Here is a 57,671-nt window from a genome sequence, read left to right as displayed (position 1 = left end):
AGTGGATGTAAGGTCGTGGAGAAAACAGCGTTCCGCTTATCGGTGGATGCTTGCCGCGGGCACGGCCTCAGCTAACTTGGTCAAGGAAACCACTTGACCAAGTGGATCTTCGGCTCGTGCTGTTCCCGCAGGCGTCACCACCGAACGCTCCTCGCCGCCGGCATGGTCCGGTTCGGAATTATAAGCAGAAAACGATCTTAACAGTTATTAAAATGGTCCAAAAACCGTTCATGCACAGGTAATGGAGACCCTGCCAGGATACGAAAACTTTTATGGTTGCTTAAGTGAAGGTTCGTATTTTCGATTATGAAAGAACATTCCTCCGGAAAAACGGACGTCCATGAACCCGCATGGAGTTTTTTCTTGGGAGACTTGGACGTTCCTCCGGGAAACGGAATGGTCAGAATTTCTGAAGACAAGAGGATGCACTGGGATTCTATACAAAACAAGGAGAAGCCGGTACCGGCTTCTCCTTTTTATTATGCTTCTGCAAGCTTCTTATTTAATACTTTTAATTCTTCTTCCATCCGTGCGAGCTGCTGTTCAGCATTTTGGATGTTTCCACCGGCGGCTTCCAGTTTATCCAGATCGCCTTGGATTCGGACATAGTCTGATTTTAAGAAGGCGATTTGGTCACGAATTTCCTGTTCAGTCACAGGATCACTCCTTTTCATCTTGTTCTCCATTTATTGACAACGTATAATGGAAAAACAATCTTATATTCAGAATTTTAACAAAAAATAGTTTAGAGTTAAAGGGGAAGGGGAAAGAATTGATGATCATTCATAATGACGAAAGTCCTAAAGAGTTCTTGTCCAAGGTGGAACCACTCCTCTTGCAAAGAGAAGCTGAAAATAATCTGCCTTTAGGTGTACTGGAGCGTTTCGTGCTTGGCAGGGAAGAGGGCCCCTGTTACACCCTCCGCATCACGAAGGGGGAAAAGACGGAATACATGGCTTTACGCACACCCCCTCATCTGTGGATTCTGCCGAGCGTACGAGGAGATGCCACTCCTTACATTAAAGCAGCAGCCCGTCATCTATATAACCAGGAATGCGAAGTGCCGGGTGTCATCGGAGATGAAAAATCCACCGCCGCATTTGTAGAAGAATGGACGCAGCTGACTTCTGTCATCCCCCGGGTCCATGTGCAGCAGGGCGTCCATCGCCTCGATGAATTGAATGACATTCCTCAGAGCAGCGGTAAGCTCCAGGGCGCAGACATGTCCCACCACTCCATGGTGGTGGAATGGATGATCCAGTACGGAAAAGAAACAGATGAACCCCTTGTTGTTGAAAGGGCCGCGGAGCTTACAGAGAGTCTCATCCGGGATCAGCGCTTATTTCTATGGCTGGTGGATGGAATCCCGGTTTCGATGGCAGGTCGGGCCAGGACAACAAAAAACGGGGCAACCATCAACGCGGTTTTCACACCGGACTCCTTTAAAAAAAGGGGTTATGCCACCCAGGCGGTCTGGCACTTAACGAAGAATCTTCTTCAACAGGGATACACCTTCTGCTCGTTATACACAGATCTCGCCAATCCCACCTCAAACTCCATTTATAAAAAAATCGGTTATAAGAAAATCAGTGACTCCATCGTTTATCATTTTCATAAAAATTAAAAAATAAATCTGTTATATTTTGTAAATGTAAGCGGTAAACTGAAGGATTCTTTATCTAGAACGAGCTATCGGCACCATAATGGACTCTCACCCATCCATTTCCATCTGGCGGCTCCATTTGGTTAATTAGTACAAAATATTCTGTTCATACTGATTTGAGTGAATTTCGTGGTTCCGGTATGATGTTTAGTAATTGGCCTGAAAACTACTACATTCGATCTATTTAGGAGGATTACATACTTGAAGGTTTTTAAGGCAGTAGACAAAATCATATTAAAAATTGAAGAGTTTATATTAAGCTACGCGGTTATTATTATTGCTTTAATGGTCGTTGGAAAGGCGCTGAGCCGGGCGCTTTTCAGCTATTCGCCTCCATTTGCTGATGAAGTCAGCCAGATTGCCATTGTCGTAGCAACCTTTATGGGGATCAGCTATGCCGCACGTAAAGGAAGACATATCAGCATGTCCGCCTTTTATGATCTGGCTCCCTTTAAGGTGAGGAAATTCCTTTCTATTCTCATTCCCTTTGGCACAGCAGCCGTGCTGTTTGTCCTGGCCTATTATTCGAGTCTTTATGTACAGGACGTGTATGAGTCAGGAAGAGTGACTTCAGCACTGGAAATGCCGGCCTATTACCTCTACATCTTCATTCCAATCGGTTTTTTGCTGGGAGGCATCCAGTTCCTTAGAAACATGTGGATCAACATTACGAACCGGGATGAAGTGTACTTGGGAACCGATGTCAAGGACTACAACGACGAAGATACAAATGATCTGGAAGGAACGCATTTATAAAAATCGGATACAAGAAAGGATAACGATATGATCGCGACTATGCTCATTATCATGGTGGTGCTTTTATTCTTAAACTTTCCCATGATGATTCCACTGATGGCAGCTCCATTAGTCATCATGTTTATCTATTTCCCAACATTGGACCCCATGATCCTCATGCAGCAATTCTCTACAGGAATCGAACCTTACGTATTACTAGCTGTACCTTTATTCATTTTCGCTGCCGATATTATGACTACAGGGAAGACATCAAACCGCCTGTTGGACTTCATCGGATCGTTCATCGGTCATATCCGGGGAGGCTACGCTGTAACAACAGCCGCTGCCTGTACGCTTTTTGGCGCGATATCAGGTTCAACCCAGGCTACAGTAGTCGCCATCGGTAAGCCGATGAGAGAGCGTCTTCTGAAAATCGGTTATAAAGATCCATCAGCCATCGCTTTAATTATCAATTCCAGTGACGTCGCACTCCTTGTGCCGCCAAGTATTGGAATGATCATATACGGCCTCGTTTCCGGCACCTCTGTCGGTGACTTGTTCATTGCTGGTATCATTCCCGGGATCATCGTATTCATCAGCTTTGCGGTCTACAGCATCATCTACGCTAAAATGGCCGATATTCCGCTGGCAGGAAAAGCGAGCTGGAGCGAACGGTGGACGATGACAAGAAAAGCGATTCTGCCACTCGGATTTCCAATTGTCGTTATCGGGGGTATTTATACAGGACTCTTCAGTCCTACGGAAGCAGCGGGGGTTTCAGTGCTCTATGCCTTTATTCTTGAGGTGTTCATCTATCGCTCCGTACATATTAAAGAGCTCCCGAAAATCGCCAGGTCTACAGGGCTTGTTACATCAGCCGTTTTTGTCCTTGTCGCCGGCGGGCAGGCTTTTACATGGGTCATTTCCTTTGCACGGATTCCTCAGATGATTACGGAAACTGTCCTTGGAACCGATCCTAGTGCCATTTACGTACTCTTGATGGTCACCATCTTCTTCTTTATCGGTTGTATGTTTGTAGACCCGATCGTCGTCATTCTTATCCTGACGCCGATTTTCTACCCGGCTGCGATGAGTGCTGGTATAGATCCGGTCCACCTCGGAGTCGTCATCACATTCCAGGCGGCTCTGGGATCAGCTACGCCGCCGTTTGGAGTAGATATCTTTACAGCCAGTGCGGTCTTCAATAAACCGTACCTGGAGGTTATCAAGGGCACACCGCCGTATATTCTCATTTTGTTTGCCATCTCAGGCTTACTCATATTTTTTGACGAACTGTCACTTTTCCTTCTTTAGGAAAAGGAGAGTTTAAATACAAAGGGAGGTCATTCTCATTCGAAAAAAGAATGGATTAGCAGTTCTTATTCTAGGGTTGATCAGTTTGGTGCTGGCTGCCTGTGGAGGCAGTGACGACAGCAGTGGTGACAGCGGGGGAGACGGACAGACGTATAATTGGAAGTTCGTAACAGAGGAAGTGGAAGGACAGGTCCAGTATGAATACGCCCAGGAGTTTGCCAAGCGTATGAATGAAAAATCCGACGGTGCTGTTAATATCGACGTGTATGAATTCGGAGGGCTCGGTAGTGAAACAAACCAGGTCGAGCAGCTGCAGAGCGGTACCGTGGAAATGGCTGTCATGTCTCCAGGGTTCACAGGGAATATGGTGAAAGAAGGACAAATCTTTGCGCTCCAATTCCTTTTTCCTGAAAGTGTAGAAAAGACACAGAATATCCTGAACGACAGCGAAGCTTTGAATACAGACCTTCGTAAGCTTTACGAGGAACACAGCATTTCGCCGCTTTCTTTCTGGTCTGAAGGCGCGATGCAGTGGACATCCAGTAAGGAGATTTCCGAACCTGCGGATTTCGAAAACTTCAAGATGCGTACACAGACGTCTCCGTTGATCCTGAAGTCCTATGAAGCATATGGAGCTGATCCGACACCAATGAGCTGGTCTGAGCTTTACACAGCCCTGGACCGTGGCACAGTGGAAGGACAGGAGAACCCGATCTTCTTCATCGGAGATGCTTCTTTCAACGAAGTACAGGACTACATGACAATGTCGAATCATAACAATTACGTGGCAATGACTACTGTGAACACTGACTGGTATGATGGCCTTGACGAAGAAATGAAAACGATGGTGGATGAAACCGTAACGGAGATGCAGGACTGGGTATTTGAAGAACAGAAGAAGCAGAACGAAGAATATTTAGAAACGATTAAGAACGATACGGAAAACCCGACAGAGATTGTAGAGCTGTCTGACGAACAGCGTGAAGCTTTTAAAGAAAAGGCTGAACCTGTCCGCGACTTCTACCGCAACGAAGTATCCACGGTAGATGGTGAAGTTCTTGATAAGCTGATTGAAGAAATCAATGCAGCCGAATAACGAAAAAGCCCCGCAGAGATGCGGGGCTTTTATTATTGAGGCGACTGCCACGGTTCGGTCTGCCTTTTTAAGTCCATGATCGTCAGCACCATGACGACTAAAAAGAGAAAACTGGATAGTTTAAACAGGGCAGCTGTGTTCACAAATTGATAGATAAACCCAAGGATGAGGGCACTCGCACCGATGCCAAGGTCAATAGAGGAGTAGTACATCCCGTTGGCAATCCCGCTTCGCTCGATGGAGGTCTTGGAGATGACCCAGGCCTGGAGTGCCGGCATCATGGATCCATAGCCGGCTCCGAATAAAGCTCCTGCGATAATAAGGTCCAGATTCGAATCCGCTGTTGCCAGCACCCACATGGCAATGAAAGATATGACGGAACAGACGATTATTAAGTTCCATGGTCCCCGCTTATCAAAGTACCGTCCTGTTATGGGACGTGACACAGTAGCAAGGACGGCATTAAAGAAATAAAAAAGAAACGTTCCGTCCAGTCCTTGTTCATTACCGAAGATGACAATGTAGGTAACAACCGCTCCGTAACCAAACGTGTTGAGAATCGTGACGAGAGCCGGGTACCAGCTTCTCTTTTCGATTAATGCATCCTTGAAGGAGAAGCGAGGCGGATTTTTCTGGTTTTCATACACCTGCTCAGGCGTGGTGAAGCGGGTGACAGAAAATAAAAGAAGCGCAATGATTCCGAGTGCTGCGGAAATCCATATGAGTAGAGAGAATGAATAGTTCTGATACAAGTAGATACCGAGACTTGGAGCCATAATCATTCCGACGGTAACGGATAAACCGAAATAGCCCATCCCCTCCCCTACACGGCGTCTTGGGACGATGTCAACAGCGGCGGTTCCGTTGACCGTCGTCGACCATCCCCACGCAAGGCCGTGGATGAAGCGGATGACCAGCAGGAAGAAGACCACCTGTGTCACAGGATACATCATCGTCAGGAGGAGCAGGGCCCCGGCACCGATGAGGATGAGCAGTTTCCGTGCCCGGGTCATCAGGAGGTGACCAATAAACGGACGAATCACGATCGCTGCAAAAGCGAAGGTGGTGGTAATCAATCCGACTTCAAGGGTGCTGCCGCCAATCGACTCGATATACGGAGGCAGGTTGGGAAGCAGCATCTGGAAGCTCATAAACGTAAATAAGTTGGCAAGAATGAGAAAGATAAAAGGCCGGGTCCATAATCTTGGTTTATGCATAAAAAATCCCTCGCTTCGGTGATATGGAATGAAAAAAGGAGACCCCCTATTGTAAACAATAGCGGGTCAGAGCGTTTGTATAATCAGCTGTGATCAGCTGTTCTCCGTTCAAGCCACTCCTGATAGAAGTGACGGACAATTGTCTTGATAACCGCATAGGTGGGAATAGCAAACAATAATCCGAGGAAGCCGGCAAGGCTTCCAGCTGCGAGAATCAAGGTAATGATGGTAAGCGGATGGATGCTCAATGCTTTACCCATGACGTTTGGCGAAACAAAATTCCCTTCCAGCTGCTGAGCGATAATGGTAATGACGGCCACCCACACAGCCAGGATGGGGTCTTCGAATAATCCGACAAGGATGGCTGGTACCACGGCCAGGAAGGGGCCGACGAATGGGATAACATTCATCACCATGGCAAATAAAGACAAGGTCAGAGCGTATGGAAGATCGATGATTAAATATCCGACAAGCAGCAGCAGACCGACAACGATACTGACCGTCAGCTGACCGAGAATGAAGGAATGAAGCGTATGATCGATATCGTGAGCCAGTTTAGCAAAGCTTTTTCCCGCTCTTTTTCCTAAGAACTGCCTGATGAACGGGATCAGTTTGTCACCATCCTTCAGCATGAAGAAAAGGAAAAACGGGATCAGGACAAGAGCGAACACAAAACTGATCAACTGGCTGACGACGTTGATGACCACCGTGGAGGCATCCTGAAGATATGTTTCCAGATTGTTGGCCACATTATCGATGGTCGCATTGAACTGACTTGGTATAATGTCCTGATTCTGCTGCCAGTATGTTACGCCTTCGCCAATCATTTCAGCCATATCCGGAATGTTATCTACGAGCCGGGTGAACTGCTCCTGGGCGATTGGAGCAATGAACTGGGTGATGATGTAACCGAGAACAATGAACAATAGGAAGATGATGACAATTCCGAGAATTCTCGGCACTTTGTAGTGTTCCAGAAGTTTTAGTAAGGGACGGGATAAATAAAACAGAATCCCACCACCGATTAAAGGAAAGGCGATGGCTCCGACGTAGGTCATGATCGGATCGAAGAAAAACTGAATTTGATGCAGCAGTAAAATCAACAGAGCAAGCAGGATGGCAGTAACGATGGCTTGAAACCATTTTTTTTGGACCACAGATAAGACACACCTTTTTATGTAGAATGAAGAAAAGCTGGATGCTCCAGCTTTCAGACGTTCGTGCATATTCGTTATAATAAGGATACCAAATTTCGGGGGGGAAGCAATAGATTTACTTTTCCTGTATGAAAGTTTACCCGAAAGAGACATGGGAGGAGCATCAATGATGAAAAAAGAATTGTTGGAACGTTTAGTTTCCTATGCAAAAATGAATACTCAATCCGATGAAACTACCGGCCGTACCCCTTCAACGGAAGGGCAGTGGGAGCTTGCTCATAAGCTTGTCGAAGAACTTGAAGCTATCGGGATGAGTGAAGTCAGTGTGGATGACCATGCTTATGTGATGGCATCCCTTCCTGCAAATACGGAAAAAGAGGTGCCGGTAATCGGCTTTCTCGCTCATCTGGATACAGCCACCGATTTTACCGGCGAACATGTAAACCCTCAAATTGTTGAAAACTATGACGGAGGGGTGCTGCCTTTGAATGAAGAGGTGGAGCTTCGCCCGGAAGATTTCCCTGAACTTACCGCCTATAAAGGGCAGACGTTGATCACAACGGATGGAACGACCCTGCTCGGGGCCGATAATAAAGCAGGTATTGCTGAAATTATGACGGCTCTGAATCATCTTATTCAACATCCCGAAATCAAGCACGGAAAAATCCGTGTGGCGTTTACACCGGATGAAGAAATCGGCAGAGGCCCCCACAAATTTGACGTCGACCGTTTTGGTGCTTCCTACGCCTACACCGTTGATGGAGGTCCGCTCGGTGAACTTCAGTATGAAAGTTTTAATGCAGCAGGCGCCAAGCTCATCTTTAACGGAAACAGTGTGCATCCGGGGACGGCAAAAAATAAACTTGTCAACGCGGTAAAGCTTGCTCTGGAATTCCAAAATCAGCTTCCAGCCGAAGAAGCGCCTGAACATACAGAAGGGTATGAAGGTTTTTACCATCTCCTTGGCCTGCAAGGGAATGTGGATCGGGCTGAGCTTTCCTATATTGTGAGGGATCACGATAAAGAAAAATTTGAGGAGAAAAAGCAGCGGTTACATGGTCTGGCTGCTGACATGAATGAACGCCTTGGAGAAAAGCGGGTGGCTGTAGAAATGGAGGATCAGTACTACAACATGGGGGACAAAATCAAACCGGTCCGTCATATTGTTGATATCGTTGAAGAAGCGATGCAGAACAAAGGTGTGAAGCCCATCATTCAACCGATCCGCGGAGGAACGGATGGGTCACAGCTTTCCTACATGGGACTTCCTACGCCGAATATTTTCACCGGGGGAGAAAACTTCCACGGAAAGTATGAGTACATATCTCTGGAGAGTATGGAAAAAGCGGCTGAGGTCATCGTCGAAACCACCCGTTTATTTGAAGAGAAAGCCTGATGGACGCGTGTTATCCCGAATGGATCAAACGATTGATGAACCACGTATAAGGATTCCGTCCCGTCCCCATACTAAAGTGATTCCATAATGTGGGCGGGAATGATTGACAAAAAAAGGCTTCATGCTATGATTAAGAAAGATATAGCATTCCTAAAGGGGAGTAGCTGGTACAATAAAGTCGTCATTTCGGGAGTCATCCCCGGCTTTATTGGCAACGTACGTTGTTAGCGAGACCTTTACCCACAGTGGTAAAGGTCTATGTAATGGCCCGGACCACTTTGGTCGGGGCCATTTTTTAATGGCAGCTTGTATAAATGAGGAGAGTGAAACTGTGGATGTTCAATTGTTGATTGAGTATGGCTGGGTTTTGATTGTACTTGTCGGTCTGGAAGGTATTCTAGCCGCAGACAACGCTCTTGTTCTGGCCATTATGGTAAAGCACCTGCCGGAAGAAAAGCGTAAGAAAGCCCTGTTTTATGGACTGCTTGGTGCGTTCATTTTACGATTTGGTTCTTTATTCATTATATCTTTCCTTGTCGATGTCTGGCAGGTGCAGGCCCTTGGTGCCGCCTACCTCTTATTCATCTCGATCAAGCACCTCATTGATAAATGGAGGTCCGGCGGAGAGGAAGAGGAGGAAGAGGAAGATACCGGCTCCGAGCGGGGGAAAGGCTTCTGGATGACTGTGTTGAAAGTCGAACTTGCCGACCTCGCCTTTGCTGTCGACTCCATCTTAGCTGCTGTAGCTCTTGCTGTTGCTCTTCCAGAAACGGATCTTCCCAACGTCGGAAGTCTGGATGGAGGACAGTTCGGTGTCATCCTGGCAGGGGGGATGATCGGAATTATCATCATGCGTTTTGCGGCCAATGTGTTCGTCAATCTGCTTCAATCCCGTCCGGGTCTTGAAATCGCCGCCTTTGTCATTGTGGGATGGGTCGGTATCAAGCTTGTCGTATCCACGCTAGCCCACCCGAATATTCAAATTCTTGATGAACACTTTGCTCATTCGACAGTGTGGAAAATTATATTCTATTCTGTCCTTGTTTTAATTGCAGTGCTGGGCTGGTTCCTTTCCGGTAAAAAGGAAGAAAAGCAAGCCTGATTTTAAAGGGCAGAGCCCGGCATTGAGGAGAAAACCCGTACTATGATCGCACGTAGTACGGGTTTTCTTGTATCACTCAGCTGAAGCACGGCACATTCCGCACCCGTTCATGGCGCGTGAAAGTGCCGTTTGGTTTATTGAAAATAAAAGAAACGATACAATAGAGAAAAGGGGGAATGTACGGTGGGAAAAGCTGTAGAGAATACGTCCGATCAATTCCGTTATGTGAAAAACCGGATTGATATGCTGCATCAGGTTGTTGAGAGCATGGATCCAGAAGAACTCGATCGGGAAGATTTTCAGCGTGTCCATCAAATGGTGGAGCAGCTGCATATAAAAATGGACCGCTTCAAGAAAGACTGGGATGCGCGGGAGTCATAATGTCCATCACTTTTTCCCGGATGACCCAGCAGGAAGCCGAGGAAATGGCGGCGTGGCATTATCCTCCGCCGTATGATTTTTACGATATGACCGCCGATGAAGAAGATTATCGTGAGTTTATCGATCCTCATCGGAGAAGTCCGCATACGTACAGCGCCTATAGGGAAGGCGCGCTGATCGGTTTCTTCACCTTTCATCCGACTGTTGAAGAAACGGTGGATGTAGGTCTTGGACTCCGCCCGGATCTAACGGGAAAGGGGAAGGGAGATTCCTTTATGGAAGCTGGTTTGAGTTTTGCAGAGCGCCACTATGGGGCCCGTTTTTTTACATTGAGTGTTGCTGAGTTCAATCAGCGGGCGGTCGAAGTATACCGAAGAGCTGGATTTAAAGAAACCCACCGGTTTATGCAGAAGACCAATGGAGGTACGTATCCATTCATTGCTATGAAAAAATAAAAAGGAGGTTGTTCTGCTTTGGCATTACATCATTTTCATTTAAAGGCAGACTGGCCGGGCGGCCGCAACGAAGTCGGCCGGATCGAATCAGATAAATTGAAAACAGAAATCTCCATCCCTAAAGAAATGGATGGACCGGATGTAGGAACAAACCCGGATGAAATGCTTCTGGGGGCGGCGGCGACCTGTTACATCATTACGCTGGCCGCTATGATCGAAAGAGCGGATCTGCCGCTTCAGGAAATGGATATGACCTCGGAAGGTCAGGTCGATGTGACCGACGGAGTCTTCACCTATAAGAAAATCATTCACCGTCCCCGTGTCGTGTTGAAAAGTGAGGCAGAAGAGAAGGAGTTGGAAAAACTCCAGCGTCTTGTTGAAAAGGCGGAAAAGTCCTGCATGATCTCACGAGCAATTGCAGGAAATGTAGCGTTGGAGCTGGACTCAGATGTAACTATTGCTTCCTGACAGAAAGGGAAGAAAAAAGCGGCCTGTATGGCATGGCATACAGGCCGCTTTTCGTTTTTAAAGGACTCCGCCTTGGCAGGAAGAGAGAACCACTATAAACCAACCATGGTTTTACAAGCTTTCTTCGTTTACGTCTCCATAAGGTAAACGCGCGCTTCATAAGGCTTCAACGAGAAGCTGGATACGTTCTTATGATGGTTTACAATCGAATTGGACAACATCAGCTGACTGGAGCTGAGTGGCTCCTCCGACTGAAAGTCAGCTGCTTGATCGGTCAGATTGACGATGACGATGGCTTTTTTACTGTCCAGCGTCCTCGTATAAGCATAAATCTGCTCATCTTCCGGAAGAAGAAGATTATAGATGCCATACGTAAACACATCCTGCTCCTTTTTCATGGCAATCATTTCTTTGTAGTAGTTCAAGATGGAATGGGGGTCCTGTTCTTGATCAGCCACATTGATGGACGTATAGTTCGGGTTGATTTTCATCCACGGGTTTCCGGTTGTAAAACCAGCTTGTGCTTCACGGCTCCACTGCATCGGCGTACGGCTGTTGTCCCTGGATGTGTTCCAGAGAATGTTCATAATGTCCTTATGAGCCATGCCTTTTGCTTTTTTGTTCTGATATAAATTTTTCGCAGCCACATCATCATAATCTTCAATGGAAGGGAAGGCCATATTCGTCATGCCGATTTCCTGACCTTGATAAATGTAAGGCGTCCCCTGCATAAAGAAATACATCGTTGCAATCGCCGTCGCACTTTCGCGCCAGTAGACTTGATCATCCCCCCACGTCGAAACGACACGGGCCTTGTCATGGTTTTCTACAAACAAAGCGTTCCATCCATCCCCTTCAAGAGCTTTCTGCCATCGGGTCAGTACTTTTTTCAAACCCTTAATGTCAAGCTGCTGTTCAGCATCCTGATCCCAAAGGTCCAGGTGCTCGAATTGGAAGATCATATCCATTTTTCCGTTGTCGCCGACCCATTGATCCGCTTCATCGGCACTTACCCCGTTCGCTTCTCCGACCGTCATCACGTCATAATTATCGTATGTGCGGTCTTTGAATTCCTGAAGGTGGGTGTGGATCCCTTTTTGGTTCATATGCATATCAAAAGAGGACACATACGTTTCTTTTTCAGGGTTCGGCATATCTGGAAAGCCCGGCCGCTTTTTGATATGGCTGATGGCATCTATGCGGAAACCGTCGATTCCTTTATCCAGCCACCAGTTGACCATGCTGTATAGAGCTTCGCGGACGTCTTCGTTCTCCCAGTTCAAGTCCGGCTGCTTTCTGGAGAACACATGAAGGTAATACTGCCTTGTTTCCTCGTCATATTCCCATGCCGATCCTTCAAAGATACTCTCCCAGTTGTTCGGTTCGCGGCCGCCTCTGCCATCGCGCCAGATATACCAGTCCCTCTTGGGATTGTCCTTGGATTTCCGGGATTCCAAAAACCATGGATGTTCATCACTTGTATGGTTGAGGACGAGGTCGATGATCAACTTCATGTCACGTTTATGCACTTCCTTAAGCAGCTCGTCGAAATCCTCCATCGTTCCGAATTCATCCAGGATGTCCTGATAATCGGAAATGTCATAACCGTTATCATCCTTCGGGGATTTGTACATTGGGCAGATCCAAATGAAATCAATGCCCATATCCTTCAAATAGTCCAGACGGCTGATCATTCCCTGCAGATCGCCGATCCCATCTCCATTTGAATCCTGAAAACTTCTAGGGTAAACTTGATATCCTACCGCTTCTTTCCACCATACCCGTTCCATATACAGCCCCTCTTTCCTAATAAAATCATTCGTGATATGCAAACGTTTTCTCAGTGAGAATGATTGAATAAACAGCTTGTTTATTCAATAACCATAACCATGAAAATCTAAAAATATATCTTATTATGCAAACGTTTTCCTGATAAATCTATACTAGCTGATTTTCTTCTGCTTTACAATAGGAGGTTCGTGAAAAGAGCAGGCTTACACATCATTGGATTGTTAAAATCAGGTGGTGCATCTTCTGTTGAGGATGTTGAAAGGCTGTCATGAATCCTGTTGATTTCACAACAAAGCGGCGTGAATCCGGTGGACAGTTATCCGTGTGCCCATCATAAGGGCGGTCAGTTTTATGAGTACATAGCCTTAATGGGTGCTGTTTAAACCTTAAGGATTGCGGCAGATGGGGATTTCATATATATTTAAAGTAATTCAACTGAATATGGAAACCTTCGGGGTCGGGTGAAAGTCCCAGCCGGCGGTAATGAGCTTATGCTCTCAGCCCGCGACGGAGAATCAGTGTTAAGCACGGTTCTCCCTGATTTGGTGAAATTCCAAAGCCGACAGTTAAAGTCTGGATGGGAGAAGGTTGTGGAAACGTATCGGTACCGTTCATGCAACACGTGTACCCTTTGTTTGCTGTACGCAAAAAAATGACGTTTAAGACCCTGGAGAAGTATGTCTTCTTCAGGGTTATTTTTATGGAAAAAGAGCAGGTGATGAAGATGGAGCGTGATGAGCAGTACATGGCAATGGCTGTACAGATGGCCAGGGAAACGGTCGGCCAGACGAGTCCCAACCCTTCAGTAGCCGCCATTGTGGTCAAAGATAATCAAGTCGTCGGTATAGGCGTGCATGTGAAGGCTGGTGAACCTCATGCGGAAGTGCACGCACTACGGATGGCAGGAGAAAAAGCGGAAGGCGCGGACATCTATGTCACTCTTGAACCGTGCAGCCATCATGGACGGACACCTCCGTGTGCCGAAGCTGTCGTGAAGGCAGGCATCCGCCGGGCCGTTACGGCTTCATCGGATCCGAACCCTAAAGTTTCCGGCCGGGGCATTGAAATGATGAAGCGGCAGGGCGTGGAGGTCCGGACGGGTGTTTTGAAAGACGAGGCAGATGAACTGAATCGTGCCTTCTTTCATTACATTCAAACAGGTGAACCTTATGTCCGTTTAAAGACAGCGATGAGCCTTGACGGGAAGATTGCCACCGCCAGTGGAGAGAGTCAATGGATCACAGGAGAAGAGGCGCGGCAGGACGGACACCGCTATCGTCATCAATCGGACGCGATTCTAGTCGGGATCAATACGGTCATGATGGATAATCCGACATTGACGACAAGAATTCCGGGTGGCGGAAAGCATCCGATCCGTCTTGTCCTCGATACGCATCTTCGTATTCCGACTGCTTCGAATCTGATACAAAATAATGAATCTCCAACGTGGATTTTCACGTCAGCGGATATACCGGATGAAAAGCGTCTGATTCTTGAAGAGCATGCCCATGTCCACGTCATTCCGCTTGGCCGCACCATCGATCCTGGAGAAGTCCTGCGCTATTTAGGAAAGCACAAGGTCACCTCTCTCCTTGTTGAAGGAGGGGCCACCATTGCCGACGCTTTTGTCAGATCAGGAAAGGTGAATGAGACGATTACGTATATTGCTCCCAAATTGATCGGTGGAAAAGAAGCACTGACCCCGGTTGCCGGCCGCGGCATCCAACAGTTGAAACAGGTGACATCTTTTGAGTTTGTATCGACCGAACAGCTTGGAGAAGATATTAAAATTGTTTCGATAAGAAAAGGGGAATCCTAATGTTTACAGGAATTGTAGAAGAAATAGGAACACTGCAGTCCGTTAAAAGTAAAACGGAAGCTTTGGAGATAAAGATTGCTGCATCCAAAATTCTGGAAGATATCAAGCTTGGGGACAGTATTTCCATTAACGGTGTCTGTCTGACCGTGACAGATTATACGAAGGATACCGCATCCTTTGATGTGATGCCGGAAACATACCGCGCCACCAACATCCATGAATTAAAGCAGGGCAGCGATGTCAATCTTGAACGCGCGATGGCGGCAGATGGGCGGTTCGGCGGTCACCTTGTATCGGGTCATATTGACGGTACGGGCAGCATTGTATCAAAAAGGCCGGAGTCCAACGCCGTCTATTACGACATACAGCTTCCGTCCGACTTGGTTCCTTATTTTGTCTATAAAGGCTCGATAGCTGTTGATGGTACATCCCTGACTGTATTCGGAGTAGAAGAGGATCGTGTCACCATTTCTTTGATTCCGCACACGATGGAACATACCGTTCTCGGCAGGAAAGGTCCGGGAGACAAAGTTAATATCGAATGTGACATGATTGGAAAATATGTCGCTCACTTCCTGAGTGGGCAGAATCAAGAGCACCCGCAAACAGCCATCTCCAAAAAGATGCTGGCTGATAACGGGTTTGCATGAAGAGGGGGAAAGCATATGTTTGATTCGGTTGAAAAAGCGATTGATGTATTGAAGCAGGGAAAGCTTGTCATCGTTTGTGATGACGAGGACAGGGAAAATGAAGGGGACTTTATTGGAATCGCGGAGCATGCTTCCACGGAGATGATCAATTTTATGATCAAGCATGGGCGTGGGCTGGTTTGTGCCCCGATTACGAATGAAACAGCTGGAGCGCTCGAGCTGATGCCTATGGTCAATGACAATTCAGACCCTAATCAGACAGCGTTTACGGTCAGTGTGGATCATAAAGAGACAACAACTGGAATTTCAGCGGACGAACGGGCCCTGACCATCAGGGAAATGCTGAACCCGGAAAGTAAAGCTTCCGATTTCCAGCGGCCCGGTCATATTTTCCCGTTGATTGCCAAGGAAGGCGGTGTCCTGCGCAGAGCGGGTCATACGGAAGCGGCTGTCGACCTGGCACGTCTTGCGGGAGCCCGGCCGGCAGGTGTCATCTGTGAAATCATTAAAGATGATGGAACGATGGCCCGTGTGCCTGACCTGAAAGAAATGGCCGAGGCGTTTGACATTCCGATGATCACCATTGCGGATTTGATTTCATACCGCCATGAGCAGGAAAACCATGTGACCCGGGAAATCGAGGTGCAGATGCCTACAGAATACGGCGAATTCCGAGCGGTAGGCTTCAAGAATGATATCGATTTTAAAGATCACATCGCTCTTGTAAAAGGAGACATCAATCCGGAGGAGCCGACCCTTGTGCGGGTACACTCCGAATGTCTGACAGGGGATGTCTTCGGCTCCTACCGCTGTGACTGCGGTCCTCAGCTGCACAACGCTTTACGGCAGATTTCCGAAAATGGCAGCGGTGTTCTGCTGTACATGAAACAGGAAGGCCGCGGGATCGGGTTAATGAATAAATTGAAAGCCTATAAGCTTCAGGAAGAAGGCTATGACACGGTGGAAGCGAATGAGAAACTCGGCTTCGGGCCTGATTTAAGAGATTACGGTGTCGGTGCTCAAATCCTGAAGGACCTGGGCATTACAAAACTTCGTCTGCTGACGAATAACCCGAAGAAAATTTCCGGACTTGGTGGTTTTGGTCTTGAGGTTGTAGAGAGGGTGGCTATTCAGATGCCTTCCCGCAAAGAAAATGAAAGCTACTTGAAAACGAAACAGTCTAAAATGGGGCACTTATTCCACTACTAGAAAGGAAGAGACTTATGGTTAAAACATTTGAAGGTAATCTTGTAGGAACAGGACTGAAAATCGGTATTGTAACAGGAAGGTTCAACGACTTTATTACGAGTAAGCTGTATGAAGGAGCCGTAGATGCGCTGAAGCGTCACGGCGTCGATCTGAACGATGTAGAGGCTGCTTATGTGCCTGGAGCTTTTGAAATTCCACTGGCCGCTCAGAAGATGGCGGAAACCGGGAAGTACGATGCGGTTATCACCCTGGGAGCTGTCATCCGCGGCTCCACGCCGCATTTCGACTATGTTTGCGGCGAAGCAGCTAAAGGGGTTTCTCAGGCTTCCCAGAAGACTGGTATTCCAGTGATCTTTGGCGTCATTACCACAGACACCATTGAACAGGCCATCGAGCGTGCAGGTACGAAGGCCGGTAACAAAGGCTGGGAGGCAGCCACAGCAGCCATTGAAATGGCGACACTGATGAACGCGTTCAAATAAAAGAACCTATTTGGAAAAGTACGGTTTTACAGAGGTGGTATGTGCGGTCATGTTCCGCTTATCGGTGGATGCCTGCCGTGGGCCCGGTTTCAGCTGACCTGGGTTCGGTCCCGTAGGCCCCACCACCGAACACTTCTCGTAACTTCGCCAAAATAGTACAAAAAGAGGGGTTCTGCTAAGCAGAACCCCTCTTTTGGCTGTAGAAAAAGCCTGTGTTAACCAGTTAGAGTTTTCCATTTGTCGTGGGAAGGGTCACTTTCCGCTTATCGGTGGATGAATGATGCGGGCACGCCTTCAGTTGACTTGGTCAGAAAGGCCGCCTGCCCAAGTGGATCTTCGGCCCGTGCTGTTCCCGCAGGCATCAACACCGAACGCTCCTTGTGCCGACGTTAGAATATGAAGGAGAGAGATTGTGCATTACGCAGGTACGCAGATTCATAAGAAAGGCATGGGCTGCGCTATTGCCGCTTGCGTGGAAAAGAGGAAGGGAAAGAACAGGTGCTGATGACGGCTGCCTGCCGGAAGATTTTCCTCCATCCAGCAAGAGTGAGCGGGGTGAAGGAGAGTCTTTGTCGATGTTAAAGAACCCCCAAGGAGCAGTGCCCCTTCCACTCCTGCGGAAGAACGAGTGGTCCGAGACCGCCGAGCTCGGGCGCTCGTCCGCGGAAAGGGAAGGGGCTCTGGTTTTTCGTGGAGCCTGTCCCCCCGGTTGGACAGGGTTTAAGTGAAGTAGGAAAAAGGAAGGATAAAGGGAAAGGGGGAACGGTGATGACAACAAGAGCCGTCTGGTTTAGAAGAGATTTACGGTTGAATGATCATACAGCACTTGCAAAAGCTGTTGAACATACAAAAGATGAGGACAGCCTCGTTTTGTTTTTTCATATTCACCCGGATTTGAACAAGTCATTCACAATGAGGCATGATTACTATTTTCAAACCCTTCAGGACTTCGTTTCACGTGCCGGGGATATGGGTGCGCCTGTCCATGTTATTGAAGGAGAAACCGAAGAGTCCTTTCAGACATTTGTAAAGGAACTGGATGTGGACATGGTCTACTTCAACCGGGATGAAACAGGATTTGGTAAGAAGCGGGATGATCATATGGTGGAGTATCTGGACTCGATTGATGTGGAAGTCTACCATTACATGGATCACCACCTGCACGGGGCGGAGGAAATCAAAAAACAGGATGGCGGCCATTATAAAGTATTCTCCCCATACTTAAAGAAGTGGAAGCAGCAGCAGAAACCCGGTATTCAACGGGTGAACCACGATAAACTGAAAAATGCGGCCGTGGATAAACGTTCTTCCTTTAAAGAAGGAGAAAAAGCGTACCAGTCGCTGATGGAAAAAATAGAAGCTGATTTTCCCGGGACAGGGGAAGAAGCTGCCGGTGAAAGGTTCAGCCTGTTTCTTGATGGAGCCATCTATGATTATGATGAGGAGCGGGATTTCCCGGCCGTTGATGGGACAAGTCTGATGTCCAGGTATCTGCGTACTGGTGCGGTTTCCGTCCGGACGCTGTATCATAGAATTCAGGACGAAGTAAACTTCAAAAAGGATACATCCGGAGTGGAAACCTATATTTCCGAGCTTGCGTGGCGCGATTTTTACAACATGATCTATTACTATTATCCTGAATCAGACGATAAAGAGCTTGTTGAAAAATACAGAGGTATTCCGTGGAATAATGATGAGGATCTTCTGGAAAAATGGAAGCAGGGGCAGACTGGTTTTCCGTTGATTGATGCAGCGATGAGACAGCTGAATGAAACCGGCTGGATGCATAACCGGCTCCGTATGGCTGTGGCCTCTTTTTTGACGAAGGATCTGCTGATGGATTGGCGCGAAGGAGAACGGTACTTTGCTGAGAGGCTGGTGGACTATGACCCTGCCTCGAATATCGGTGGCTGGCAGTGGGCGGCTTCCACCGGTACAGATCCTGTTCCTTATTTCCGCGTATTTAATCCAGTCAGGCAGTCCGAGCGCTTCGATCCTCACGGCCGTTTCATTAAGGAATGGGTGCCGGAGCTTGAAAATGTGGAGAAGAAGTATATCCATGATCCTTCGAAGATGCCGGAGAACGAACAGGAAAAGGCTGGATGCATGATCGGTGAAGACTATCCTGAGCCTGTGGTGGACCATAAAAAGATGCGAAAGCGGGCGATTGAAGTTTTTAAAGACAAAACATAAAAAGAGGGGTAACCATGACAATAAAGCGAAATGATTTAGAGAAGTATGCAGATCTGGCTTTGAAAAACGGAGTGAACCTGCAGCACAGGCAGGGGCTGATCATCAACGCCCCCATTGAAGCTGCCGATTTCGTCCGGATCGTAACCGCAAAGGCCTACGGGATGGGGGCGAAAAACGTTCATGTCGAATGGAACGACGAAATGCTCAGTTATATGAAAATGAAGCATGCACCGATGGACGTCCTTAAGGATTTCCCTAAATGGAAAGCGGAAGGTCTTGAAGAAATGGTGGCGGACGGGTATGGGCTGTTAACCATTTACGGTCCGGACCCGGATTTAATGAAGAATGTAGATCAGGAACGGGTGGCTGCGGCCACGAAAGCGAGTGGCGAGGCTCTTTCCGGATACCGGGACTATTTAATGAATGATAAGACGACCTGGTCCATTGTTGCCTATCCGCAGAAAGCATGGGCGCAGAAAGTGTTTCCGGATGCTTCTCCGGAAGAGGCACAGGAACAGCTGTGGAAGGAGATCTTCAGAATCACACGGGTGGACAAGGACGATCCGGTTCAGGCGTGGGAGGAGCATAATGAAGCTCTTCGGCAGGCGAGGGAATATTTGAACCAAAAGCAGTATAAAAAACTCCATTATTCCGGGCCAGGGACAAAGCTGACCATTGAGCTCGTTTCGAATCACATCTGGCATGGAGGAGCGGCGGAATCAGAAAAAGGAAGCACGTTCAACCCCAACATTCCGACCGAAGAAGTCTTTACTATGCCTCATAAGTACGGTGTGAATGGGAAGGTCTCCAGCACAAAGCCGTTGAGTTACGCGGGGAACTTGATTGAGAACTTCACCTTAACATTCAAGGATGGAAAAGTGGTGGATTACGCCGCGGAATCCGGGGAGGATACACTAAAGCATCTGGTTGAATCGGATGACGGCTCAGCCAGACTTGGAGAAGTCGCCCTCGTACCGCACGCTTCCCCGGTTTCCCAATCCGGTCACATCTTTTTCAACACGTTATATGATGAAAATGCTTCCTGTCACTTAGCTTTAGGAAAAGCATATCCCACCAACATAAAAGGCGGATCCTCCTTTAATAAGGAGCAGATGGAATCACACGGCGTCAATGATAGTCTCGTCCATGAAGACTTCATGATGGGGTCGGATGAATTGAACATCGACGGAGAAACGAAGGAAGGTCTGTATGAACCTATTTTCCGTAAAGGTATGTGGGCCGTGGATTTTGAGGAAAGCGAAGAGACACCCTGATCCAGGGTGTCTTTTTGGCTTTAGAAAAAGCCTGTGTAAACCAGTTAGAGTTTACATTTGTCGTGGGAAGGGTCACTTTCCGCTTATCGGTGGATAAATGCCGCGGGCACGGCCTCCGCTGATTTGGTCAGGAAGGTCGACTGCCCAAGTGGATCTTCGGCCCGTACTGTTTCCGCAGGCATCAACACCGATAAGCTCCTTGTGCCAACGTTAGAATATAGAGGAGAGAGGTTGTGCACTAAGCAGGTTCGCATATTCAAAAGAACGGCATGGGCTGCCTGCCGGAATATGAAAAAGCCTCTCCTCCATCCAGCAGGGATGAGCTGGGTGAAGGAGAGGCTTTTTCGATGTTATAGAACTCCCAAGGAGCGGTGCCCCTTTCGCTCCTGGCGGTAAGAAAGAAAAAGAGGTTTCTCTACAAGCTGAAAGACACCTTGATCCATGGTGTCTTTGTTCGTGGAAAGATGACATTGTATCTTCTGAATTACATTATCATTACAGACGATTTAAATCTTCAAAAACCTGTCTACAATAAGGATAGATTGTGGTACATATGAAGTAGAATAGATTATCTTGAATCGAAGAAGGGTGATCCCATGAAGCGTGATGCTTTTTTTGATAATGCCAAAGTAGTCCTTATCTTTCTCGTCGTTTTCGGTCATATGATCCAGCCGTTTACCGATGGTTCCAAACCGATGTACACCCTTTATACGTGGATTTATACCTTTCACATGCCGGCGTTCATTTTCCTTGCCGGGTTCTTTGCCAAAGGATCGGGGGAGAAGGATTACTTGATCCAGCTGGCTAAAAAGTTGATTCTGCCATACTTGATTTTTCAGCTCGTCTATACCGGGTATTACTTCTTCATCGGGAAAGGTGAAGGGTTTGACGGGATTTTTTATCCGCACTGGTCGTTATGGTTCTTGTTCAGTTTGTTCTGCTGGCACATTCTGTTGTACTGGTTTAAGAAAATTCCGCCGATGCTCGGTGTCGCCATCGCTGTTCAGATCGGTGTGCTCGTCGGATATTTCACAGATATCGGCCACCATTTCAGTCTATCCCGCACATTCGTTTTCTTCCCGTTTTTCCTTGCCGGGTACTGGCTGACGAAGGAGCATGTGCATAAGTGGAGAACACGCCGTGTCCGGGAAATCAGTATGGTCATTATGGCTGCAGCCGCAGGTGTGATTGCTGTCCTCCCTGAAATCAACTCCGGCTGGCTGCTCGGTTCGAAATCCTATGAGGTTCTCGGCAGTCCGGAAATGGGAGGACTGTTCCGACTGGCGGTATACGCTCTCGCGGGGATCATGGTTGTCAGTGTCCTTTCATGGATTCCGAATACAGAATATAAAATCACGTACCTTGGCGGAAAGACCTTGTACGTTTATCTGCTGCACGGCTTTTTCATCCAGTTCTTCCGGCAGGCCGACTTGTTCAAAGTGGATAACCTGTTTGATGTCATCGGGCTTGCGATCATCTCTGCCGCTATTGTCTACTTGTTATCGAGCAGCTTGATCCGCACGCTGACACAGCCGTTCATTGAGGGGCGTATCCAGCTCATCAAACGTTGGTGGCAGCGGACCTTTGACAAAGATTCCACGCTTCAATCATAAATAAATCCGCCTTTCCTGGTGGATGGAATAGAGCCTCCTTGTGAATAATACGTAAGAGATTCGCAAGGAGGTTTTTGTATGTCTAAAAAAATCTTGATGATTGTCACGAATGCTGATCACATGGATGGACATGAAACGGGGCTCTGGCTGTCTGAGTTTGTCGAACCGTCCGTGGAGTTCGGGGAAGCCGGTTATGAGGTGACCGCCGCAAGCCCGCGGGGAGGGCGCCCGCCGATTGATGAAAACAGTTACAGCAACCAGCTTCCTGATGTATGGGACGGGGTGATGGAGCCGATCAGCCGGACGGTGGCACTCGCAGAAGTGGATCCGACGTCGTATGACGCTGTCTTTTTATGCGGCGGGCACGGAACCATGGTCGATTTTCCTGAAAATGAACAGTTGGAAGAGCTTCTCCGTCACTTTCTTACCGAAGGAAAAGTCATGGCTTCCGTCTGTCACGGCCCCGCCGGATTCATTGGTGTCACGGATCACAATAAGCAGTCTCTTGTAAGTGGGAAAAAGCTGACAGGCTTTTCGAATGAAGAGGAAACGAAGGTTGGTCTTGAGGGACGTGTCCCGTTTTCACTGGAAGATCGTTTAATCGAAGAAGGGGCGGAATTCAGCAAAGGAAAGCCGGATGAAAGTCACGTCGTCGTTGATTTTCCCTTTGTGACCGGTCAGAATCCTTCGTCCAGTCTGGAAACCGCGCAAAAAGTGCTGGAACAATTAAAAGACCGCTGAGCCAAAGGCCCGGCGGTCTTTCTTTATGCATTCAGAACAATAGATGTGCCATCAGTGTAATGACTGGAAGGGTTATGATCGTACGCTCAAGGAAGATGATGAACAGGTCCTTCAGGTTAACCGGAACCTTGGAACCGAGCAGAAGACCACCGACTTCCGACATGTAAATCAACTGGGTTACAGAAAGAGCGGCAATAATGAACCGTGTCATTTCACTCTCGATAGAAGCTCCGATGATTGCAGGCAGGAACATGTCCGCAAACCCTACAAGAATGGTTTCAGAGGCTTCCGCAGCATAGGGCACCTGCATGAGTTCAAGAAGTGGAATGAACGGCATACCGATCCACGTGAAGAAAGGGGTGAATTCCGCAATGATTAGAGCAATCGTCCCGAGGGCCATGACAATCGGAGCAACCCCCATCCACATATCAAGGATATTCTGGGCGCCCTGCTTCATAAAGGCTCCGGGACCTATCGATTTGCTGCCGCGCTCAACCGCTTGGGCATATCCGTAGGTAAACACATTGTGGCCTTCGGGAATATCTTCATTCTGTTCTCCTGCTTCATCGGTTACATAGGTATCAGGCTTTCTGGACAGCGGCGGAATCCGCGGCATGATCAATGCTGCAACAAATCCGGCGAGCGCTACAGTTAGATAAAACGGCACGAACATATGGCCGAGCCCGACTTCCTGTATGACGACAAGACTGAAGGTAATGGAGACGATGGAGAAGGTGGTTCCGATTACGGCTGCTTCTCTTTTCGTGTAGTACCCTTCTTCATACTGCTTACTCGTCAAAAGGACTCCGATCGTTCCGTCCCCGAGCCAGGAAGCAAGGGAGTCAATAGACGAGCGTCCCGGCAGTTTGAAGAGCGGACGCATAATTTTCGTAAGGATGACTCCGAACAATTCCAACAGGCCGTAGTTCAACAGCAGGGGAAGGAACAGCCCTGCAAATAAAAAGACGGCGAACAGGACATGCAGCAGGGAATCCAGCAGCAGTCCGCCTGTATTTTCGGAAATGACCGCCTCCGGTCCAATCTGGAAGTAGACCATGATGGCGAAAATCATACCGAGAACACGGGTAACGACCCATACCGCGGGTACATTAAATAATGAATGGAAAAACGGAGATTTGGAACCATCCGATCTCAGCAGTTTAGCGGCAACAGTGGCAAGCGCTGTTATCGTAATAATGATGGTCATGATGAGAGACAGGGAGCCGGCCAGTCGTTCCTCGACCTCTCCTGCCAAAACGGCGATTGGAATGGTGACGGCTCCGTCATCACCACTGATAGGGAACATAAATAAGAAAATACCGATGAGGGACGGTATGATAAAACGCAGATGCGAAGAAGGTTTAAAATCTTTCGCTTTCATCCAAAATCTCTCCTGACTAATCTGTTTTATTTATAAACATCTCAGAATAAATATACAACATTATTTATTCTATTACGATTACTGCCAAAAACCAATAGGAAATTTGTAGAGAATCACAGACCCCGGGGTTTATCACAAAAGGACAACGGGGAACCTTTTGTATACATTGGAAACTGGAAATGGGGGAAAGGGAATGCAGTCATATGCGAAGCCTAGAGTCGTCGTAAGCCGGTGCCTTGAATTTGCAGAGGTGCGGTATAACGGAGCGGTCATACCAGATAAAGCAGTCGAACGAATGAAAGCGCATGTAGAATTTATTCCTGTCTGCCCGGAAGTGGAAATCGGACTGGGTGTACCAAGAGATGTCATCCGTCTCGTGGATGATGAGGAAAAACGTCTCGTTCAACCGAAAACGGGGGAAGATCTTACTGATAAAATGACTGGTTTTTCCAATACTTTTCTTGATCATCTTGATGATGTTGATGGATTTCTTTTGAAGAACCGTTCTCCGACCTGTGGGATGCATGATGTGAAGGTGTATCAGAGTGCGGAGAATTCCCAGGTGATCGGAAAGACATCCGGGGTGTTTGCCGCAGAGGTACTCAAGCGTCACAGCGGGCTGGCTGTGGAGGAGGAAGGGCGGTTGAAAAACTTCACCCTGCGCCATCATTTTTTGACGAAACTTTTCACCCTGGCCTCCTTCCGGGAGATGAAGAAGGAAAGAAAGATGAAGGAGCTGCAGCAGTTTCATGCCCGGCATAAATATCTGTTTATGGCCTACCACCCGGGCCTGTTGAAGAAAATGGGGCAGACGACAGCCAACCATGACCATCGTGGAATCGGTGAGGTGCTTGAAACGTACGAAAATCTGCTTCATGAGCTGATGCGGGAGCCTGCGAAAACAAGCGCCCACGTCAACGTCTGTCAGCACATTGCCGGGTATTTTAAGAAGCAGCTGACGAGCGGAGAAAAACAAAGTTTTGCTGATCTTCTTCATCAATATAAAGAAGAAAAAATCCCCTTAAGTGCTGTTCTCAGTGTATTGAGTTCCTGGACCGCCCGTTTTCAAAGCGGGTATTTGAAGCAGCAGAGTTATTTCCAGCCCTACCCGGTCGATCTGGTGGAAATATCCGACTCAGGGAAGGGCCGGGCCTATTCCTGATGATCATTCTGCATAATGCTTAAGAATGCGGTCCACAGCCGGACCATAGCTTTCCCCGAACATGTTGAGATGGGCAAGCAGGTAAAAGAGCTGATACAGAGGTTTGATTTCCTCGTAATGTTCAGGCAGAGGGAGGACCTCTTGATAATGATTGTAAAAATCAGCTGGGAAGCCGCCGAAGACTTCTGTAAAGGCTAGTTCAAAAGCGTGATCCCCATAAAGAATGGAAGGGTCAATCAAAACCGGCTGTCCGTGCTCATCCATCATGTAATTGCCGCCCCATAGATCACCGTGGAGCAGGGAGGCTTCGGGATGAGCGGGGAGGTATTGGTCCAGTCTGTTCATCAATGCTTCCATCCGCTTTCTTCGTTTGTTCGTTATCCGTTTTTTGGAGATCCCAATATCAAGCTGTGCGCCCAGGCGGCACGTACGGTAATAGTCCACCCAGGAAGGGGCCCACGTATTTGGCTGATCGAGCTGTCCGACAAACGTCGGAGCCCCGTATCCATACGAATCCCTTGTGTGCTTGTGCATATGAGCAAGCTGACGGCCGAGGGCTGCATGATCGTTCCGGCTCCCGGGTTCAATCCATTCCATCACAAGCGCGGCAGGCTCCCTGTTTTCAGGCATGTCGTAATGATAGACGTTCGGGACACGGATGGTCTTTGTCTGTTGAATCGTCTGCAGCCCCTCGGCTTCCGCCTGGAAAAAGTGGGAGGGGACACCGGCGTTCGTCTTTATAAAGTACGCCTGTCTTTCGGTCTGTACGTAAAATGCTTGGTTGATGTCACCACCACTGACGGCGGTCTGCTTCTGTATCCGGCTTTCATCTCCAATGGTGCTCAATGTTTTTTCGATGATATCCATCAAAGGTCTCCTTTCCATTAATGAAGCGGAGCAGGTGGGGTCGGTGTGAAAATCTTCTGGTACGCATGTATTTCGTTCAGCTCCTGAAAACCGATGGCTTTGTATAACTGTTCAGCCTGAGGATTCAAGGAGCGGACAGATAGGGTGACCGCCTGCAGTTCGAGGGCGTAAAACGCATATTGCAGGGCATGTTCCATCAACTCTGTGCCGATGCCGGTGTTTTGATAGGAAGGATGAACATTCACAAAGCAGATTTCACCCTCTTCCCCTTCCGCGTTCGTTTCAAAGTAGAGGTACCCGGCGAGCTCTCCCTCCTTCTCATATCCCCATAGATCGTTCCCCTGCTGTCGTGAAAGGTAAAACATTTCTTCTGTCGTATAATAAGCCGCATCTGGATGCAGCTTGTCCAATCTTTCTTTATCCTGTTCCTGCAGCCGGAAGATTGACGGGGTCTTTGTGGACTCCGCAGCCTTGTAATGGGCTTGGAAGAGGACCAGTGTTTTTTCAACGTTATACAGTTCGAACGCATGGGTTTCAGCGAAAGCTTTCAACTCTTCGTTCGCCCCGTAGCAGGCTACTTTAACCGCATCAAAATGAAGCTGGGCAGTCAGAGAAGCTTTGTCCCATAAGCGTTCAATGACGTCGGATTCCTCTTTTACCGCAAAAGGCCCGAGGATCCGGCAGAATTTCTGCTCGAAAAAAGGGACCATGCCTAAAAATCCTACGATTTCGGAACCTTCCCAAGCGACATAAGCTAAAGGCTCTGTGAACTGGGTTAACGTCCAGATCTGCTCGAAGATTTCATTTTTCTCAGAAGCCATCCAGGCCACATAATGGCGGTCCTGGCCATTCATCTGATACAGCCACTCGGCTGCCGTATGTAATTCCCTGACTTCCAGCTCGCGAATCTGAATCATGGCACTCATCCTTTCGTTATACATGAATTTTCACACAATAGTAGAGAAAAGTGCAAGCGCTGCCTTTCTGCGGGGCGGCTGTAAGTAGCTGAAGTCTGTGCGGGATTGTCGATTGACAGGGTTGACCTGTGGATTTGCGGGGAAAAGTAAGATACAGAAGTATGGAAAGGAGGCGGGACGCATGCATCAGCGGTTGAAATACATAGCCATTTACCGGATCACAGTTATTGTCTGGATGTCTGTCCGTTTTCTGCTCCGCATTTTCTGGTTCGAAAAGAGACACCGGATCTGGGATGAGCAGACGAAAAGGAAATGGGAGATGATGCTGGCAGATATGGCGGAAGAGTATCGGAGGAAGGCGGTCGCCCTCGGCGGGCTGCTGATAAAGTTCGGACAATTTCTCAGCTCCCGTGGGGATCTTCTTCCGCCGTCCTTCATTAAAGAACTGGAGGGACTTGTCGACCGTGTGAAGCCCGTCCCGTTTTCCTATTCCAGAGCAACGATTGAAGAAGACTGGAACGCCTCACTGGATGATCACCTGAATTCCATTGATGAAAAAGCGGTGGCCTCTGCATCCATTGGAGAAGTGTACAAAGCGTACCTGAAGGATGGGACGCCGGTGGCGGTTAAAGTGCAGCGCTACAGAGTCCGTGATACATTCCGGATGGACTTCAAGGCTTTGAAAATTGTATTCTGGCTCGTCAACCGGTTCACCGTTTATGGAAAAAAAGCGGATCTCCAGGCCCTTTATACGGAAGTCGTCCGGGTCATCAGCAACGAACTTGATTTTACGATGGAGCTGGAGAACGGACGGGCGTTTCAAAAGCGGTTCCGTGATTTTCAGGATGTAAGGGTGCCGCATTATTACGAAGACCTATCGACCAGACGCGTGCTCGTCATGGAGTGGGTGGAGGGGCACAAAATTACGGATGTCTCCTTTATGGACAGGCAGGGGATCGACCGGAGCCGTATTGCCTATATTTTGTTTGAACTGTGTATCGAACAATTTTTATATGCCGGGATGTTCCACTCTGATCCACACCCGGGCAACTTGATGATTAAAGAAGACGGTACAGTGGTCATTCTCGATTTCGGAATGGTCGGGGAAATCCGGAAAGAGGATGCCGATTCCATACGTAAAATGATTCAAGGGTTCATTCTGGACGACTACGACAGAGTAATTGAAGCCTTGCAGGAAATGAATTTCCTTCTGCCGGAAGCGGATACGGAAAAAGTGAAGAAACTGTTGAAGCAGACGACAGACATGTACCTGGAAGGGAACTTTGACAAGCTGGATGCACATATGATGAATGACATGCTGGAGGATCTGCAGCAGTTTGTCAAAGAACAGCCGATTCAGCTGCCTGCTGACTATGCGTTTCTTGGACGTGCGGCATCCATTGTCGTAGGTGTCCTGAGCACAATCTATCCTCAAGTGGATCTGATTGCCTGGGGACGGCCGGTCATTAAGGAGTGGGTATCCGGGAAGGATTCCACTTCATCCCTTTACACGGACGTGTTGAAGGAGACAGCGAGGCCGCTGCTCTCCCTCCCGCGGGCTTTGGTCGAATATTTGGAGGACGGGGACAAGGAAAGAGAGTGGAAAACGACTCAGCAGAAAAATCAGTTGTTCCACCAATATTATTTATTTATGACACTGCTTTCGTTTATCATCATGCTGATCGGAACCGCTGCTTTCTTTTATACAGGCGTTATTGAAGTCCTTCCCAGCTGGTGGATCGGTGGGGTCATCTTCGGGACTGGTGCAGCCGGATTTATTTTCAGCTCCATCAATCACGTGCATATGCTGCGGAAGCTTACTCATAATAGGAGGAATCGAACATGAATGACTTATTGAAAAAAGGGTTTCATTTAGGTCTTGGAGCCGCAGTCAGTGGAAAACAAAAGTTCGAGAAGCTTGTGAATGACATGGTCAGGCGCGGAGAGATCAGTCCTTCGCAGGCGAAGAGCATGGTGAATGAGCGGATGCAGGCGTGGATGGCCAAAGGTCAAACAAAGGATCAGCAGTGGAATGAACAGGTGAAGGCGAAATTCCAGGACCAAATGAACGAACTTGGCTTCGTTTCCCGTGAGGAATACGAGAGACTGGAAGCACGGATCCAGCGTCTTGAAAAAGAACGTGGGTACTAAAATAACAGCCCTGCTTCATGAGAGTGAAGCAGGGCTGTTTTATGTATGTCCGGGCCGGCCGGATATGCTATGCTTTTACCACATCATGGTAGAAAGGAAGGGTTTCTTTGAAGAAGATCAACTGTTTTCGGTGCCGGCACTTTCGCACGACATGGAACCCCGCTTTTCCGAGAGCCTGCAGTGCCTACGATTTCAAATCGAAGGAAATGCCCTCTCAGGTGGTGCTGCATTCCTCTGGCTCATCCTGTATGAAATTTGAAGAAAAACATCAGGAAAACGCTTCTCGTGTCCAAGCGAAGCATACAAAGATCGATTTCAGGCTGTAAATTTTATGAAATTTCTGATTTTATATTATCTTTTCCCGAATCTATGATATTATGATGAATATTTATCAGAACATCATAGAAAGAGATGGAGAGGAGTTGAGGAAGAATGGTAAGAGAAAAGTGGGGGACGAAGCTTGGGTTTATGCTGGCGGCCATGGGTTCGGCCGTGGGCCTCGGGAACATTTGGAGGTTCTCCTTTGTAGCGGGAAATAATGGTGGAGGAGCCTTTCTGCTGTTGTACCTGGCCTTTGTCATTTTACTGGGGGTCCCGCTGCTGCTTGCTGAGGTGAGTATCGGTAGAAAAGCAGAGAGTGATGTTGTCGGTTCCTTTAAAAAGCTGGCACCAAATACACCATGGTATTTGACGGGATTTTTCGGCATTGCCAGTTCCTTTTTAATTTTGAGCTTTTACGCCGTCGTAGCCGGCTGGGCGATCTTTTATTTCTGGAATTATTTAAATGGATCTTATTTTACATCTCCGGAGGTCGGTTACGAAGGGGCATTCGGTCAGTTTATCAGTCATTCCTGGCATCCGATTGCCTGGACAGCCTTATTTATGATTCTTACGATTGTTATTGTTTTGAGCGGGGTGAAAAAAGGCATTGAGGCAGCCAACAAGATCTTTATGCCGCTGCTTGCCCTCATTCTCATTGGACTCGCTTTCTTCAGCTTGTCCCTGGATGGGGCGTCTGAAGGGGTGAAGTTCTTATTTCAGCCGGACTGGACCGCTCTAAGTGATCCGTCCATTTACATCGCCGCCCTCGGGCAGGCGTTCTTCTCTCTCAGTCTTGGTATGGGAGCGATGCTCACGTACGGAAGCTATTTAAGAAAAGAAAACAAACTGCCGAGTGCAGCCCTCGGCATTGGGATTATGGATACTTTCTTTGCAGTGATTTCAGGGCTCGTCATTTTCCCGGCGGTTTTTGCCTTCGGGATCGATCCAAGTTCAGGTCCGCCGCTCGTATTCATTACACTGCCGAGTATTTTTGAACAGATGCCGATGGGGGGAATCGTAGGGCTTGTCTTCTTCTTTGCCTTGATTCTTGCTTCTCTGTCTTCTTCGGTTTCTATACTGGAAGTGCCGACGGCCTATTTCATGAGAATTCTCGGATGGACACGGTTTGCTACAAGTGTTGTCATGGGAGCGGTCATGTTTGTCATGGGAATCGGGGTTTCTCTCGGTTTCGGAATCTGGTCAGGCGTCACCCCGATCGGTGACTTGAACATTCTGGATTCCATGGATTACATTGCATCCAACATTCTTCTGCCGCTGGGCGGTCTTTCCATGGCCCTTCTGATCGGATGGTATTTCTCTAAATCAGAAGCTCTGGAAGCTACAGACTTCACAGGATCCGGTATCGGGCAGATCTGGTACTACCTCGTGAAGTTCGTCGCACCGGTCATGATCCTCCTTATTTTCCTAAACAAATTAGGGGTTATTTGATCATCCTGACTAGAAACTGTTCTTACGTTGTGTTTCCGGTCACGTTCCGCTTATCGGTGGATGCTTGCCGCGGGCACGGCCTCAGCTGACTTGGGCAAGAAGATCACTTGACCAAGTGGATCTTCGGCTCGCGCTGTTCCCGCAGGCGTCACCACCGAACGCTTCTCGTGACCGAACCAAGTCATGTGCAAAAAAAGAGGACTGCCTTTTGTTTAACAAAAGGCAGTCCTCTTTTATATACCGTCATGATGTGCGGGAGACCTTTCTTCATACAGCTATTCGGGCTAGGCGCGGACACCCTTTATCCATGGCTGTTCATCAACGTCTTTTTCTTGAGAAGGACTTAGATTCACAGAAGCAGCATCCCCCTTAATCGAGTTCGGGTGGGAAAGGTTTTGAGGACGAGCGTATACATCTTTATGCATTTTAGTAAGAGAGGTTTGTATAGAAACGTTTTGGAACTTTGTTTGAACATTGGAAAGGGGATGGGACAGGAGGGGAAGAGACGTGTTAAACTACGACAGAGTCCCATTTTTATGTAAGTAAAGGAGTTTATAAAATGGCAGTAACCAACCATAGTGTTCTAAAAAGAATGGCCAATGAAATACAGGAAGCGATGCTTCAGCATGGAAATGAGCCGAAAGTAAGGGAGCATGTCCGTTCTGTGAAGCTTCTGGCGGAACTTCTGTTGGAGGAAGAGGACCGGGGAGGTCGTCCGGAACCTTCGGTGAATGAACCGACCGCAGAAGAAATAAGGAAAATGATGGGGGCGGACAAGGCACCTGTGAAACAGTCCCAGCCTGATACGGCCGTCGATCATGAAGAGGCCAACGGGCCGTCTATATTTGACTTCTAGGAAGGAAGGATCGATATGAAATTTTTACTGATCGCCGCAGTTATCAATGGTTTTTTGTCTGTAGCTCTGGGAGCATTCGGAGCTCATGGTCTGGAAGGGAAAGTATCGGAAAAAGGATTGGATCAGTGGGGCAAAGCCGTGGATTATCAAATGTTCCATACGATGGCTTTGTTTGGTACAGCATTATTGATGGGCAGAATCCAGGCTGGAATGATGACAGGCGCCGGCTGGTTCTTTTTGATCGGCATTCTCCTGTTCTCCGGCAGTCTCTATATCTATGCCGTTACAGAAATCAAGACGTTTGCCATGATTACGCCGCTCGGTGGTTTATCATTCCTGATTGGCTGGATTCTGCTTGGGTATGCCATCATTAAGCACCTGTAATCGTCAGAAATAAAGAATGGTTGCAAACACAAAAACGATAAAGGCACGCAGCAGCTGGATGATCATTTCGATCTGCAGCTGCTTTTTCATGGCTACAAGTCCTTCTAATACAAAACCGGCTGTCAGCACGTAGAATAAAAGAAGAACGAGCCACTGATGTTCCAGTTGAAACAAGGCCAGGACTGCCAGGACGACCGCAAGAAGGAGGGTTCCCAGCAAGGCCCGCTGGTAGTTCTCATAAGGAGGTCTCATCCGCTCACCTTTTCCTTTCATAGTGAAAAACCCGCTATCGAAATAGCGAGTTCAGGCTTAAGGGCGGGACTGGTAGTTGGCCATCCCCTGATTGGATCCGGAGCCGTATGGGTAGTTGTAGTTAATTTCCTCATCAAAGGTAATGTAGTCGAGGTAGACCATCAGCAGTAGATAACGTTTTCCAGTCTGTGGATCACTTAGAATGATGTGATCCCTGCCGGCGGCTTCAATGACTCCTTTGAAGATTTTTGCATTCCACTGGTCGTTGTTTTCAAAGGTCATGTACACTGTTGCCGGTTTGCCGGCATTGAGCCTGAGAATATTTTCAATATAGGATTCCTCAGAAGGAAGCATGTTCGGCGGATTCACTCCACCTTTGAACGTTCCCTGCTGCATAGGCGGAACCTGGAGACCGCCTCCTTGTTGTCCTTGAGGCATCCCCTGGTTGGAATAGGGGGCGCTGGGATACTGGTACATATAAGGGCTCTGACCATAATAAGGGGAGGACATCTGCCCGTACATCGGCTGTCCCTGGCCTCCGGATTGTGGTTTTTGTGCCAATTGAATCACTCCTTACAGGAATTTAATACACACTTGGACAGTCGGACCGGGTCGGAGAGTAGAAACAGTGCGATTTATAGCGGCCTGTATTCCACTGTCCGAACCATTGTTCAGGGCAGTCGCCGGAAGGCTTGAAAAACCAGAGGGAGTTGGAGGCAGGGTGGTAGCGCGTCCCTTTGATTGTTTTCCTGGCCAGGCGGATATCCTTTTCGCGCGCCCTCTGGTAAAAATAACCTTTCTGGGTGGCTTCAAATCCTCCTGGACTTTGATAGACCATATCGCGGATCGTGTTGATATCCGTGAAATCAATACAATCTCCGCGCACGCGGTTCACTCCTGTGTTCCCAACCATCAGCATCCCCAGCTCTCCGTCACCCTCGGCTTCCGCCCGCATCAGCCGTGCCAGTAACTTCACGTCAGCCTCAGTGGAAGGAATAACAGCCACGCTGTCACCTCGCTTTACGAAAGGCATGCTTGCATGCTCTTTATCACTATATGTACGGACCCTCCCTGGATATGAAAAAAATAAACCCTGGTGCATTCATCGAACCTTAACACATCCGAAAAATCCGCTTCATAAAAAAGAGGTACAATAAATGGGGATATCATGGGAAATAAAAAAACTGCCCGGGTTTCCCCGGACAGTTTCTTGGATCTTAGATTTTCAGGAATTGATCAACAGCTTCCGGCTTCAGAAGGTTTCCGATATAGAAAGAGCCGAAGTCGCCGTAGCGTGATGTGACTTCATCGAACCTCATCTCGTACACGAGTTTCTTGAATTGAAGGACATCGTGAGCGAACAAGGTGACGCCCCATTCCCAGTCATCAAAACCGATGGAACCGGTGATGATCTGGCGGATTTTTCCGGCATACTGCCGGCCGGTCATGCCGTGAGCATACATCAGCTTCGCACGCTCGTCTTTTTCAAGAACGTACCAGTTGTCGTTTCCTTGTCTGCGCTTATCCATTGGATAGAAGCAGATGTGGTTCCACTTCGGAAGCTTCGGACGAAGGCGGGCCTGGATTTCAGGATCCTCTTCATTGGCGCTTCCCATATAATTGGAGAGCTCGACAACAGAAACGTAGGAATAGGCCGGAGTGGTGAATTCAGCCAGTTTCGTTTTGTTGAAGGCTGTTTCAATTTCGTTTAATTCTTCCATCGTCGGGCGGAGAATCATCATCATGAAATCAGCTTTCTGACCGACGATTGTGTAGAGGGCATGGCTGCCTTCCTTGTTTTCTTCCGTGTGTTCCCATTGTCCGATCAGCTCACGGAATTCGGAGACGGCCTGTCCGCGCTCCTCCTCGGAGGCGTACTTCCAGGCTGTCCAGTCCAATGTGCGGAAATCATGAAGGCAATACCATCCATCCATCGTTACTACTGCTTCTGGCATAGGATCATTCGCTCCTTTGTATAGCAAGTCGTTAGTTAAAAAAATCACATTCCCAATATAACATATTTTGATCATTCGGCATTACGAAGGGCACCGATATCCTGTGACAATTAAATGAAGGAATGATGGATGACGTTTCCGGGTACAGATAAATGGGATAGAACCGTAGGGAAGGAGAAAATTTGAAGGGAATTCCTTTCATTTATACACAAAAGACTTTATCATATATAACAGAAATGAAAATTGGAGGGTTAAGCATGAGTAACCTATTTGATACTATGAAAGCTAAAATTGATGGAAAAGGTACGAAAATCGTACTTCCGGAAGCGATGGACGAGCGTATTCTGACAGCTGCCGGCCAATTAACTGCGGATGGTATGGTGACACCTGTACTAGTCGGAGATAAAGAAAAAGTAGAACAGAAAGCGAAAGAACTGGGTGTGGACATTTCCGGCGCTGAAGTGTTGAACCCGGCGGACTATCCTGAATATGATGACATGGTAGCAAGCTTCGTCGAACGCCGTAAAGGCAAGGCGACAGAGGAAAAAGCCCGTGAAATCCTTCAGGACGAAAACTACTTCGGTACAATGCTTGTTTATATGGGCAAAGCAGATGGTCTTGTCAGCGGTGCCGCTCATTCAACAGCGGATACGGTACGTCCAGCTCTTCAAATCATCAAAACGAAGCCGGGTATTAAGAAAACCTCCGGTGTTTTCGTCATGGTCCGTGAAGACGAGAAATATGTGTTTGCTGACTGTGCCATCAACATCAGCCCGGACAGCCAGGACCTTGCAGAAATTGCGCTGGCGAGTGCGGACACGGCTGCCTTATTCGATGTAGATCCAAAAGTAGCGATGCTCAGCTTCTCCACGAAAGGTTCTGCGAAATCCCCGGAAACGGAAAAAGTAGCTGAAGCACTGACGATTGCCAAAGAACAGAACCCTGATCTTGTCATCGACGGTGAATTCCAGTTCGACGCTGCTTTCGTTCCATCCGTAGCTGAGAAAAAAGCGCCGGATTCCCCGCTGAAAGGCGAAGCGAATACATTCGTATTCCCTAGTCTTGAAGCAGGTAACATCGGGTACAAAATTGCCCAGCGTCTTGGCGGTTTTGATGCGGTAGGTCCGGTTCTTCAAGGTCTGAACCAGCCGGTCAACGACCTTTCCCGCGGCTGCAGTGCAGATGATGTGTACAAGCTGGCCATTATTACAGCAGCTCAATCTCTATAATAGAATCGCAGAAAAGAGTGTCGGCCTGAAGGCCGGCAGTCTTTTTTTATAATGTTGGAGTAAAGCGTTTGCATTTGGAAATAGGAATAGGCTGAAAACGCTTGACTTTAGGCTGAATTCCATTAAAATAATAGCTGGAATGAAAATCATTATCATTTAAAATTTACATACAGGGGTGGACATGATGAGGAACAAATGGTTGATGTTAGGTTTAACGCTTCTTCTATCCGTATTCGTACTGGCTGCATGCGGAGGGGACGAACAGGAGGAAGGTACATCTTCTGATCAGGAAGCGGCAGACACAGAAGAAACAAGTGGAGAGAACGCTTCCGAGGAAACGGGTGGAGAAGTAAATCTTTACACCGGTCGTCATTACGATACAGATCAGGAGCTCTATGATACGTTTACAGAAGAAACGGGGATCGAGGTCAATGTCATTGAAGGGGATGATGACGAATTGATCGCCCGTCTTGATCGCGAGGGAGAGGCTTCTGAAGCCGACCTGCTGATCACCGCTGATGCCGGTCGTCTGCACCGTGCGAAATCGCAGGATCTGCTGCAGTCTTTGGAAAGTGACACGTTGAATGAAAACATCCCGGAGAAATTCCGTGATCCGGATAACAACTGGTTTGGTCTGACAAAACGTGCACGTGTCATTGCGTATCACAAAGAGCGTGTGGATGAAGAAACCCTTCAAACGTATATGGATTTAACAAACGAGGAGTTCCAGGACAAAGTCTTGATTCGTTCGTCCTCCAACATTTATAACCAGTCTCTTGTTGCTTCTATGATTGCCACAGATGGTGAAGATGCTGCCAAGGAATGGGCACAGGGAGTCGTAGATAACATGGCTCGTGATCCTCAAGGAGGAGATCGTGACCAGGCGAAAGCTGTCGCTGCCGGTGAAGGTGATGTGGCGGTTATGAACACGTACTACCTTGGAAAAATGCTGAACTCTGAAGATGAGGAAGAAGTGAAAGTGGCTGAACAGCTGGGAATCATCTTCCCGAACCAGGATTCTACAGGGACCCACGTGAACATCAGCGGTATTGGTGTGACAGCGAGCAGCCAGAACACTGAAAACGCTCAGAAATTCATTGAATTCCTGTCTGGAGAAGAAGCGCAGAAACAATTTGCTGAAGCGAATTACGAGTATCCGGTAAACCCTGATGTCGAAGCTTCTGAACTGCTTCAAAGCTGGGGTGAGTTCAAAGAGCAGGACATCTCTCTTAATGAACTTGGAGAAAACAACGATCGTGCCATTCAAATTATGAATGAAGTTGGCTGGAAATAAGCAAAAACCGCATCATGCCCGTCATGATGCGGTTTTTTTCTATACAAAACAGATGAGAACTGTTATCATTATTACGGACTCAACCTTGAATGAAGCAAGTCTTCAGGCTTTTTTCATTCAAGGCTGAGGGACTGGTAGAAAAGGACGTGTCCTCTTTGAATGTACGGCGAAGACTGCCTGCTTATAGAAATAGCTGGTCAATACTCAGTTTAATCATTGTCATCTTAATTCTCGTCCCCAACGTGACGATCTTATATAACTTCTTTACGAAAAAAGCAGAAAATTGGGAGCATATTACAGAATATATACTTCCGGATTTATTGAAAAACACATCCCTGCTTATCGTTTTCACCGGGCTGTTAACCATTATCATAGGCACAAGCCTCGCCTGGTTGATTTCTGCTTATGATTTCCCGTTGAAAAAGTTTTTTAAGTGGGCGCTTATCTTACCGCTCGCGATTCCTCCTTACATTGCCGGATACACGTACAATGGGATCTTGAATTACACAGGAGTGATCCAGACGACTTTGCGGAACACGTGGGGGATCGAAGTGGACCAGAAATACTTCGATATTCTGAATCTTCCGGGTGCTGTTTTTATTTTCACTCTTTTTCTATATCCGTACGTGTATACGATTACAAGAGCATTTCTCGCCAATCAGTCTGCATCTTTAATTGAAAATGCCCGGCTGCTTGGAGGATCGCCGCTGGAAGTGTTTTTCCGGGTGGTCCTGCCGATCTCCCGTGGAGCTGTCGTCGGGGGTGTCAGCCTTGTTCTCCTTGAGGTTCTGAATGATTACGGGGTGGTGCAGTACTTTGGTGTTCCTACATTCAGTACGGCCATCTTCCAAACATGGTTTGGTATGAATGACTTGAATTCAGCCATTAAATTATCAGCGACCCTGATGTTTATCGTCTTTTCTATTTTGATTTTGGAAAAATTGCTGCGCGGCCGGAAGAAATACGCGGCTACGACGGCAAAAGCCCGTCCGCTGCGTGCTGTTCAACTAAGCAGAGGACGTGGCTGGGCCGCCTTCAGTTATTGTCTGGCCATCTTCATGCTCGGGTTTCTTATCCCGTTGATCCAGCTTTTGGACTGGATGTTGTTAACCTTTGAAAAAGTAGCATCTCCTGAATTTTTAACGTTGATCTGGAATTCCCTGTTCGTATCCCTGGTTGGAGCGCTGTTGATTGTTCTTTTTGCTGTGATTATCGGCAACTTCGCCCGCACGCATCAGAGCCGGCTGTCGAAATCTGCAGCCAAAGTGACGATTCTCGGCTATTCCATTCCTGGAGCCGTCATTGCTGTCGGTATCAGCACGGTCTTTATTGAACTGGACAGTGGCCTCTCCCGTTTCTATGAATCCACAGGGATGGAAAGCCGGCTGTTTTTGAGCACAAGTTTAGTCATTCTGATTTCGTCCTATATCATTCGTTTTTTGGCGATTGGGTACAATTCCATCGAGTCCGGATTCGATAAAATCGGAAACAAGTATACGGAAGCCTCACGAATGCTTGGTATGAATATGACGAAGACCTTTTTCAAAGTGGATGTAAAAATGCTGCGGGCACCGCTGATCAGCGGGTTTCTACTTGCCTTTATTGAGATCATTAAAGAACTGCCGCTGACGTTGATTCTGCGTCCATTTAACTTCGGAACGCTTTCGACCAATGCTTTTAAATATGCCAGTGATGAGCAGATTCATGAAGCGGCGTTGTCTTCTCTCATCATAGTCGTCATTAGTGCAGCGGCTGTCTTTATTTTTCATCAGGTCTTAGAAAAGGAGTCGAATTGATATGTATGTTGAAATCAAAGATCTCTGTTTTGGGTATGCCAATTCCAAAGAACGAACCGTCCATGGCTTTAACCTGGATATTGAGCAGGGCGAAATCATTTCCATCCTGGGCGAGAGTGGCAGTGGGAAAAGTACCGTCCTCCGTCTCCTGTGCGGTTTGGAAATCCCTGAAAAAGGGACGATCCACATCGCAGGCCGTACGATGACAGATGATCGGACATTTGTAGCTCCTGAAAAAAGAGGCATCGGCATTGTCTTTCAGGATTATGCGCTGTTTCCGCATATGACGGTGTATGAGAATGTGAAGTTCGGGTTGAAAAAATGGAAGAGGAAGGACCGCAGCCGCAGAGTGCAGGAAGTGCTGGAGCTTGTGAACATGGGGGACTTTTCAAAACGGTACCCCCATGAACTGAGTGGAGGACAGCAGCAACGGATCGCTTTGGCCCGCTCTCTGGCACCCGCGCCGGAGCTGCTGTTGTTGGATGAACCATTCAGTAACCTTGATGCGGATCTGCAGGTAAAAATAAGAAATGAGCTCAAAGCCATCCTTAAGCAAACGGGTACGACCTGCATCTTTGTGACGCACGACCGGGAGGATTCCCGCGCCCTTGCCGATCGTATGGTTACGATGAGAGACGGGGCATCTTATGACTGGGACTCCTTATGTACGACACGTGAAGAAGAAAGTCAGAAGCCTGAGCTGGTTCGGCTGAAATAGGTAAAAAGCGCTCGACATCCTCAGCGGAGGTGGTCGAGCGCTTTTTCATTGCGTTTGACGATTTGATCGAACCGTTTCTGGAACCATTCGATTTCCGTGTCATTCAGTGGATCGGTCACAATGTGGCCGGAAAGTTCGTACAGCTTCGTCAAGATCCTGTCCCGGACATCCGCTACAGTAAGGGGGGTGTCGAGCAGTTCGTTAAGAGAAGCCATGACAGACGGATCGATATCCGGGTAGGTGAATCGTGTTTCTTCATTCTTTTTTCCGATTTCATAAAAGTTCTTCAACAGGGAGGCTCTTTCAGCTCCGCTCCCCGTGACGTCCAGATAGATCTGCACAGCGGAGCCGTTTTTTACCCGGCGTTGGGAAATGCCGGCAAATTTCTTCCCGTTGATGCTGAGGTCATAGGTGCCCGGACAGTAGGACCGCGTGATTTCATACGCTTCAATCTCATCGGTCACATCCTGGAACAGGTAGTGGATAAATGAAACCATCGCATCGTAGCCTTCATGGATGTTTACTTCCTTTGAGTCTGGGAAAATGAAGGAGAGGTTCATGACACCTTCATCCAACACGACGGCAAGGCCGCCGGAGTTACGGACGACAACCTGGTAGCCGCCGGCTTTCAAATATTCGATGGCTTCATCGATGTAGGGCAGACGGGCATCGGGAATCCCGAGGACGACGGTATGATGATGCACCCATAAGCGGGCCGTCGTCGGACTGATGCGCTCTCCGACGGAGATGGACAGAGTGTCGTCCATGGCGAACGACTGAAGAGCTGAAAACGAAGGTCCAAGACTGCTTTGATCGATGAAGCGGTAGGTATTGGTTTTTAATAAGGTATGGATTGTACTCATGCACATTCGAACTCCTTTACATACAGCACCATCTATTATAGCAAATATCGGTTGTTGCATGAATAAGTGAACCGTTGTAAAATCTCCGATGGGTTAAAAAAAGTCGTCGGTCAAAAGGGATAGGGACAGGGAAGAGACCTCACCCCTGTCATTTTTTGTCTGTCAAGACGTTTTTTTGTCGGATATAAAGGTATATAATAGTTAAAAATGTCGTCAGGAAAGGACAAGCGGATGGCTTATCGTGATGAGAAACTAAGTGAAGAAAAAGTATTTAAAGACCCGGTTCACCGTTATGTCCATGTACGGGAGCGGGTCATATGGGATTTGATCGGAACGTCTGAATTCCAGCGGCTGCGACGTGTGAAGCAGCTGGGAACTTCTTATTTGACGTTCCATGGAGCGGAGCACAGCCGCTTCAACCACTCGCTCGGTGTGTATGAAATCGTGAGACGGATCATTGAGAACTTCAAGGACCGGCCGCATTGGAATCAGGAGGAGCGGCTGCTTTGTCTTTGTGCGGCGCTTCTGCATGACCTCGGCCACGGCCCGTTTTCCCATTCCTTTGAGAAGGTGTACAAGCTGGATCATGAGGAATTCACCCAGGCCATTCTGCTTGGGGATACCGAGGTTAATCAGGTCCTCAGACGTGTGGAAAAAGGATTTCCGAAAAAGGTTGCCGATGTCATTAACAAAACGTATGAAAATAAGCTGGTCGTCAGTTTGATTTCCAGTCAGATTGACGCCGACCGGATGGATTACCTGCAGCGTGACGCTTACTTCACGGGGGTCAGCTATGGTCATTTCGATATGGAGCGGATTCTCAGAGTCATGCGTCCGATGGAAGATCAGGTCGTAGTGAAGGAAAGCGGCATGCATGCGGTGGAAGACTACATTATGAGCCGGTACCAGATGTACTGGCAGGTTTATTTCCACCCGGTCACCCGCAGTGCGGAAGTCATTTTGACAAAGATTCTGCACCGGGCAAAAGAGCTGTATGACGATGGCTATACATTCAAGCTGGAACCGGTCCATTTCCTTTCCTTTTTTGAAGGGAAACCGAGCTTGAAGGAGTATTTAGCTTTAGATGAAGCCGTTGTGCTTTACTATTTCCAGATGTGGATGGAAGAAGAGGACGATGTATTGAGTGATCTCTGCCAGCGGTTCGTGAACCGGCGGCTGTTCAAATACATCGAATTCAATCCGAATGCCCAGATGAATGAATGGATGGAGCTGTATAAGCTGTTCACCAAAGCGGGATTGAACCCGGATTATTACCTTGTCGTGGATTCCAGTTCCGACCTGCCTTATGATTTCTACCGCCCCGGCGAAGAGGGGGAGCGCCTGCCGATTCATCTGCTGCAGCCGAGCGGTGAATTGAAGGAGCTGTCCAGACTATCGGATATTGTCGAGTCGATTTCCGGGAAGAAACGGACGGATCATAAGCTGTATATTCCTCTCGACCGCCTTGAGGAAATGTCCAATCGAAGTAAAACGAAGAAGCGGATTATGGAAATATTGTTTGGATAAGGAGTGAACCTCCATGTTGGAGAATCATGCGAAGTTGATGCAGTTTTTTTCAAGCACGGAAGAAATCGTCGGAAGGAAGAAACTGCAGAAGATGATCTATATCTTGAAAAAGTGTGAAATCCCATTTGAGGAACGGTACCAATTCCATTTTTACGGCCCCTATTCAGAGGAACTGACGCTCCGGGTAGAGGAAATGTGCAACCTGGGATTTGTAACGGAAACGAGAGAAGAGAAGAAGAATTATTACCAGTACCGCTATCAGCTGACCGACAGCGGCCGCGATTTTCTCAAGCATTATGAAATGGACCTGCCGCCTCTGAATCAGCACATTGATCTGATGAATGAACGGAGCTCAAGGTTTTTAGAGCTCGTTTCAACGATGCTTTTCTTTGAGGACCTGCCGAAAGAAGAGGTCGCCGAAAAAGTGTTTACAGTCAAGAGTGCCCAGAAGTATTCAGACGAAGACATTGAAGAAGGCTGGACCTTCATCGAAACGATCCGCGGTATGCATTAGATAGGAATAAAAAGTACGTGTCCGTTGGAGTTGTCTTGTATGTCGTGTGGATGGTCACGCTCCGCATAGACGACGTGCGAAGGAAAATGGATGTATGGTTCGAGAAAAGAAAAAATAGAGCGCAGTTTCTCAGATTGGGAAGAACGATGTGGACTGCGTTACTGCCGTTAGATTGTCCTCCACCTGGCCCGAGCGTATGTGTGAAGGGCAATCTTTTTTATGCTCCTGGAGGAAAAGGCTTGCACAGAAGAACAGGAATGCCTGGGAAAGGATGAGAAAATGGCCATACCGTCGTTACATACCGAGCATTACCGTCTTCGGGGTCTGCGGGAAGAAGACGCCGTTTCTTTGTTCCCGTTCATGGGGGACGGCGGAACGATGAAGTATATCACGGCCCATCCGGTTCAGAATATCGAGGAGATGAGAAAACAAGTTGGAGCGTACTTGACGGCTTATGAGGAGAAGCGCGAAATCCCCTGGGTGATCGAAGACCCGAGTGGAGACGTTATTGGATTTTTCCGGTTTCATAAGCTTCATCACTGGCACAGGAAAGCGGAGATGGGAGTAGTCATCTCTCCCGGATATCAGCGTTCAGGCGTCATGTCTGAATTGATGGCCGCCATTCTCCGGTACGGGTTTGAGGAGCTGCAGCTGAACAGAATCGTCGGAGATATATTTGCAGAAAATCAGGGGTCGAGGAAACTTCTTGAACGATATGGATTTCAGGAGGAAGGGACACTTCGTCAGACGGATTTTGATGGGGAGAGGTTTCAGGATACGGTTGTCTTCTCTATGCTGAAGGAAGAATACCTGGCCTTGAACAAACGTTTGACCAATAAGGAAGAGTGACCGCTGCCCTTTCACTCCACCATCCCGGTGGTTCTATGTTAAAATAGGGGCAAAACGTACGGGCTTGTAAAGGAGGTTCGCTGAATCATGAAAGAATTCGATCAGTTTAAGAAAAATAGTGACAGCAGTGATAAGAAGAAAAATCAATTTACGATCATCAAAGATGATGCGACAGACGGGCACGGCGGCTACGGGGTAGGCTCCATCAGTCTTGAGAATATGACCCCGGTCATCGTCGATCCCAATGAAGAAGAAGCTTATGTGGACATGGGGGCGCTTCATGCCCGCAGTAAAGTAGAGAAGCGGATCAAATTCATCACAGATAAAGACGTGGTGGCCAATGGCCTTCATTACTGGATTGCCTGGGTGACGGTGGATTACCGTGGAGGGAATCCCTGCTACTACGGAGTGGCTGCCAGTGAAATCATCGTCGATCGTTCCATCAAGCGAGGGTATAAGCTGATGCCGGAGCACGTGAATCATATGGACAAATCGTTAAAAGGACGCTTTGTTGTCGAGCACGTGGATGAAAAGAGCAGAAAAATTCTTGGAGAATATCTTCGTGAATTCAAACCGGAGCTCTGGGAAAATACGGCTCAGGAATTGAAGGCTGCGTTAGGCGTTTCATAAGAGGGGAGCCTGCCGGGACAACCGGCGGCTTTTTTTATGCCTCGTTTTTTCAGGTATTCTGGAGAAAGGGATCTTTTTTTCACTTCTCCTGTAACTTCCAGTTTACGCTGTCCTTTTTTATGATAGAATAAGAACAAATGTTCGTGATTGAGGAGGGGCATGATGGATAATCGTAATCGGGATCGAGGAACCATTAAGTGGACGTCTTTGATGCTGCCGGAACATGTGGAGATGGTGAAAAAGCTGTGGAAAGAGGATCAGCGCGTGGAAAAAGGCATCATTGATGAACAGAAGGCGGTCGAAATCGACTTTTTGCTGCAGAGGGCGGTGAAGGATGATTTAACCGTCCGTCTGAGGGTCCATAATGGATTTGATTATGAAGAATGTCTGCTGAAGGTCCAGGAGGTAAGCCGGTGGGAAAGAGTTGTCAAAGGGATCCACTGGGAAACGAAGGAACAGGTCCGCTTTCCCTTGGAGGATATCATTGATTTAACGATCGCCTGAGCTTGATTTACCGGAATGTTCATAAAATACGGATAGATCTCTGTGATTCGTATTGACGAACCTTTGACGTGGTAATATATTAAGTAATACATGGATCGTACATGATTGACTAGGACAGAGAAAACGACCGGCTTGTGACCGGTCGTTTTCTCTGTCTTTTTTATTATCGCTCCAAATCCGACCATTCCTTTTTGCGAATGAACGTGATCATGGAGCAGACTGCATTATCTTAGAATCAAGGATCCCCTTCCGTTTCACAAAAGGTCAATCTTTTGTCCATCTCTCCATAGGGTAGGTCACGAGAAGCGTTCGGTGGTGACGCCTGCGGGAACAGCGCGAGCCGAAGATCCACTTGGGCAGGTGATTTTCCTACCCAAGTTAGCTGAGGCCGTGCCCGCGGCAAGCATCCACCGATAAGCGGAACGTGACCTCAGACACAACGTGCGTACAAGTACTGTGTGACAAGAGCTTTCTCCGTGCTTTTCTATTGCTGGTTGAAGATCGGACTTTTTTGGTTAGAAGAACCAGTCCACGACATCTTTAAACCATGGGTCGTCCTCGAATTCATCATTGATATCCTTTTCTTCACTGCCTCCGCATACTTTTTTCGGTATGTCCGCTTTTTCCATGTAGACGAGCCGCTCCTGAGGGCAGTCAGGTCCGGCAAGGTAGCCGGTATCAGGGTCAATGTAGACCCCCTTCACACCTGGTGGAGGTACGAAAGCCGCTGAAGGGAGAGCTTCGTGAATGCCCTCCATCGTATCCGCCCAGATGGACTTGGCATATCGGTGATCATTGAACGTTTCCAAAGGGCGCCCTCCTTCATCGTAACCGATCCATACACCTGTAACGTATTGCGGACTGAAACCGATCATCCAGCTGTCCGTATCTGTAGTTCCTGATTTGCCTCCATACATCCGGGTCAGTTTTCCGTTAACAGGTGTGCCTGTCACAGAAGCGTAAGAGGCATCAAGGGCCGGATCGAACATCCCTGTCATCATATGGGTGACGGTAAAGGCCGTTTCCTGATTGACAGGGTCATCTTTCAAAAGGACCGGTTCATATTCATATAACACATGTTCATGCCGGTCGGTAATTTTTTCAATCGTATGCCCTTCGAGAGAGTCAGATCCTTTGACCATCTTTCCGTACGCCGTGATCATGTCGTACAAGGATATGGATGAATAGCCTAGGGCAAGAGAGGGGTGGGGTTCAAAAGCCCCCTCTAGACCAAACGTTTTCATCGTTTCGACAAGCTTTTCCGGACCGATATCCATATGGGTGGATACGGCATAAATGTTATCGGATACAGCAAGAGCTTGAGCCATTGTTATCGGCTTATCGGCATACTGATCGTTGAAATTGGCTGGAACATACGGGTCGCTCTTTCCTTCGACGGGGAATTCCACCGGCTTGCTTTCGCGCATCGTGACCGGCGATTCTCCGGCCTCCAGTGCACTGTAATAAAGCAGCGGCTTAATGGTGGATCCGATCGGCCGTTTTGCCTGAACCGCCCTGTTGAACGGACTTTCCTCATAATTTTTGCCCCCGATCAGTGCGGTGACAGCGCCGGTGCGGCTGTCCATAACGACTGCGGCCGTTTGGACGTCATGGCCGTCTGGAAGGTGCCGGGCGGCCATTTCTTCCAGTGTGTCCTGATGTTCTTCATTAAGAGTCGTATGGATGTGGTACCCACCAGTCTGGATGCTTTCTCTGTCCACGCCCAGCAGCCGGGCTGCTTCGGAAATGACCTCATCCTGAAAATAGGGAGCGGTTTCCTGTATCTTTTCATTCTGACCATCCGCATAATTCAAGCTGGCTTCCACAGCTTTCTCTTTTTCTGTCGAAGTAATATAGCCGTGGCGCTCCATCTCCGTTAAAATTTGCCCCTGCCTGGATACGGCTTTCTCTTCATTGTTCAGAGGAGAATAGTAGCTGGGCCCTTTCGGTATGCCGGCAAGCATGGAGGCTTCTGTGAGGGAAAGTTCCCCGGCATGCTTACTGAAATAGTGGCGGCTCGCTGCTTCAATGCCATAAGCCCCGTGGCCGTAATAAATAGTGTTCAGGTACCCCTCTAAAATTTCGTCTTTGTTATAGAAGATTTCCAGTCGCAGGGCATACATCGCCTCATAGAGTTTGCGTTTCCATGTTTTATCGTGCGAAAGATATAGGTTGCGGGCATACTGCTGGGTAATCGTGCTTGCTCCCTGGGCCATGCGCATCTGCTTTAAATCGGTTAAGGCAGCAGCGGCAATCCGTTTGAAATCGAAGCCGAAATGGTTGTAAAACCGCCGGTCTTCAATGGCAAGGGTTGCGTCCTTAATCGACTGGGGCATATCCTCAATCGCGATCCAATACCTTTCCTCGGCCCCTTTGTCCTCCCCGATCACCTCTCCACTGCTGCCGTAGATGAGTGTATTCTGTTCCGTCGTCAAGGACGGGGGGCCCTGGATAATCGCTGTCATGACTACAGCAATGACAGCGATCACGCCGAGGATGGCACCGGCTCCCGTCAGTTTAAGGCTGATGATCAGCCATTTGTAAGAAGTTTTGATAAATGACCACATCTTGTTTATACTCCCAACTATAAAGAGAAAATTTTGTGTTCACCGAATCGAAAGACTGCTATTATTATGGGAGAATTCGTAGTAAAATAAACTTCTTGTTTGCTTTTTAAATACCGGTATGGAGGGGGATCCCCGTCACCGGCGGATGTATAGATGAAAAGGAGAAATGCTTCATGGGTACATGGTTTACAGAAAAACAGACCGATCATTTTGGGATTACAGCGAAAGTGAATCGATCGCTTCATAAAGAGAAAACAGATTTTCAAGAGTTGGAAATGCTGGAGACAGAAGAATGGGGAAACATGCTCGTGCTTGATGATATGGTCATGACGACGGAGAAGGATGAATTCGTATATCACGAAATGATCGCCCATGTCCCTTTATTCACCCATCCCCGTCCTGAGAATGTGCTGGTTGTCGGCGGCGGAGACGGCGGTGTGATTAGAGAAGTCCTGAAGCATGAAAGTGTGAAGAAAGCCACTCTTGTGGAAATTGACGGGAAGGTCATCGAGTATTCGAAAAAGTACCTGCCATCCATCGCAGGAACGCTTGGAGACGAACGGGTCGAGGTCAGAGTGGATGATGGATTCATGCATATTGCACAAAGCCGGGACGAATACGATGTGATCATGGTTGATTCCACAGAACCGGTCGGACCTGCTGTGAATCTTTTTTCCAAGGGCTTTTACGAGGGCATTGCCAAAGCACTGAAGGCGGATGGCATCTTTGTCGCGCAAACAGACAACCCGTGGTTCAAGGCAGATCTGATCCGTCAGGTGTACGGGGATGTGAAAGAGACATTTCCGATTACCCACGTGTATACGGCCAATATTCCAACGTATCCAAGCGGACTATGGACATTCACGATGGGAAGCAAGACGCATCATCCCCTTCAGGTTCCTGAAGACCGTTTCACGGAACTGGATACGAAATACTATACCGAAGAAATCCATCAGGCCTGCTTTGCGCTGCCGAAATTTGTGAAAGACTTGACGAAGGAGTGACATTCATGAGGTTTGATGAAGCCTACTCTGGAAAAGTATTCATTATGAGCCGAGCTTCAGAAGAAGAAGCGGACGCTGTGATTTACGGCATGCCCATGGACTGGACGGTCAGCTTCCGTCCGGGCTCCCGATTTGGTCCGAACCGGATCAGGGAAGCTTCCATCGGCCTTGAGGAATACAGTCCTTATCTGGACCGTCATTTGGAAGAAGTAAGCTATCATGATGCCGGCGATCTGCTGCTGCCATTCGGAAATGCAGCCCGAAGCCTTGCTATTATTGAGGATTATATGGATGAACTGATGGAAAAAGGCAAGTTCCCGCTCGGGATGGGCGGGGAGCACCTTGTCTCCTGGCCGGTCATTCAGTCCGTTTACAAAAAATACCCGGACCTTGCCGTCATTCATATTGATGCCCATGCGGATCTTCGGGAGGAATACGAGGGAGAGGTGCTTTCCCATTCGACGCCGATCCGGAAGACGTGTGAGCTCATCGGAGCGGAAAATGTCTACTCCTTCGGTATCCGTTCCGGTATGAGGGAAGAGTTCCAATATGCTGCTGAATCCGGTATGCATTTGTACAAGTTCGATGTGCTGGAGCCTTTGCAGAAGGTTCTTCCTGAATTGGCCGGGCGGCCGGTTTACGTCACGATTGATATAGATGTGCTTGACCCCGCCGGTGCACCAGGAACGGGGACGGCTGAAGCGGGCGGCATTTCTTCTAAGGAACTGCTTGCGGCCATTCATGCCATGGCAGGAAGTGAGATGAATATTGTAGGGGCTGACCTGGTGGAAGTAGCGCCGGCCTATGATCATTCGGAAAAAACGCAGATTGCTGCCAGCAAACTGATGCGTGAAATGCTTTTAGGGTTTGTTCAATAAATGATAGAATAGGAAAAGCCGCTGTGATGATCACGGTGGCTTTTCTATTTTCAGGCCCGGGGCCTGAAATCATGAATAAAGGAGCGTTTCATTTTGACGAAGAAAGGGATCGGTCTCATTTCGGCCTATGCATTGGTGATGGTGGCTCTCTTCACCGCCACTTTTGCAGGGGAATGGAACCCATCAAATTACAGCTATACATTGAATGAAAACACCCTGACGATTGAAGAAGGATTATGGAGTAAAGAAGAAATGGAAGTGGAGAGGGAAGGGAATATCAACAATATCCTGCTCTTCCAGCTGGCGGTTTCTGAAGAAAGACAGCAATGGAGCGTGGACCTTGGTGTGATCGCTGTTCTTCTGCCTCTCTTGTTGTTTATCGCTGCTCCTGCACAGCGTCCGTTTAAGAAACATCTAGCCTTTAAGTGGTACGCGGCGGTTGTTTTGGCCATCCTTGTGGTATATACCGCATGGTCCGTTCCGGCACACGTTTCCTATGTGGATGATATAGAGAGGTATGTTCGTCTGCTGACAAGTTCCTGATACCAGCGCTTGCGTTTTTAAACTGAAATTTTTATAATGGATTAGTTATAACTCGTTCGTAAAACTGTTAAAGAAAAGGTGGAGAAACATGCCTGCAAATGCAAAAGACATCCAGGTCCAGCTTGTTACCGAAATCCAGGATCAAGATCGCAGAGAGACCATGGAAATCGAAGAGACCGGCCGTTTTTTAGTCCGCGGCAGTACGCAGGTGCTGACCTTTACGGAGCACCCGGAAGACGGTGAGCCTGTCCATACAATGGTGACGATCAAACCGGAGCATGTAAGCATCAAGCGTACCGGCGGTGTGGAAATGCGCCAGGTTTTTAAACCTTTGATGGAAACAGAGAATCTCTATCACCACACCTATGGTGATTTTCATATGAAAACCTACACGAAAGAATTGGACTACACCCCGCTGGAAGAATCCGTGCAGGGACGACTGTTTTTAAACTATACGATGACGTTAAATCACGAGGTGACGCAGAAGCACAGCCTGACGTTGACGTTTGAGGAGGAGAGCGATTCATGAATATCGTTGAACAAATGGAACAGAACCTGAAAGAAGAGATTGTGCGTTCTGTGCTGGCAGCGGGGCTTGCCGGAGAAGGAGAAATGCCGGAAGTGGTGCTTGAACAGCCGAAGGATAAAGCTCATGGGGACTATGCCACCAATATGGCCATGCAGCTGGCGCGTGTAGCGAAAAAGAACCCGCGTGCGATTGCAACTGAACTGGTGGAGCAGTTCGACCATTCGAAAGCATCCATTGAAAAAATTGAAATCGCAGGACCGGGCTTCATTAACTTTTACATGAACAATCAGTATTTGACGGAGCTTGTGCCTTCTGTACTGTCAGCCGGCAGTGAATATGGCCGCACCAACAGCGCAGACGGTCATAAAATCCAGATTGAGTTCGTTTCGGCCAATCCGACGGGAACCCTTCACCTGGGACACGCCCGTGGAGCAGCTGTCGGTGATTCCTTGTGCAACGTATTGGATGCAGCCGGCTATGACGTCTCCCGTGAATACTACATCAATGATGCAGGGAACCAGATGATGAATCTGGCGAAGTCTCTCGAAGCCCGTTACATGCAGGCGCTCGGCCGTGACTGGGACATGCCGGAAGATGGCTATCACGGGAAAGATATTATCCAGCTGGGAGAAAATCTCGCGGAAGAGACCGGTGAAAAATGGGCGGAAGCCGAGCAGGAAGAGCGTCTTCAGTTCTGCCGTGAATATGGTTTGAAGTTCCTTTTAAACCGAATCAAGACCGATCTGGAAGAATTCCGTGTGCCATTTGATGAATGGTTCTCTGAAACCTCCTTGTATCAGGGTGACCAGATTACAGATGCCTTGAAAGTCCTTAAGGATCAAGGATACGTGTACGATAAAGATGATGCCACATGGTTTGAAACAACACAGTTCGGCGATGATAAAGATCGTGTCCTTATTAAAAACGACGGCACATACACGTACTTGACGCCGGATATTGCCTATCATAAAAACAAGCTGGACCGCGGCTTTGATACGCTCATCAACATCTGGGGAGCGGATCACCACGGCTACATCCCGCGTATGAAAGCAGCCATCCAGGCACTGGGTTATGAAAAAGATACGATGGAAGTGGAAATCATCCAGATGGTCAATTTGTTCCAGGACGGCGAAAAGGTGAAAATGAGTAAGCGTACCGGAAAAGCGGTCACACTTAGAGAACTGATGGAGGAAGTCGGTGTCGATGCGATGCGCTATTTCTTCTCCATGCGTTCCAGTGACTCCCACCTGGACTTTGATATGGATCTTGCCCGTTCTGAGTCCAATGAAAACCCTGTGTACTACGTGCAGTATGCGCACGCCAGAATCTGTACGATGTTGAAGCAGGCGGAAGAGAAAGGACTCATGAAAGAGAACTACGATAACAGCTGGTTAACGGCTGAGAAGGAAGAAGACCTGCTGAAGAAGCTTGGGGAATTCCCGCAGGTTGTAGCGGATGCGGCCGACAAACGTACCCCGCACCGGGTGACCCAGTATGCCTTTGATCTGGCTTCTGCCCTCCACAGCTTCTACAATGCGGTGAAAGTATTGGATGGCGACAATCCGGAGCGCACAGCGGCGAGGATTGCCTTAATGAAGGCTGTACGGATCACATTGAACAATGCGCTGAAACTTGTTGGTGTATCTGCACCAAATCAAATGTAATCTCATAGAGTAGGAAAAGGGCGTCTCTGCATAATCAGGCAGAGGCGTTCTTTTTTTATGGGCGCAGTCATAAGGAAAAGGGAATGATGAATGGAGTGGAGAAAGAAGTACATGATATACGAAAAGGACGGAAGAAGGAGGAATCCATGTGGGAAAAGAAGTGGTGCTGGCATTACTGACCGGTTTCGTTGTCGGGTTGTTATTTGCTGCTGTAAAACTGCCGATACCGGCGCCGCCCGCCTTTGCGGGAGTGGCCGGTATCATTGGCATTTATCTTGGGTTTAAAGTGTATGGATGGATCGGGCCAGTGTTCACAGAGTTGTTCAAATGACGTCTATAAAAACGGGCGGAGCAGAACAGCAATCTTTTGATTGATTCTCGTTCCGAGCGAGCGTTTTTTCAGCCAGCGGTCATCGAAAGGAACAGCGTCCGCGACATCCTCAAAATAGACATCTCTCAAGTCCTGAATGAAAGCTTCGTCATACACGTAGGTATTCACTTCCTTATTCAGGAAAAAGCTGCGCCGGTCAAAGTTCGCCGTTCCAATGTCGGCGAACTGACCGTCAATCATAATGACCTTTGAATGATAAAAGCCTGCATCAAAGAAGCGTATGTCAGCACCAGCCTGCTTCAGTTCTTTTAAATACGGCACCGCTGCTTCCTTTACAAAGGCATGGTCCGCTTTCATCGGAATCATAATGTGCAGCGAGACGTCCCGCTTCAATGCTTTTTTCAAAGCCTCCTGAAGCGTAGGCGTAGGGATGAAGTAAGGCGAACCGATTAAAATTTCCTGCTCAGCCGAATCAATCATTTTCCTGAATTCCTTCTCAAGCTCTACGCCGTCACTCGCTACAACCCTCATTCGATACGGATGCTCGGTTTCTGAAGGAGGGAAGGGGGTATCTTGTTCCCCTGTTGCCAGATACCAGTCATCAAGAAAAATCGTATGGAGCTGATGAACGACCGGACCGTATGCTCGGATGTGGTAGTCCCGCCAATCCCCGAATTTTGACGATTCTCCAATGTACGCCTTTCCGACATTAAAGCCGCCAACATAGCCGATCTTTCCATCGATGACAGTGATTTTCCTATGGTTTCTTCGTTGAAGGCGGTAGAAGAAGTAAGGAAAGCCGGGTACTTCCGCAAAAGCGAAGCGCACCCCGGCCTCTTCAAGTTCGCTGCGGCGCTTTTTCGTTATTTTAAAGCTGGCCACACGGTCGCCCATCAGGCGGACAGGGACACCTTCGGCCGCTTTGTTTTTGAGCACCTGAAGGAAATTATCCGCGATATAATCATTTTCAATAAGAAAAAAATGCACATCCACCTGTTTTTCTGCTTCTGATATATCCCGGAAAAGCTGCTCATACAGCCTGGAACCGTTCTTAAATAAGTGATAGCTGCCCGTCGTTTCCTCCAATGGTATCGTACGGGCCTGTTTATGATGCCGGACTCTTCCTAATTTAAAATCTATATAAAGCAGGAAAATAAGAGCGGCTGCTAGTAATAGAATGATATAGAACATGATAGTATAGCCTCCTAAAAAACTCTTCCACATAGTTTCCCCGTTTTCGACTTTTTCAAAAGGAAAAATACAGAAAAAATGTTGACTGAATGCTCATTCATAATTTATAGTTAAGCTATAAGATTCAGAAAATTAAAAGTTTCTGATCGGAGAAAAGGGAAATCGCTTCGTGCGATGACAACAAAGAGGGGGAAAACCTATGAATCCACTGCTGGTCGCAAACTGGATTTTGTTCCTTGGTGTCCTGATCTATGGACTTTATTTATTTGTCCGTGTGGTTCAGACTCGTATCGCTTATATCAAACTGGGGAAAAAATTCGAGTATGACAAACAGCTGAAGTCACGGTTACGCAAAATCTGGATTTATGTATTCGGGCAGAAGAAACTGCTCAAGGATAAGAAATCCGGAATCATTCACGTTATGATGTTTTATGGATTTATTCTCGTGCAATTCGGAGCGATTGATTTTATCTATAAAGGACTTGTGCCGGATGCCCATCTTCCGCTCGGCCCTTTTTACGCCGGCTTTACGTTTTTCCAGGAGCTGGTGACGTTAACTATTCTGACCGCCGTTATCTGGGCGTTTCACCGCCGCTACATCGAAAAGCTTGTTCGTTTGAAGCGCGGATTTAAAGCCGGGCTTGTCCTGATTTTCATTGGAACACTGATGGTAACCGTCCTCGTTGGAAACGGCATGAGTATGATCTGGCATGCCCATGAAGGAGCATGGACAGAACCTGTTGCGAGCGTTATTGCAAGCGCTTTCGGATGGGTGCCGGAACCTGTAGCTGTTACGGTGTTCTTTGTCATGTGGTGGATTCACCTATTGATCCTGCTTACCTTCCTTGTCTACGTGCCGCAGTCCAAGCACGCCCACCTTCTTGCTGCACCTGTGAACGTCTTTTTGAGTCGTGAGGAGCCGCCGGGGAAATTGAAGTCCATTGATTTTGAAATGGATGAAGATGCCGATGAAGATGACGTATCCTTCGGGGTAGGGAAGATTGAGGACTTCAATCAGCTTCAAATGATTGATTTTTACGCATGCGTTGAATGTGGACGGTGTACCAATGTATGTCCGGCGTCCGGTTCCGGAAAAATGCTGTCGCCGATGGATCTGATTGTGAAACTCCGCGACCACCTTACCGAAAAAGGAGCCGCTGTTACAGGAAAGTCCCCGTGGGTCCCAGCCTACGCTTTTTCCGGGACAGAAGGGAATACACTCGCTCAAATGGCCCGGAGCCATGGGACAGATGAGGCCGCAGCAACGCTCGAAGCGGTCCAGAACAAAAGCCTGATCGGGGATGTCATTACAGAAGAAGAGCTGTGGGCTTGTACGACCTGCCGGAACTGTGAGGATGCCTGCCCGGTTATGAACGAGCATGTTGATAAAATCATCGACCTGCGCCGCTATCTCGTACTTACCGAAGGAAAAATGGATGCCGACGGTCAGCGTGCCATGATGAACATTGAGCGCCAGGGGAATCCATGGGGTCTTTCCAAGAAGGAAAGAGAAGACTGGAGAGAGCTGGATGAAGATGTTCATATTCCTACAGTGAAAGAGTTGAAGAAATCAGGGGAAGAGTTCGAATACTTATTCTGGGTCAGCTCTATGGGCTCTTACGATAACCGGAGCCAGAAAATCGCCATGGCGTTTGCGAAACTGATGAATGAAGCAGGCATCAAGTTTGCCATCCTGGGAAACAAAGAACAGAATTCCGGAGACACCGCCCGCCGGATGGGAAATGAATTCCTTTTCCAGGAGCTGGCGGAGAAGAACATGAAGGAATTCGAGAAAAATGATGTGAAGAAGATCATTACCATTGATCCACATGCCTATAACATCTTTAAAAATGAGTATCCGGATTTCGGATTGGAAGCCGAAGTGTACCACCATACCGAGCTGTTGGCGGAATGGTTGAAAGAAGGACGCTTGAAACCGCAGGGAGTGGTGAAAGAAAAAATCACCTATCACGACAGCTGCTATCTTGGCCGCTACAACGAAGTCTATCAGCCGCCGCGAGAAGTTCTGGAGATGATTCCAGGTGTCGAGGTCGTGGAAATGAAGCGGAACCGTTCCAACGGAATGTGCTGTGGAGCCGGCGGAGGCATGATGTGGATGGAAGAAAAGTCAGGGAATCGTGTGAACGTAGCCAGGACCGAGCAGGCGCTGGAAGTGGAGCCGACAATGATTTCCAGCGGATGTCCATTCTGTCTGACGATGCTGTCAGACGGAACAAAAGCGAAGGAAGTGGAAGAAGAGGTCAGCACGATGGATATTGCAGAAATTCTGGCGAAGTCCATTTTTGAGAGCACAGAGGAGAAAACGGCTTAATTAAACGTTTGTTTAAAAAACGGAAAAATGACAGAATGATTGAAAAATTGTGGAAAGTGTACAGTATTTTATGTACACTTTCCTTATGGGACGATATTGAGCGAGCGTTCAATCGTCAATTTTGTAAGCGTTATCAAAAAAAGAGGAGGAATGACAATGCGTAAAACAGTCATCGTGGATGGAGCACGCACACCATTTGGAAAATTCGGAGGGGCTTTAGCACCACTGACGGCGGCACAGCTTGGTGGTATGGCGATTAAAGCAGCGTTGAAGAAGGCGAAGGTCCATGTGGAGGATGTGAACGAAGTGATTATGGGAAGCGTTCTTCAGGGAGGACAAGGGCAGCTCCCTTCCAGACAGGCAGCTCGTGAAGCTGGAATCCCCTGGGATGTGAAAACAGAAACCGTCAATAAAGTGTGTGCCTCCGGCATGCGCAGTGTCACGATGGGAGATCAGTTCATCCGCCTTGGAGAAGAAGAAATCATCGTCGCCGGCGGTATGGAAAGCATGAGCAATGCGCCATATTTCATGCCGAAAGCGCGCTGGGGTCTCCGGATGGGGGATGCGTCTGTGAAAGACATGATGGTGCATGACGGATTGACCTGTTCATTCGAGAACGTCCATATGGGCAATTACGGCAACCGGACAGCCGAACAGTATGAACTGACACGTGAAGCTCAGGATGAGTGGGCGTACCGCAGTCATCAGCGTGCCGTCCAGGCTACGGAAGAGGGAAAGCTGGGAGAAGAAATTACGCCAGTGGAAATTCCCCAGCGCAAAGGGGACCCTGTCATCGTGGATCAGGATGAAGCTCCTCGAAAGAGCACAACAATCGAAGCGTTGTCTAAACTGCGGCCGGTGTTCGACCAGACAGGAACGATTACGGCCGGAAATGCACCGGGTGTCAATGACGGGGCCTGTGCCATGGTTTTAATGTCGGAGGAAAAGGCTGAAGAAACCGGAGCATCTGTGCTGGCAGCAATTCTCGCCCATGATGAGATTGCTGTGGAGGCGCAGGATTTCCCGCAGACACCGGGACTTGTTATCAATAAGCTGTTGAAAAAATCCGGAAAAACCATCGATGAGATCGATCTGTTTGAAGTAAACGAGGCATTTGCCGCTGTATCCCTGGCCAGTGGGAAAATCGCCGGTCTGGATCCGGAAAAAGTGAATGTCAACGGTGGAGCCGTTGCTCTTGGCCATCCGATCGGGGCCAGCGGAGCCCGTATCCTTTTGACATTGGCTTATGAACTGAAACGCCGGGGCGGCGGCACAGGGATTGCAGCCATCTGCTCAGGCGGCGGCCAGGGGGATGCCGTTCTCATCGAAGTACCAAAACAATAAGGAGGACACAGGAATGTCAATAAATAAAGTCATGGTCATCGGCGCAGGCCAGATGGGCGCAGGGATTGCTCAAGTTTTTGCCCAGGCTGGTCTTCATGTGAAATTGAATGATCGAGAGAAGGAAGCATTGAATAAAGGGCAGGCCGGGATCGAAAAGCGCCTGGAAAGAGCTGTTGAGAAGGGTCGTATGACCGATGGCAAGCGTGAGGAGATGTTGGAGCGTCTGACAATTACGACCGATCTGCAGGAGGCCTCTGACTGCGATCTCGTCATTGAAGCCGTCGTGGAAAGTATGAAAGTGAAGGTCGATGTATTCCAGCAGCTGGATGAAATTACACCCCCTCATGCAATTTTGGCGACCAATACCTCTTCTCTTCCGATAACGGAAATCGCTGCAGCGACGAAGCGTCCGGACCAAGTAATCGGCATGCATTTTATGAATCCGGTCCCGGTCATGACGCTGGTGGAAATCATCAGAGCTATCCAAACGAGCGATGACACGTATGCGTCTGTGAAGGAAATGGCTGAAAAACTGCAGAAGACACCGGTAGAGGTAGAGGATTTTCCGGGATTTGTTTCCAATCGGATTTTGATGCCGATGATCAATGAAGCGATTTATACCGTCCATGAAGGCGTCGCCTCACCCGAAGATGTCGATGCGGTCATGAAACTTGGGATGAACCATCCGATGGGACCACTGACACTCGCTGATTTTATCGGACTGGATACATGCCTTTCTATCATGGAGGTCCTTCATGAAGGATTCGGCGACAGCAAATACCGGCCTTGCCCGCTTCTCCGTAAATACGTCAAAGCCGGATGGCTCGGGAAGAAATCCGGCCGCGGTTTTTACATCTATGAATAACTGATGAAAAGGGGAGATGACCGTGGAGCTTCAATGGACAGATGAACA

Annotated in this window: 57 protein-coding genes and 1 riboswitch (1 of these 58 only partly in view); of the genes, 43 read left to right on the top strand and 14 right to left on the bottom strand. The window is 48.1% G+C overall.

What is annotated here, in order from left to right; all coding sequences use genetic code 11:
- Positions 1-479: 479 nt before the first annotated feature.
- Complete coding sequence (locus ACXAD6_RS16545) at positions 480-656, bottom strand: SE1832 family protein (RefSeq protein ID WP_281658913.1); 177 nt, start codon at positions 654-656, stop codon at positions 480-482.
- A gap of 119 nt (positions 657-775) precedes the next feature.
- On the opposite strand from ACXAD6_RS16545, the gene ACXAD6_RS16540 reads away from it, so the two are divergent.
- From ACXAD6_RS16540 to ACXAD6_RS16525, 4 genes are all read left to right on the top strand, one after another.
- Positions 776-1,624, top strand: a complete 849-nt coding sequence (locus tag ACXAD6_RS16540; RefSeq protein WP_474969818.1) for a GNAT family N-acetyltransferase — start codon at positions 776-778, stop codon at positions 1,622-1,624.
- A gap of 240 nt (positions 1,625-1,864) precedes the next feature.
- The gene (locus tag ACXAD6_RS16535) at positions 1,865-2,419 is read left to right on the top strand and encodes a TRAP transporter small permease (RefSeq protein WP_027953335.1); all 555 of its coding nucleotides are present in this window, start codon (positions 1,865-1,867) and stop codon (positions 2,417-2,419) included.
- Positions 2,420-2,446: 27 nt separating this feature from the next.
- The gene (locus ACXAD6_RS16530; protein WP_224869181.1) at positions 2,447-3,712 is read left to right on the top strand and encodes a TRAP transporter large permease; all 1,266 of its coding nucleotides are present in this window, start codon (positions 2,447-2,449) and stop codon (positions 3,710-3,712) included.
- 76 nt (positions 3,713-3,788) lie between these two features.
- Entirely contained in the window at positions 3,789-4,808 is a 1,020-nt protein-coding gene (locus ACXAD6_RS16525; RefSeq protein ID WP_474969817.1) for a DctP family TRAP transporter solute-binding subunit, read from the top strand.
- Between the two features lie 32 nt (positions 4,809-4,840).
- Here the strand turns inward: ACXAD6_RS16525 and ACXAD6_RS16520 are convergent, their stop codons facing one another.
- Positions 4,841-6,025: an MFS transporter gene (locus tag ACXAD6_RS16520; RefSeq protein ID WP_474969816.1), complete on the bottom strand. Its 1,185-nt coding sequence runs from the start codon at positions 6,023-6,025 to the stop codon at positions 4,841-4,843.
- Between the two features lie 83 nt (positions 6,026-6,108).
- Entirely contained in the window at positions 6,109-7,182 is a 1,074-nt protein-coding gene (locus tag ACXAD6_RS16515; RefSeq protein ID WP_474969815.1) for an AI-2E family transporter, read from the bottom strand.
- Positions 7,183-7,351: 169 nt separating this feature from the next.
- Here ACXAD6_RS16515 and pepT point away from each other — a divergent pair, with 169 nt between their 5' ends.
- The 5 genes from pepT (at position 7,352) to ACXAD6_RS16490 (ending at position 10,984) form a co-directional block, all read left to right on the top strand.
- Positions 7,352-8,578 (top strand): peptidase T, encoded by a 1,227-nt coding sequence (gene pepT, locus ACXAD6_RS16510; RefSeq protein ID WP_474970448.1) that lies wholly within the window; start codon positions 7,352-7,354, stop codon positions 8,576-8,578.
- 331 nt (positions 8,579-8,909) lie between these two features.
- On the top strand, positions 8,910-9,680 hold the full coding sequence (locus ACXAD6_RS16505) for a TerC family protein (protein ID WP_474969814.1): 771 nt from the start codon (positions 8,910-8,912) through the stop codon (positions 9,678-9,680).
- A gap of 183 nt (positions 9,681-9,863) precedes the next feature.
- A complete protein-coding gene (locus ACXAD6_RS16500; RefSeq protein WP_027953328.1) occupies positions 9,864-10,061 on the top strand; it encodes an SE1561 family protein in 198 nt (65 codons plus the stop codon).
- On the top strand, positions 10,061-10,516 hold the full coding sequence (locus ACXAD6_RS16495; protein WP_474969813.1) for a GNAT family N-acetyltransferase: 456 nt from the start codon (positions 10,061-10,063) through the stop codon (positions 10,514-10,516). Before ACXAD6_RS16500 ends, ACXAD6_RS16495 begins: the two co-directional genes overlap by 1 nt.
- An 18-nt stretch (positions 10,517-10,534) precedes the next feature.
- Entirely contained in the window at positions 10,535-10,984 is a 450-nt protein-coding gene (locus ACXAD6_RS16490; RefSeq protein WP_474969812.1) for an OsmC family protein, read from the top strand.
- Between the two features lie 128 nt (positions 10,985-11,112).
- Here ACXAD6_RS16490 and ACXAD6_RS16485 read toward each other — a convergent pair whose 3' ends face one another.
- Entirely contained in the window at positions 11,113-12,774 is a 1,662-nt protein-coding gene (locus ACXAD6_RS16485) for a glycoside hydrolase family 13 protein (protein WP_474969811.1), read from the bottom strand.
- 444 nt (positions 12,775-13,218) lie between these two features.
- Positions 13,219-13,368, top strand: a riboswitch (FMN riboswitch).
- Positions 13,369-13,499: 131 nt separating this feature from the next.
- Here ACXAD6_RS16485 and ribD point away from each other — a divergent pair.
- From ribD to ACXAD6_RS16445, 8 genes are all read left to right on the top strand, one after another.
- Positions 13,500-14,594 carry a bifunctional diaminohydroxyphosphoribosylaminopyrimidine deaminase/5-amino-6-(5-phosphoribosylamino)uracil reductase RibD gene (gene ribD, locus ACXAD6_RS16480; protein WP_474970447.1) on the top strand — a complete coding sequence of 365 codons (1,095 nt, stop codon included), beginning with the start codon at positions 13,500-13,502 and terminating at the stop codon, positions 14,592-14,594.
- A complete protein-coding gene (gene ribE, locus ACXAD6_RS16475; protein WP_474969810.1) occupies positions 14,594-15,244 on the top strand; it encodes a riboflavin synthase in 651 nt (216 codons plus the stop codon). The genes ribD and ribE overlap by 1 nt, the downstream gene beginning before the upstream one ends.
- Before the next feature lie 15 nt (positions 15,245-15,259).
- Positions 15,260-16,453 (top strand): bifunctional 3,4-dihydroxy-2-butanone-4-phosphate synthase/GTP cyclohydrolase II, encoded by a 1,194-nt coding sequence (locus tag ACXAD6_RS16470; RefSeq protein WP_474969809.1) that lies wholly within the window; start codon positions 15,260-15,262, stop codon positions 16,451-16,453.
- Positions 16,454-16,467: 14 nt separating this feature from the next.
- The gene (gene ribH, locus ACXAD6_RS16465) at positions 16,468-16,935 is read left to right on the top strand and encodes a 6,7-dimethyl-8-ribityllumazine synthase (RefSeq protein ID WP_027953321.1); all 468 of its coding nucleotides are present in this window, start codon (positions 16,468-16,470) and stop codon (positions 16,933-16,935) included.
- Between the two features lie 768 nt (positions 16,936-17,703).
- Positions 17,704-19,128 (top strand): cryptochrome/photolyase family protein, encoded by a 1,425-nt coding sequence (locus ACXAD6_RS16460; RefSeq protein ID WP_474969808.1) that lies wholly within the window; start codon positions 17,704-17,706, stop codon positions 19,126-19,128.
- 14 nt (positions 19,129-19,142) lie between these two features.
- Positions 19,143-20,402, top strand: coding sequence for an aminopeptidase (locus ACXAD6_RS16455; RefSeq protein ID WP_474969807.1), 1,260 nt, complete (start codon positions 19,143-19,145; stop codon positions 20,400-20,402).
- A 596-nt stretch (positions 20,403-20,998) separates the two neighbouring features.
- On the top strand, positions 20,999-22,015 hold the full coding sequence (locus ACXAD6_RS16450; protein ID WP_474969806.1) for an acyltransferase family protein: 1,017 nt from the start codon (positions 20,999-21,001) through the stop codon (positions 22,013-22,015).
- Positions 22,016-22,093: 78 nt separating this feature from the next.
- Complete coding sequence (locus ACXAD6_RS16445) at positions 22,094-22,756, top strand: type 1 glutamine amidotransferase domain-containing protein (protein WP_474969805.1); 663 nt, start codon at positions 22,094-22,096, stop codon at positions 22,754-22,756.
- 31 nt (positions 22,757-22,787) lie between these two features.
- On the opposite strand, the gene ACXAD6_RS16440 is transcribed toward ACXAD6_RS16445, so the two are convergent.
- Positions 22,788-24,137: a YjiH family protein gene (locus tag ACXAD6_RS16440; RefSeq protein ID WP_474969804.1), complete on the bottom strand. Its 1,350-nt coding sequence runs from the start codon at positions 24,135-24,137 to the stop codon at positions 22,788-22,790.
- Between the two features lie 193 nt (positions 24,138-24,330).
- Here ACXAD6_RS16440 and ACXAD6_RS16435 point away from each other — a divergent pair, with 193 nt between their 5' ends.
- Positions 24,331-25,299 (top strand): YbgA family protein, encoded by a 969-nt coding sequence (locus ACXAD6_RS16435; protein WP_474969803.1) that lies wholly within the window; start codon positions 24,331-24,333, stop codon positions 25,297-25,299.
- A 3-nt stretch (positions 25,300-25,302) separates the two neighbouring features.
- On the opposite strand, the gene ACXAD6_RS16430 is transcribed toward ACXAD6_RS16435, so the two are convergent.
- Together ACXAD6_RS16430 and ACXAD6_RS16425 are read right to left on the bottom strand one after the other, a co-directional pair.
- On the bottom strand, positions 25,303-26,166 hold the full coding sequence (locus ACXAD6_RS16430; protein WP_474969802.1) for a fructosamine kinase family protein: 864 nt from the start codon (positions 26,164-26,166) through the stop codon (positions 25,303-25,305).
- A 17-nt stretch (positions 26,167-26,183) separates the two neighbouring features.
- Positions 26,184-27,092: a GNAT family N-acetyltransferase gene (locus ACXAD6_RS16425; RefSeq protein WP_474969801.1), complete on the bottom strand. Its 909-nt coding sequence runs from the start codon at positions 27,090-27,092 to the stop codon at positions 26,184-26,186.
- 172 nt (positions 27,093-27,264) lie between these two features.
- Between ACXAD6_RS16425 and ACXAD6_RS16420 the strand changes: the two genes are divergently transcribed.
- From ACXAD6_RS16420 to ACXAD6_RS16395, 6 genes are all read left to right on the top strand, one after another.
- Entirely contained in the window at positions 27,265-28,929 is a 1,665-nt protein-coding gene (locus tag ACXAD6_RS16420) for an ABC1 kinase family protein (RefSeq protein WP_474969800.1), read from the top strand.
- Positions 28,926-29,234 (top strand): phasin family protein, encoded by a 309-nt coding sequence (locus tag ACXAD6_RS16415; protein ID WP_474969799.1) that lies wholly within the window; start codon positions 28,926-28,928, stop codon positions 29,232-29,234. Before ACXAD6_RS16420 ends, ACXAD6_RS16415 begins: the two co-directional genes overlap by 4 nt.
- Positions 29,212-29,493, top strand: coding sequence for a hypothetical protein (locus tag ACXAD6_RS16410; protein ID WP_474969798.1), 282 nt, complete (start codon positions 29,212-29,214; stop codon positions 29,491-29,493). Before ACXAD6_RS16415 ends, ACXAD6_RS16410 begins: the two co-directional genes overlap by 23 nt.
- A 173-nt stretch (positions 29,494-29,666) precedes the next feature.
- The gene (locus tag ACXAD6_RS16405; protein WP_474969797.1) at positions 29,667-31,004 is read left to right on the top strand and encodes a sodium-dependent transporter; all 1,338 of its coding nucleotides are present in this window, start codon (positions 29,667-29,669) and stop codon (positions 31,002-31,004) included.
- Positions 31,005-31,563: 559 nt separating this feature from the next.
- Positions 31,564-31,860 carry a DUF5327 family protein gene (locus ACXAD6_RS16400; RefSeq protein WP_474969796.1) on the top strand — a complete coding sequence of 99 codons (297 nt, stop codon included), beginning with the start codon at positions 31,564-31,566 and terminating at the stop codon, positions 31,858-31,860.
- Positions 31,861-31,875: 15 nt separating this feature from the next.
- Complete coding sequence (locus tag ACXAD6_RS16395) at positions 31,876-32,244, top strand: DUF423 domain-containing protein (RefSeq protein ID WP_224869219.1); 369 nt, start codon at positions 31,876-31,878, stop codon at positions 32,242-32,244.
- 3 nt (positions 32,245-32,247) lie between these two features.
- Here the strand turns inward: ACXAD6_RS16395 and ACXAD6_RS16390 are convergent, their stop codons facing one another.
- The 4 genes from ACXAD6_RS16390 to hemQ form a co-directional block, all read right to left on the bottom strand.
- Positions 32,248-32,517, bottom strand: a complete 270-nt coding sequence (locus ACXAD6_RS16390; RefSeq protein ID WP_474969795.1) for a hypothetical protein — start codon at positions 32,515-32,517, stop codon at positions 32,248-32,250.
- Between the two features lie 36 nt (positions 32,518-32,553).
- Complete coding sequence (gerQ, locus tag ACXAD6_RS16385; RefSeq protein WP_474969794.1) at positions 32,554-33,057, bottom strand: spore coat protein GerQ; 504 nt, start codon at positions 33,055-33,057, stop codon at positions 32,554-32,556.
- 22 nt (positions 33,058-33,079) lie between these two features.
- A complete protein-coding gene (locus tag ACXAD6_RS16380; RefSeq protein ID WP_027954676.1) occupies positions 33,080-33,502 on the bottom strand; it encodes a cell wall hydrolase in 423 nt (140 codons plus the stop codon).
- A 211-nt stretch (positions 33,503-33,713) separates the two neighbouring features.
- Complete coding sequence (hemQ, locus tag ACXAD6_RS16375; protein ID WP_474969793.1) at positions 33,714-34,451, bottom strand: hydrogen peroxide-dependent heme synthase; 738 nt, start codon at positions 34,449-34,451, stop codon at positions 33,714-33,716.
- A gap of 257 nt (positions 34,452-34,708) precedes the next feature.
- Here hemQ and pta point away from each other — a divergent pair, with 257 nt between their 5' ends.
- The 4 genes from pta to ACXAD6_RS16355 all read left to right on the top strand — a co-directional run bounded on the left by pta (position 34,709) and on the right by ACXAD6_RS16355 (position 39,488).
- The gene (pta, locus tag ACXAD6_RS16370) at positions 34,709-35,680 is read left to right on the top strand and encodes a phosphate acetyltransferase (RefSeq protein WP_474969792.1); all 972 of its coding nucleotides are present in this window, start codon (positions 34,709-34,711) and stop codon (positions 35,678-35,680) included.
- Between the two features lie 184 nt (positions 35,681-35,864).
- A complete protein-coding gene (locus tag ACXAD6_RS16365) occupies positions 35,865-36,974 on the top strand; it encodes a Fe(3+) ABC transporter substrate-binding protein (RefSeq protein ID WP_474969791.1) in 1,110 nt (369 codons plus the stop codon).
- Between the two features lie 155 nt (positions 36,975-37,129).
- Positions 37,130-38,770, top strand: coding sequence for an ABC transporter permease (locus ACXAD6_RS16360; protein ID WP_474969790.1), 1,641 nt, complete (start codon positions 37,130-37,132; stop codon positions 38,768-38,770).
- A 1-nt stretch (position 38,771) separates the two neighbouring features.
- Positions 38,772-39,488, top strand: coding sequence for an ABC transporter ATP-binding protein (locus ACXAD6_RS16355; protein WP_474969789.1), 717 nt, complete (start codon positions 38,772-38,774; stop codon positions 39,486-39,488).
- Positions 39,489-39,508: 20 nt separating this feature from the next.
- Here the strand turns inward: ACXAD6_RS16355 and lipL are convergent, their stop codons facing one another.
- Entirely contained in the window at positions 39,509-40,351 is an 843-nt protein-coding gene (gene lipL / locus ACXAD6_RS16350) for an octanoyl-[GcvH]:protein N-octanoyltransferase (RefSeq protein WP_474969788.1), read from the bottom strand.
- 231 nt (positions 40,352-40,582) lie between these two features.
- Here lipL and ACXAD6_RS16345 point away from each other — a divergent pair, with 231 nt between their 5' ends.
- The 5 genes from ACXAD6_RS16345 (at position 40,583) to ACXAD6_RS16325 (ending at position 44,375) form a co-directional block, all read left to right on the top strand.
- Positions 40,583-41,878, top strand: a complete 1,296-nt coding sequence (locus ACXAD6_RS16345; RefSeq protein ID WP_027954683.1) for an HD domain-containing protein — start codon at positions 40,583-40,585, stop codon at positions 41,876-41,878.
- 13 nt (positions 41,879-41,891) lie between these two features.
- Positions 41,892-42,392 carry a YwgA family protein gene (locus tag ACXAD6_RS16340; RefSeq protein WP_474969787.1) on the top strand — a complete coding sequence of 167 codons (501 nt, stop codon included), beginning with the start codon at positions 41,892-41,894 and terminating at the stop codon, positions 42,390-42,392.
- Between the two features lie 279 nt (positions 42,393-42,671).
- Entirely contained in the window at positions 42,672-43,241 is a 570-nt protein-coding gene (locus ACXAD6_RS16335; protein WP_474969786.1) for a GNAT family N-acetyltransferase, read from the top strand.
- 87 nt (positions 43,242-43,328) lie between these two features.
- A complete protein-coding gene (locus ACXAD6_RS16330) occupies positions 43,329-43,871 on the top strand; it encodes a YwhD family protein (RefSeq protein ID WP_027954686.1) in 543 nt (180 codons plus the stop codon).
- A 162-nt stretch (positions 43,872-44,033) separates the two neighbouring features.
- Positions 44,034-44,375, top strand: coding sequence for a YolD-like family protein (locus tag ACXAD6_RS16325; RefSeq protein ID WP_027954687.1), 342 nt, complete (start codon positions 44,034-44,036; stop codon positions 44,373-44,375).
- Between the two features lie 515 nt (positions 44,376-44,890).
- Here the strand turns inward: ACXAD6_RS16325 and ACXAD6_RS16320 are convergent.
- A complete protein-coding gene (locus ACXAD6_RS16320) occupies positions 44,891-46,942 on the bottom strand; it encodes a transglycosylase domain-containing protein (RefSeq protein WP_474969785.1) in 2,052 nt (683 codons plus the stop codon).
- Between the two features lie 173 nt (positions 46,943-47,115).
- On the opposite strand from ACXAD6_RS16320, the gene speE reads away from it, so the two are divergent.
- The 6 genes from speE (at position 47,116) to ACXAD6_RS16290 (ending at position 51,891) form a co-directional block, all read left to right on the top strand.
- The gene (gene speE, locus ACXAD6_RS16315; protein ID WP_474969784.1) at positions 47,116-47,946 is read left to right on the top strand and encodes a polyamine aminopropyltransferase; all 831 of its coding nucleotides are present in this window, start codon (positions 47,116-47,118) and stop codon (positions 47,944-47,946) included.
- A 5-nt stretch (positions 47,947-47,951) separates the two neighbouring features.
- Positions 47,952-48,824, top strand: a complete 873-nt coding sequence (speB, locus tag ACXAD6_RS16310) for an agmatinase (RefSeq protein ID WP_474969783.1) — start codon at positions 47,952-47,954, stop codon at positions 48,822-48,824.
- Positions 48,825-48,917: 93 nt separating this feature from the next.
- Positions 48,918-49,367 (top strand): hypothetical protein, encoded by a 450-nt coding sequence (locus ACXAD6_RS16305; RefSeq protein WP_474969782.1) that lies wholly within the window; start codon positions 48,918-48,920, stop codon positions 49,365-49,367.
- Positions 49,368-49,455: 88 nt separating this feature from the next.
- A complete protein-coding gene (locus ACXAD6_RS16300) occupies positions 49,456-49,896 on the top strand; it encodes a YwiB family protein (protein WP_474969781.1) in 441 nt (146 codons plus the stop codon).
- Positions 49,893-51,560 carry an arginine--tRNA ligase gene (gene argS, locus ACXAD6_RS16295; protein WP_474969779.1) on the top strand — a complete coding sequence of 556 codons (1,668 nt, stop codon included), beginning with the start codon at positions 49,893-49,895 and terminating at the stop codon, positions 51,558-51,560. Before ACXAD6_RS16300 ends, argS begins: the two co-directional genes overlap by 4 nt.
- A 148-nt stretch (positions 51,561-51,708) precedes the next feature.
- Positions 51,709-51,891 (top strand): XapX domain-containing protein, encoded by a 183-nt coding sequence (locus ACXAD6_RS16290; RefSeq protein WP_474969778.1) that lies wholly within the window; start codon positions 51,709-51,711, stop codon positions 51,889-51,891.
- A 3-nt stretch (positions 51,892-51,894) separates the two neighbouring features.
- On the opposite strand, the gene cls is transcribed toward ACXAD6_RS16290, so the two are convergent.
- Positions 51,895-53,082, bottom strand: a complete 1,188-nt coding sequence (cls, locus tag ACXAD6_RS16285) for a cardiolipin synthase (RefSeq protein WP_474969777.1) — start codon at positions 53,080-53,082, stop codon at positions 51,895-51,897.
- A gap of 199 nt (positions 53,083-53,281) precedes the next feature.
- Between cls and ACXAD6_RS16280 the strand changes: the two genes are divergently transcribed.
- The 4 genes from ACXAD6_RS16280 to ACXAD6_RS16265 all read left to right on the top strand — a co-directional run.
- Entirely contained in the window at positions 53,282-55,414 is a 2,133-nt protein-coding gene (locus tag ACXAD6_RS16280) for a heterodisulfide reductase-related iron-sulfur binding cluster (protein WP_474969776.1), read from the top strand.
- A gap of 156 nt (positions 55,415-55,570) precedes the next feature.
- The gene (locus tag ACXAD6_RS16275) at positions 55,571-56,758 is read left to right on the top strand and encodes an acetyl-CoA C-acetyltransferase (RefSeq protein ID WP_474969775.1); all 1,188 of its coding nucleotides are present in this window, start codon (positions 55,571-55,573) and stop codon (positions 56,756-56,758) included.
- 13 nt (positions 56,759-56,771) lie between these two features.
- Positions 56,772-57,623, top strand: a complete 852-nt coding sequence (locus ACXAD6_RS16270; protein WP_474969774.1) for a 3-hydroxybutyryl-CoA dehydrogenase — start codon at positions 56,772-56,774, stop codon at positions 57,621-57,623.
- Between the two features lie 22 nt (positions 57,624-57,645).
- Positions 57,646-57,671: the 5' end (the start) of an acyl-CoA dehydrogenase gene (locus tag ACXAD6_RS16265; RefSeq protein WP_474969773.1), read on the top strand. 1,120 nt of this gene lie beyond the right edge of the window; only the first 26 of its 1,146 coding nucleotides appear in the window; it begins with the start codon at positions 57,646-57,648; its stop codon lies off the right edge, out of view.

It is taken from the genome of Halobacillus sp. ABH2_015 (assembly GCF_056158945.1).
The sequence above is the reverse complement of the archived record's forward strand: the minus strand, read 5'-3'. Positions and strand labels throughout refer to the sequence as shown.

Excerpts from the sequence above, each read along its gene's own strand:
- ACXAD6_RS16320 (WP_474969785.1), bottom strand. The coding sequence starts at position 46,942 with ATGTGGTCATTTATCAAAACTTCTTACAAATGGCTGATCATCAGCCTT.
- ACXAD6_RS16425 (WP_474969801.1), bottom strand. The coding sequence starts at position 27,092 with ATGAGTGCCATGATTCAGATTCGCGAGCTGGAAGTCAGGGAATTACAT.
- ACXAD6_RS16530 (WP_224869181.1), top strand. The coding sequence starts at position 2,447 with ATGATCGCGACTATGCTCATTATCATGGTGGTGCTTTTATTCTTAAAC.
- ACXAD6_RS16345 (WP_027954683.1), top strand. The coding sequence starts at position 40,583 with ATGGCTTATCGTGATGAGAAACTAAGTGAAGAAAAAGTATTTAAAGAC.
- ACXAD6_RS16430 (WP_474969802.1), bottom strand. The coding sequence starts at position 26,166 with ATGGATATCATCGAAAAAACATTGAGCACCATTGGAGATGAAAGCCGG.
- pepT (WP_474970448.1), top strand. The coding sequence starts at position 7,352 with ATGAAAAAAGAATTGTTGGAACGTTTAGTTTCCTATGCAAAAATGAAT.
- ACXAD6_RS16400 (WP_474969796.1), top strand. The coding sequence starts at position 31,564 with ATGGCAGTAACCAACCATAGTGTTCTAAAAAGAATGGCCAATGAAATA.
- ACXAD6_RS16405 (WP_474969797.1), top strand. The coding sequence starts at position 29,667 with ATGGTAAGAGAAAAGTGGGGGACGAAGCTTGGGTTTATGCTGGCGGCC.
- ACXAD6_RS16340 (WP_474969787.1), top strand. The coding sequence starts at position 41,892 with ATGTTGGAGAATCATGCGAAGTTGATGCAGTTTTTTTCAAGCACGGAA.
- ACXAD6_RS16335 (WP_474969786.1), top strand. The coding sequence starts at position 42,672 with ATGGCCATACCGTCGTTACATACCGAGCATTACCGTCTTCGGGGTCTG.
- ACXAD6_RS16495 (WP_474969813.1), top strand. The coding sequence starts at position 10,061 with ATGTCCATCACTTTTTCCCGGATGACCCAGCAGGAAGCCGAGGAAATG.
- ACXAD6_RS16520 (WP_474969816.1), bottom strand. The coding sequence starts at position 6,025 with ATGCATAAACCAAGATTATGGACCCGGCCTTTTATCTTTCTCATTCTT.
- speB (WP_474969783.1), top strand. The coding sequence starts at position 47,952 with ATGAGGTTTGATGAAGCCTACTCTGGAAAAGTATTCATTATGAGCCGA.
- ACXAD6_RS16455 (WP_474969807.1), top strand. The coding sequence starts at position 19,143 with ATGACAATAAAGCGAAATGATTTAGAGAAGTATGCAGATCTGGCTTTG.
- speE (WP_474969784.1), top strand. The coding sequence starts at position 47,116 with ATGGGTACATGGTTTACAGAAAAACAGACCGATCATTTTGGGATTACA.
- ACXAD6_RS16450 (WP_474969806.1), top strand. The coding sequence starts at position 20,999 with ATGAAGCGTGATGCTTTTTTTGATAATGCCAAAGTAGTCCTTATCTTT.
- ACXAD6_RS16355 (WP_474969789.1), top strand. The coding sequence starts at position 38,772 with ATGTATGTTGAAATCAAAGATCTCTGTTTTGGGTATGCCAATTCCAAA.
- ACXAD6_RS16540 (WP_474969818.1), top strand. The coding sequence starts at position 776 with ATGATCATTCATAATGACGAAAGTCCTAAAGAGTTCTTGTCCAAGGTG.
- ACXAD6_RS16390 (WP_474969795.1), bottom strand. The coding sequence starts at position 32,517 with ATGAAAGGAAAAGGTGAGCGGATGAGACCTCCTTATGAGAACTACCAG.
- ACXAD6_RS16435 (WP_474969803.1), top strand. The coding sequence starts at position 24,331 with ATGCAGTCATATGCGAAGCCTAGAGTCGTCGTAAGCCGGTGCCTTGAA.
- ACXAD6_RS16415 (WP_474969799.1), top strand. The coding sequence starts at position 28,926 with ATGAATGACTTATTGAAAAAAGGGTTTCATTTAGGTCTTGGAGCCGCA.
- ribD (WP_474970447.1), top strand. The coding sequence starts at position 13,500 with ATGGAGCGTGATGAGCAGTACATGGCAATGGCTGTACAGATGGCCAGG.
- pta (WP_474969792.1), top strand. The coding sequence starts at position 34,709 with ATGAGTAACCTATTTGATACTATGAAAGCTAAAATTGATGGAAAAGGT.
- cls (WP_474969777.1), bottom strand. The coding sequence starts at position 53,082 with ATGTTCTATATCATTCTATTACTAGCAGCCGCTCTTATTTTCCTGCTT.
- argS (WP_474969779.1), top strand. The coding sequence starts at position 49,893 with ATGAATATCGTTGAACAAATGGAACAGAACCTGAAAGAAGAGATTGTG.
- ACXAD6_RS16470 (WP_474969809.1), top strand. The coding sequence starts at position 15,260 with ATGTTTGATTCGGTTGAAAAAGCGATTGATGTATTGAAGCAGGGAAAG.
- ACXAD6_RS16365 (WP_474969791.1), top strand. The coding sequence starts at position 35,865 with ATGAGGAACAAATGGTTGATGTTAGGTTTAACGCTTCTTCTATCCGTA.
- ACXAD6_RS16270 (WP_474969774.1), top strand. The coding sequence starts at position 56,772 with ATGTCAATAAATAAAGTCATGGTCATCGGCGCAGGCCAGATGGGCGCA.
- ACXAD6_RS16300 (WP_474969781.1), top strand. The coding sequence starts at position 49,456 with ATGCCTGCAAATGCAAAAGACATCCAGGTCCAGCTTGTTACCGAAATC.
- lipL (WP_474969788.1), bottom strand. The coding sequence starts at position 40,351 with ATGAGTACAATCCATACCTTATTAAAAACCAATACCTACCGCTTCATC.
- ACXAD6_RS16275 (WP_474969775.1), top strand. The coding sequence starts at position 55,571 with ATGCGTAAAACAGTCATCGTGGATGGAGCACGCACACCATTTGGAAAA.
- ACXAD6_RS16445 (WP_474969805.1), top strand. The coding sequence starts at position 22,094 with ATGTCTAAAAAAATCTTGATGATTGTCACGAATGCTGATCACATGGAT.
- ACXAD6_RS16485 (WP_474969811.1), bottom strand. The coding sequence starts at position 12,774 with ATGGAACGGGTATGGTGGAAAGAAGCGGTAGGATATCAAGTTTACCCT.
- ACXAD6_RS16440 (WP_474969804.1), bottom strand. The coding sequence starts at position 24,137 with ATGAAAGCGAAAGATTTTAAACCTTCTTCGCATCTGCGTTTTATCATA.
- ACXAD6_RS16395 (WP_224869219.1), top strand. The coding sequence starts at position 31,876 with ATGAAATTTTTACTGATCGCCGCAGTTATCAATGGTTTTTTGTCTGTA.
- ribE (WP_474969810.1), top strand. The coding sequence starts at position 14,594 with ATGTTTACAGGAATTGTAGAAGAAATAGGAACACTGCAGTCCGTTAAA.
- hemQ (WP_474969793.1), bottom strand. The coding sequence starts at position 34,451 with ATGCCAGAAGCAGTAGTAACGATGGATGGATGGTATTGCCTTCATGAT.
- ACXAD6_RS16420 (WP_474969800.1), top strand. The coding sequence starts at position 27,265 with ATGCATCAGCGGTTGAAATACATAGCCATTTACCGGATCACAGTTATT.
- ribH (WP_027953321.1), top strand. The coding sequence starts at position 16,468 with ATGGTTAAAACATTTGAAGGTAATCTTGTAGGAACAGGACTGAAAATC.
- ACXAD6_RS16280 (WP_474969776.1), top strand. The coding sequence starts at position 53,282 with ATGAATCCACTGCTGGTCGCAAACTGGATTTTGTTCCTTGGTGTCCTG.
- ACXAD6_RS16460 (WP_474969808.1), top strand. The coding sequence starts at position 17,704 with ATGACAACAAGAGCCGTCTGGTTTAGAAGAGATTTACGGTTGAATGAT.
- ACXAD6_RS16325 (WP_027954687.1), top strand. The coding sequence starts at position 44,034 with ATGGATAATCGTAATCGGGATCGAGGAACCATTAAGTGGACGTCTTTG.
- ACXAD6_RS16330 (WP_027954686.1), top strand. The coding sequence starts at position 43,329 with ATGAAAGAATTCGATCAGTTTAAGAAAAATAGTGACAGCAGTGATAAG.